Below are 57,671 nucleotides of genomic sequence, written 5' to 3'. Positions count from 1 at the left end.
ATCAGCAGCCCGCCCAGCATCAGCCACTGCAGCTGCGCCCGCTCGACACCGGTGGCGGCGCGCGTCCGCAGGACGAGGAACACGGCAGCCGCGCAGGAGCCGCCGAGCATGGTCGTCACGGCACACATGAACATCACCGTGTGCAGCCACTCCCAGCCGGCGATCCCGAGAGGATTCGGGACCTGCTGGACGGGATCGGTGCCGCTGGGCCGCAGCATGGCGGCCAGCGTGCCGATCGACGCGATCGCGACGACGGCCGAGGCGCACACCCGGCGGGGCGTCGTCCCGGCACGGCCGTGCGGGAAGAGCAGCGGCACCAAGGGCGTCGCGAACCAGTAGCCGACGAAGCCCCAGCAGCCGATCCAGGCGCCCACCTCCCACCCGGGGAGGGGGCGTTCGGCGACGAGACGGCTGTAGCCGGCGTAGTAGGCCAGCAGGTGGTACGGCCCGATCATCGCGGGCAGCAGCATCAGCCAGCACACGGGATTGCGCGGGCGGCCCCGGGCGATGACGGCTCCCACCAGCGGCCAGACCGTGCCGAGGACGAGGTCGGACCAGTACAGGGGCGTCACGGCGACGCGCTCGGCCATCCAGTGGTGCACCGGCACCGTCGCCACGCAGCCCGCCGTGCCCAGGCCCGCGAGGGCGTACGCGGTGTGACGTAATGCCCGATCCCCCCGACTCACCCCCACATCGTCCCGTATCGCGGGCTCTTTCCGGATGTGATCCCGGGAAATCCGTCCCGGCGACACAGGACCCGGGTCCCTGGGCCGCGGGACACGTCCGGCACGACATTCGGATCCGAAACGACCGGCACACACAGGGAGTTGACGCGTATGGCCACCATGGATCCGGCAGCCCGTCACGAGGGCGTCGTGGAAGCGGAGCGCGAAGGAAAGGCGAGGGCGACCTGGCCCTGGTACGGCGTCGCGGCGGGCCTGTTCGGGACAGTGGCCACGGTCCTGGCGGACGTCCGCGCCGGCACGGAAGAGCAGAGGAACGTCGACGGGTCGATCCTCGCCGACGTCAGCCGACCCGTGGCCCATCTGGGTCTGGTCGCGGGCTTCCTGACGGTCGTGCTGCTTCTCGTGCTCGCCGCGGCGTGGCGGCGGCAGGTCGAGCCGCGCGTCCCCGGCAGCACCGCCGCCTACGTGGTCAGCGGCGCCCTGACGGCGTCGGCCGCCGGCCTCACCTACGGCTACGGCTGGAAAGGCGCCCTGGCGATCTACCTGCCGGGGGGAATGGACGAGCAGTCCTTCCGTGAGGACGGTCTGTTCGTCTACTTCATGCTCAACGACTTCGGCGGGTACATCGGCTGGCTCGGCGTCGTGGTGGCGGCCGGGGCCGTGGCCTGGATGGCGCTGCGCGAACGCACGATCTCGCGGTGGATCGGCTGGTTCAGCCTCCTGCCCGTACTGGCGGTCGTACTGTTCGCGGGCCTGACCGGCCTCCCCGGCTTCCAGGGCGTCGTCGGACCGGTATGGCTGCTGGTCACGTCCCTCGGCCTGACGTGGGGACGCAGCACGATCGTCCGCTGACCGGTGTGCTCACCGGTGGTGCAGGGTCTCCAGCGCCGCCGCCAGGACGTGGGGGGCGTGGTGGGCCCTGCGGACCGCCGGTGGCCGTTCGGCGAGTCCGAGGAGTTCGGTCACCGCGGTCCGGGCCGTGCGTACCGCATACTCGACGGTGGACGTCACCTCGTCGGGCACCTCGGCGAACCGGCCGATGAAGGCGAGGTTCACCGACCCCTCGGGTACGACCTCGGGCCGGTCGTCGCGGCGGCGGGCCAGGAACGGGCTGGTGGCGTACGGCATCAGGCGGGGCACGACGGTGGATGTCTCCCGTGTGCGGGCCGCCGTCGACGCGTCGAGGGGCAGGTGGTGCAGGACCTCGTCGAGGATCTCCCGGCCGGAGCACATCGTCATCGGCTTCGGCGTGTGGTCGCCCGCGCGGCCGGGACGCAGGGCGTAGCCCCACCAGAGCGTGCCGCCTTCACGCCGGGGACCGGTGACGAGAGTGAGGAGCCAGGGGGAGCCGGTGAGGGTCAGCGTGGCGCCCTCGCCGTTCCCGTGGCCGCCGCACCGTTCCAGGGCCTTGAGGAACGCGGGGTCCTCGGTGGTGACCGTGAACGACTCGGCGCGGGACTCCTTGACGTGCATGTCGAAGACGGCCGGGTCGCCGAAGTCGTCCCGGCCGCGTGCCAGGCGGTGCCAGAGCAGCCACGCGTCGGAGCGGTGCGGACGAGACGGTGGCGGGGCGGTGTGCGAACCGATGCCGCAGGCGTCGGCCGTGGACCCGTTGGTGACCAGGACCAGGTCGTCGCCGGCCACCTCGATCCGCTCGTCCCGGCCGTGCCGTGACAGGTCGATCCGCTCGACCCGGGTCCCGCGGCCCGGAGCCAGACCGAGGTCGGTGACGTGACACCCGGTGTGGAAGGTCACGCCGCGTGCACGCAGCCAGGCGGCCAGGGGGAGCACGAGGGACTCGTGCAGCCGGGGACCGGCGTGCGGGGCGGCGGGCCGGGACGACAGCCCGGGGAGGAGGTGGAGGAAGCGCCTGAGAGAGCGGTGGAACTCGACGGCGCTGTGCCAGGGCTGGAACGCGAACGCCGTGCACCACAGGAACCAGAAGCGCGTGGTGAAGAAGTGCTCCCCGAAACAGTCGCTGACGCGCTTGCCGTCCAGATGCCGCTCCGGGGTGGCCAGACAGCGGACCAGCTCCAGCCGGTCCCGCTCGGAGAACCCCATCGAACGGGTACCGATGACCGTACCGTCGGCGTCGACCAGGCGCGCCACCCCGCCCGTGGCGGGTTCCGGCCGCCCGGCGAGCCACTCCCGCGCCACCGGCACCGCCGGATCGTCGAGCGTGGGGATGCCCGCGAACAGGTCGTGCGCGCACGGGCTTTCGTCCTCGGACAGCCACCCGCCGCACAGGGCCCAGCCGGCGTCCGCCGAGCCGTCCGCCCCGGTCTCGCCGCCGCTCGGCCGCCGCTCCTCGAAGAGGTGGATGTCCCCTCCGTCGAAACCGCCGTCACGGATCAGGAACGCGGCCGCGGCGAGCGCCGCGACACCACCGCCCACGAGATACGCCTTCGCCATCGCGCAACTCCTCGTCGTCGCCCGGGGATCGGGGGCGTCCGGCGGGTTCAGGCCGCCGCGCCGGGCAGCCACAGGTCGGGGCCGAAGACCTCGTAGCGGATGCGCCGGGCCGGAACCCCGGCGCGCAGCAACCGGGTCCGCACCTCCCGCATGAAGGGCAGCGGACCGCAGAGGAACACCGTCGCGTCCTCGGGCGGTTCGATGCCGTCGAGCCGCATCAGGCCCTCGCGGGCGTCGGGTTCCTCCGGACCCGGGCGCTCGTACCAGAAGACCGAGTGGCCGCCCGGCAGTTGCGCGACCAGCTCGCGGGTCTCCGCGCGCAGGGCGTGTTCGGCGGGGGAGCGGTCGGCGTGCAGGACCAGCACCGGGCGGGTCGAGCCGAGGGCGGCGAGATGGGCCAGGATGCCGGTCATGGGGGTGCCGCCGATGCCCGCCGAGACCAGTAAGACCGGAGCGGTCGCGTCGGCCGGGTCGTCGAGGAAGACGTCCCCGAAGGGCGCGGACAGGGTCAGCTCGTCGCCCTCGTGGACCTGGTCGTGCAGGAGCGCGGAGACCTCGCCGTCCGGGGCGCCCGCCGAGCCGCCGACCCGCTTGACGGTGATGCGCCGGGACTGCCCGCCGGGGTCGCAGGACAGGCTGTACTGGCGTACCTGGTGGACCCCGTCGGCCATCCGGACCCGCACGCTCACGTACTGGCCGGCGCGTGCCCGCGGCGCCGGCCGCCCGTCGGCCGGGCGCAGCACGAAAGACACCACGTCCGGGGTCTCGGTGCGCCGCCCGACGACCGTCCACCGCCGCCAGATCCGGCCGGGTTCGACGCCCGCCTCCTGGTACAGGCGGGCCTCACGGCCGATCAGCGCGCCGGCCATCAGCCAGTACACCTCGTCCCAGGCGGCCGCCACCTCCGGGGTGACCGCGTCGCCCAGCACCTCGGCTATCGCGCCGAACAGGTACTTGTGCACGAGCGTGTACTGGTCGTCGGTGACCCCGACCGCGGCGTGCTTGTGCGCGATCCGGTCCAGCAGCGTGTCCGGGCGGGTCTCCGGATCGGCGAGCAGGGCGGTGGCGAATCCGGCGATCGAACCGGCCAGGGCCCGGCGCTGCGCCCCGCTGGCCTGGTTGCCGCGGTTGAACATCCCGTCGAGCAGCTCCGGACGGTCACGGAACATCGCACCGTAGAAGCGTGCGGTGATCTCGTCGAGCGCGCCGGCCACGGCGGGCAGGGTGGCCCGGACCACGGCGGCGGATTCTGCGGACAGCATGGAGCCTCCCGGCAGGGGTGGTGGGGAAGGGCGCCGCATCGCGTCGGGCGGCACCCTCTGTGTAGCAGCCGCACCACCCCGTTTCGCCGCCGTTCTGCCGCCGGGGGCGAAGAAGGGCCGAACGGCCCCCCGATCCGGGCACATCGGCCCTCCGGAGCCGTTCCGCCGCAGGGCCGCACGGTCCCGGAGCGGGGACGTGCGGCCTCTCGCCGTGCCGTTCGCGCGCCGTCACGCTGAAGGCGGAAACCCGATCCAGGAGGTGGACAGCATGTCCCGCACCGTCACCGTGGGCCTCGACGGCTCGCCCGAAAGCCGCGCCGCAGCCGAGTGGGCGGCCCGCGAGGCGGCCCTGCGCGGCCTGCCGCTGCGGCTGGTGCACGTCTGGGACCCCGTCCCGGAACCCATGGCGCAGGCCCCGCTGCTGGGCGCCGAGACGCAGCAGCACTGGAGCGAGCGCATCCCGCGCGAGGCGGCCGAGGGACTGCGTCTGCGCCACCCCGGCGTGGCGGTGGAGATGGAGCAGATCCACGGCCGGCCGGTGGAGACGCTGACCGAGGCGGCCGGCAGCGCCGAACTGCTGGTCCTCGGCTCGCGCGGGCTGAGCGGGCTCGGCGGATTCCTGGTCGGCTCCGTCGGCATGGCCGTGATCGCGCACACCGACACCCCCGTCGTCCTCGTCCGGGCCGGGGAGCAGGCCGCCGACGAGCACGAGGACGACCCGGCGGGCATCCCGTCCGCCGCCACCGCGTACCGGCCGGTGGTGCTCGGACTCGACACCGGCCGCCCCCACGAGGCGCTGATCGCGTTCGCCTTCGAGGAGGCCGCCCGCCGCGGCACCGCGCTCAGGGCCGTCCACGGCTGGAGCCTGCCGCCGTACTACGCCTACGGCCTGCCCGCGGACCTGGAGTTCCACGCCGAACTGGGCCGCGCGGAGGCCGCCGCCCTGGCCGAGGTGCTGCGCCCGTGGCGGGAGAAGTACCCGGACGTGGAGGTCGTCGAGGAGTCCCGCGCCGGCAGCCCCGCCCGGCAGGTCGTCGACGCCTCCCGCGCGGCGTCCCTGGTGGTCGTCGGCCGCCGCATCCGCCGCAGCCCCTTCGGCGCCCACATCGGTTCCGTCACGCACGCGGTACTGCACCACGCCGTGGCACCCGTCGCGGTCGTCCCACACGACTGAACGCCTCGGGGTGCGTCGGTTCAGAGGCTCGCCGCGTGGTCGGGGACGTAGGTCTGCAGATCGCGCGGCGGGCGCTCGTAGCCGGTCGACTCGGGCCGCTCCGGCAGCTCCAGCACCGGCGGCGGCACGTCGTGGTACGGCACCGAGCCCAGCAGGTGGGCGATCATGTTCAGTCTCGCCCGGCGCTTGTCGTCGCTCTCCACGACGTACCACGGCGCCTCGGAGATGTCGGTGTGCACCATCATCTCGTCCTTCGCCCGGGAGTACGCCTCCCAGTGCGTGAGCGACTCCAGGTCCATCGGGGACAGCTTCCAGCGCCTGAGGGGATCCTCCAGACGCCGCCGGAAACGCTCCTGCTGCTCGCCGTCGCTCACCGAGAACCAGTACTTGCGCAGCAGGATCCCGTCCTCCACCAGCATCCGCTCGAAGATCGGGCACTGGCGCAGGAAGAGCTGGTACTCCTCCTTCGTGCAGAAGCCCATCACGTGCTCGACACCGGCCCGGTTGTACCAGGACCGGTCGAACAGCACGATCTCCCCGCCGGCCGGCAGCTGCTCCACGTACCGCTGGAAGTACCACTGGGTCCGCTCGCGCTCGGTCGGCTTGGGCAGCGCCGCGATGCGCGCGACCCGCGGGTTGAGGTGCTCGGTGACCCGCTTGATGGTGCCGCCCTTGCCGGCCGCGTCCCGGCCCTCGAAGACCACGACCAGCCGGGCGCCCTCCGCGCGCACCCACTCCTGGAGCTTGACCAACTCCGTCTGCAGCCGCAGCAGCTCCTGCTCGTACACCGCGCGCGGCACCTTCGCCGCCTTCTTGCCAGCCATGCGCCCCTCCGAGCCCGGTCCACGCCGATGACCTCAACGTAACCGCTCGTGCCGCGCCCGGGGCAGCCCAGGCTCCGGCGTCCGGGCGCAGACCTTCGGCGGCACCCCGGGCCGATCGGCCCTCGAGTCGACCCCGACAGCCCCTGGGACCGCCTCGCCGTCCGCCGGATGCTCGACGTGAGAAGAGTTTGGGAGGAGAGCCCCGCGATGACGCGCGACGTGACCGACCGGCCCCCCGTCCACGCCCTGCTCGCGGACGGCACCACCGTGTGCATCCGTCCCGTGCTGCCGGGCGACCACGACCGGGTGGAGGGCCTGTACGCGAGGATGTCCCCGGAGAACCTGCGCAGGAGGTTCTTCTCCGTGAGCCCCCGGTCCGCGCGGTCGGCCGCCGACCGGGCCTGCGCCCCGGCCCGCCCCGGTTACCGGGCGCTGCTCGCCGAGACCCAGGGCCACGTCATCGGAGTCGCCGAGTACGACACCGGGAACGAGAAGAAGGCCGCCGCCGGGGACGGGCAGGAGAACACCGCCGAGGTCTCCGTCGCCGTAGCCGACGGACTGCACCACCGCGGGGTCGGCACCCTGCTCGTCGAACACCTCGTCTCCGCGGCCCGCGGGGACGGCATCACGGCCTTCACGGCCGACGCGCTCAGTGAGAACCACGAGGTGCTCCGGCTCTTCGCCGACCTCGGCCTGCCCACCCGCCGCCGCTTCGAGGGCCCGGAGGTGCGCTGCACCATCGCCCTCGACCAGAGCGACAGCTACCTCACGGCCGTCGAGGAACGCGGCCGGCGCGCCGACGTCGCCAGCCTGACGCCGCTGCTGCGTCCCGAGGCCGTCGCCGTCGTAGGAGCCGGCCGTTCCCCCGGCTCGGTGGGGCGGGCGATCCTGCACCGGATCCGGGCGGGCGGCTACACCGGACGCCTGTTCGCCGTGCACCCGGCCGCGCACGCGATCCTCGGCGTGCCGTCCCACACCTCGGTCGATGCCCTCCCCACGACCCCCGACCTCGCCGTGCTGGCCGTGCCCGCCGCAGCGGTCCCGGACGCCGCCGAGGAGTGCGGCAAGGCGGGGGTACGCGCCCTGCTCGTCGTCACCTCGGGCCTCGACGCCGACCAGGCGCACGCCCTGCTGGCCGCCTGCCGCGCGCACGGCATGCGGCTCGTCGGACCCGACTGCCTCGGCCTCGCCCACACCGCCCCCGAGCTCCGGCTCGACGCCACCTTCGCCGCAGGGCGTCCCCGCCCCGGCACCGCGGGCGTCGCCGTGCAGTCCGGCGGCGTCGGCATCGCCCTGCTCGACGGGCTGTCCCGGCTCGGCATCGGCGTGTCCTCCTTCGCCTCCCTCGGCGACAAGCACGACGTCAGCGGCAACGACATGCTCCAGTGGTGGGAGAGCGACGGCCGCACCGACCTCGCCCTGCTGCACCTGGAGTCCTTCGGCAACCCGCGTGCCTTCTCCCGCACGGCCCGCCGGGTGACCCGCCGCATGCCGGTGCTCACCGTCGACGCCGGGCGCACCGACGCGGGCCGGCGCGCCGCCGCCTCGCACACCGCGGCCGCCGCCACCCCGACGATGACCCGCGGCGCGCTGTTCACGCAGGCCGGCATCACCGCGACCCACTCGGTCGGAGAGCTGCTGGAGACCGCCGCGCTGCTGCACGCGCAGCCGCTGCCCGCGGGCCGCCGCGTCGCCATCGTCACCAACGCGGGCGGCGCGGGCGTCCTGGCCGCCGACGCCTGCGCCGAAGCGGGACTGACCCTGCCGCCCTTCCCACCGGAGCTGGTCGCCGACCTGCTCGCCGTGCTGCCCGGGGGCGCGGCCGCCGGCAACCCGGTCGACACCACCGCCACCGTCTCGGAAGGACAGCTCGCGGACTGCCTGGACAGGATCGCGCGGTACGGCGGCGTCGACGCCGTCCTCGTGGTCCTGGTCCCCACAGCGGTCGCCGCGGCGACCGGCGACGACCTCGTACGGGCTCTCACCCACCCCTCCCGCGGCCGGACGGCCGGCAGGCCCATGGCCGTGGTGCGCCTCGAACAGGGCCTGCCCGTGCGGCTGTTGCCCGCCGCCGAAGGCGCCGCCGTCCCCTCGTACGCCGAACCCCAGGCGGCGGCACGGGCGCTGGCCCACGCCGTACGCCGCGCCGCCTGGCTCGCGCGGCCCGCCGGAACCGTGCCCGCGCTCGACGACATCGAGACGCAGCGCGCCCACCGGGTCGTCGCCGGCCACCTCGCCGCTCACCCCGACGGCGGCTGGCTCGACCCGCGCACCTGCGCCGACCTGCTGGCCTGCTACAGCATCCCGCAACTGCCCTGGGCCTGGGCCGAGACCGAGGACGACGCCGTCCTGGCCGCCGACCGGCTGCGCGGCATGGACGGCCGGGTGGTCATGAAGGCCCACTGGCCCGGCCAGGTGCACAAGAGCCGGCAGGGCGCGGTCCACCTCGACCTGCGCGGCGACACCGAGATCCGACGCGCCTTCCGCGACCTGCACGACCGCTTCGCCGGGCTGATGACCGGTGTCGTGCTGCAGCCGCTCGCCGCCCGCGGCACCGAACTCCTCGCGGGCGTCGCCCAGGACCGGATCTTCGGCCCGCTCGTGCTGTTCGGGCTCGGCGGAACCGCCACGGAGGTGCTGGCCGACCACGCGGCCCGGCTGGCCCCGCTCACCGACCACGACGTGCACGACCTGATCACGGCACCGCGCTGCGCCCCGCTCCTGTTCGGTGCCGACGGCAGCGGCCCCGTCGACCTGGAAGGACTGGAGCAGCTGCTGCTCCGGCTGTCGCGGATGGCGTCCGACCTGCCGCAGCTCGCCGAGGCCGACTTCGACCCCGTACTCGCGACACCGGGCGGCGTCAGCGTGCTGGACGCGCGGATCCGCCTGATGCCGTCCCGGCCCCACGACCCCTATCTGCGCCGGCTCCGCTGACCAGGAGCGGGAGCGAACGAGAGGAGGCGGACCTCATGCCCGGACGTGTGCTGGTCGCCTACGGAACGACGAACGGATCGACCGCGCAGATCGCCGAGGCCATCGCCGAGGTCCTGCGCGAGGACGGGGCGGCGGCCGAGGCCCTCCCGGCCCCGTCGGTGGAGAGCGTGGCGCCGTACGACGCCGTGGTGGTCGGGGGCGGACTGTACGCCGGGCGCTGGCACAAGGACGCCCGCCGCTTCGTCCGCCGCCACCGCCGCGCCCTGGCCGAACGCCCGCTGTGGCTGTTCAGCAGCGGCCCGCTGGACCCCTCCGCCTCGGAGCGGGACATCCCGCCCGTGCCCGGAGTGAGGAAGACCATGGTGCGCCTCGACGCCAGGGAGCACGTCACCTTCGGCGGCCGCCTGGAGGAGGGCGCGAAGGGGTGGGTCGCGAGGATGATCGTCCGCTCCGGCAAGGGCGGGGACTTCCGCGACTTCACGGCGATCGAGGCATGGGCGGCGCGGATCGCCGCGGAGCTGGCGACGGCCGCACCCGGAAGGAGCTGAACCCTGGAGGCGGTTGATCCCGCGGACCTGCCGGGCGAGGGGGTGCCGTCAAGTCCCGGCGCGGAGAGGGCCGTTCGGCCCGGTGCCCGGGCCGTGCAGCCCCTCCGGCGGCCGTGCGCCCCGCGAGACAGTGAAGGCGCACCGGAGGAAGCGCCCATCCGGCAGCACGTCGAAGCCCTCGAAAGGGATGAACCGCCATGACAGTTCACGACCACCCGCACCGGCACCCCGCACTCCGGCTCCCCTCCCCGCGCCGCACCGGGACGGCACCCGCGACCGCCGAGCCGACGACCCCGGCGACGACCGCGACCGGGGCGTACGTGTCCGCCGGGCTCCGGCTCCTCATGGGGTTCGTGTTCCTGTGGGCGTTCCTGGACAAGACGTTCGGCCTCGGCTACGCCACCCCGTCCGGCAAGGGCTGGACCGACGGCGGCTCGCCGACCCGGGGCTTCCTCGGCGCAGTCGCCGTCGGGCCCCTGGAGGCCGCCTTCCACGACTGGGCCGGGGCTCCCTGGGCCGACTGGCTGTTCATGCTCGGACTGCTCGGCATCGGCGTGGCCCTGACCCTGGGCATCGGCCTGCGGCCGGCCGCCTTCGCCGGCACCGTGATGATGGCGCTGATGTGGATCGCCGAGTGGCCACCCGCCCGGCACCTGTCCGACGGGACGCCGAGCATGTCGACCAACCCGTTCGCCGACTACCACCTCGTCTACGCCGTCGTCCTGATCGCGCTCGCGGCGGTGGGCGCAGGCGCCACCTGGGGGCTGGGCAGGGCCTGGGCACGGCTGCCCTTCGTCGGCCGCAACCGCTGGCTGCTCTGAGGTCCCGGCGGCCCGGACGTCCGCAGTCCGCCCCGGGGCCGGTGGGACGCGCCGCGAACGGGTACCCGGGCCATGCGGGGCGTGGAGGAATCGGGGCCGGTCGGCCCTGGCCCTCCGGCCCCGGATCGCGCAAGATCTGCGGTAGGAGGGACCGGAAGCCGCCCGGGGGGCGGGAGCCGGTGCAGGATGCGGACAACGCGGAACGAGGAGCATGTGATGGCGGACGGCGAGAAGCCCGGCCCCGACCACCCGATCCGGGTCTTCCTGCTGGACGACCACGAGGTGGTACGGCGCGGGGTGCACGACCTGCTCAACGACGAACCGGACATCACCGTCGTCGGCGAGGCCGCCAATGCCGAGCAGGCCCTCGTGCGGGTGCCGGCCCTGCGCCCGCACGTCGCGGTGCTCGACGTGCGGCTGCCCGACGGCGACGGTGTGTCCGTGTGCCGGGAACTGCGGTCCCGGATGCCGGACCTGGCCTGTCTGATGCTGACCTCCTTCGACGACGAGGAGGCCCTGCTGGACTCGATCATGGCCGGTGCGTCGGGGTACGTGCTCAAGCAGATCCAGGGCTCGGACCTGGTCTCCGCGGTCCGTACGGTGGCCGCCGGGCAGTCCCTGCTCGACCCGAGTGCCACGGCCAGGCTCATGGCCCGGCTGCGCCAGACGCAGGAGCCGGAGCCGGAGCCCGACGCGCTGCCCGGCCTGACCGACCGGGAGCGGGAGATCCTGGCCCTCATCGGGGAGGGCCTCACCAACCGGCAGATCGGCCAGCGGCTCTACCTCGCCGAGAAGACGGTGAAGAACCACATCTCCCGGCTGCTGGCCAAGCTCGGGGTCGAGCGCCGCATCCAGGCCGCGGTCATCGCCACCCAGGCCCGGGACCGGCTGGAGCAGGAAGGCCGCTGACCGGCCCCGGGCATCCAGGCCCGGTGAGGGCCCTGCCGACGTACCGGCGCGCACGGGCCGTGCGCGTGCGCCGGCAGGCCGCGCGAGCGCCGGGCTCGCGCCGTCTACCGGTAGCGGATGTGCAGGTGGTTGTCGTGGTTGGGGTAACTCGACGTCAGGCCTTCCGAGATGAGCTGCGGGTCGTTGAAGTAGATCAGCTCGACGTGGCCGGGGGCCTTCGCGCGGATCTCCTGGACGAGGCGGCGGGTGGCCGCGCGGTCGTACGTCGCCGACTGCCAGGTGATGCGGCCCGCGGTGCACTGCGCCGAGTCGGTGCGGACGGGCCACACGTCGATGTCCAGGCCGACCTCGTGGCTGGCGTGGCCGGGGATGTCCCCGCCGTGCTCGAAGCCCGCGTCCCCGACCGGCAGGGGACCGTTCCCGGTGCCCGCGAAGGCGGCCGCGGCCGCTTCGAGCTGGCCGACGGCGCCCGCTGTCGCCCAGTGCGCATTCGCGTTGCCGTCGGGGCTCTGCGCGCACATCGTGCCCGGGCCGAAGTCGATCTTCTCGTAGTGCCACAGCAGGTTCTTCCAGGTGGCCGGTCCGACGACGCCGTCCGCGCCGAGCCCGGCGTGTGACTGGAAGGCGCGGACCGCCGTCTGCGTGGCGGGACCGAACGCCCCGTCCGCCGAGAGCCCGGCCGACCGCTTGGCGTCGAGCAGCGTCTGGACGGCCCGCACCGCGGGCCCGCTGTCGCCCTGCCGTACGGTGACGGCGAGCGCGTCCCAGGTGGCGGGGCCGACGATGCCGTCGGCGGTGAGCCCCTCGGCCTGCTGGAACGCGACGACGGCGCTGTGGGTGCCGGAGCCGAAGACGCCGTCCACGGTCACCGGGCGGCCGTGCGCGGCCAGCAGGTGCTGCAGGGCGAGGACGTCGGAGCCCCGGTTGCCGTTGCTCGTGAGGGGGAACGCGGCCTGTGGGAAGGCCTGCGCGGGCAGGCCCGCCCCGAGGAGGAGGGCGGCCACCGCCGCGAACAGCGCGATGACACGGCCGAGTTGTCTCATGATGCCTCTCTCACCTTCCTGACTGGAGGGCGCCCCAGGTGGCGGAGCCGACGACGCCGTCGTTCACCAGCCCGCGGGTGGACTGGTAGTCGCGCACGGCCTGTGTGGTGCCCGGGCCGAAGACGCCGTCGATGCTCACCGTCCGGGCGAGCGCGGCGGTCAGCGCGCGTTGCAGACGGGTGACGGTCTCGCCCGTCGCGCCTTCCCGGAGGGTCGGCGCGGTCCCGTGCGACAGCAGCGCGGTCCAGGTCCTGGCGCCGATGACACCGTCCGACGCGAGCCCCACGCCGGACTGGAAGTTCCCGGCGGCGGTGGCGGTGCCCGGGCCGAAGATCCCGTCCGGGGCACCCGGGTCGTGACCGGCGGCCCGCAGCAGGCACTGGGCCGCCGTGACCAGGGGGCCGGTCGACCCGCTCCGGATGGTGCCGTAGGCGGTGAAGTCGAGGTTCACCGCGCCGCAGCCGGGCTGCGGGGCGGGGCCGGTGCCCACGTCGAGGTAGTCGCGGTCGATGGTGATCGTGTGACCGCCGTAGGACTCGGTGACCTCGCCCGCGTACTGGTGGATGCGCTGGTGGCCGGACCAGTGGGTGGACGGCACGTACGGACCGGTGGCGGTGTCGGCGGCGCCGTTCCACCAGGCGTAGAAGATGTGGTCGACCCGGGTGTAGGCGCTGTTGTCGTACTCCTCGGCCGCGTCCCTGATGCCGGAGGCGGCACTGGAGTAGAACCCGGACAGGTAACCGCCGCTGTGCAGCCGCTCGGTCCAGCCGGACAGGTACGACAGGACGGCGGCCTTGCAGGAGGCGGTCGAGGTGTACGCCTCGATGTCGCTGTAGAGCGCGCTGCCCGCCGGGATGCCGAGGTTCGCCGCCGCGGTGAGGGCGTCGGATGCCGCCGCGACGCCCTGCGACCTGGCCGTGGCCGGGTCGGCGGACATCCGCAACGAGTAGCCGGTGCACGGCGCTTGGCGGCCGACGTCGATGGGGATCAGGTGCCAGCCCTTGCCGGTCTGCTCGGCCACCCAGGTCGCGGTCAGGTTCGGCTGGGCACAGCCCCGGAACGAACCGCTGATGTAGACCCCGACCGCGCGGTACGGCGAGCCGGACCGCCAGGCGTCCATGGCGGCTTGCGAGGGCGCGGTGCAGGCGTCGAAGCCCTTGCCGAGGTAGGTGCCCGGTTGCGGCCCGGCCGCGACCGGGGCGACCGGCGCCGTGTGCTGTCCGGTGTGGGGGAGTTCGGTCCGCGGGAGTTCGGTGCGGGGGAGTTCGGTGTGGGGGAGCGCGGTGCGCGGGAGCTCGGTGTGCCGGGCGTCCGGCGTCAGTTCGGCCGAGGCGAGAACGTCACGGACGAGGCTCTCGGTCCCCGGCGTGTGGGCGGCGGTGACGAGGACCCCGGCGTCCTCGACCGCCACCCGGAGGGAGCCGTCGCGGGACGCCCCGGGCGCAGCGGTGGCCTTCCCGCGCGGCGCCCGCGCGATCGCTCCCGTCGCCCGGCCGGCGGAGCGAGCCGTGATCGGCTCGACGACGAGGCCCGCCGTACGGCCGACGACCCGGGCCGGGCAGTCGTTCCCGTCGCCCGGCTCGCCCAGGTACACGGCGGGCGTGTCGAAGCGCGGACAGGCACGCGGATGCTCGGCCAGATCGACCACCCGCCAGTCGGCGGGCACCTGGAGGCGGTAGCCGTGGTAGGCGACGGTCCGGCGGTCCCCGGGCGCGGAATCCGCCGCCGCGGGCCCGGGTACGGCCAGGGCGCCCATGCCTGCGAGCAGTGCCAGCAGGGCCGTTCCGGCGCGGGCGCGCCGGAGGGGACGGGACGACATCGGAGCACTCCTCGTCGGTGTGGGGAGAGCGAGGCAGGGCGGCGGTGCGGGGGAGCCGTCGGTCAGATGCCGCAGGTGGGTGCGGACCAGGAGCGGCTGGTGCGCCCGTCGACGTGGGTGTGGTCGTCGTGGCCGGGGTAGCCCGGGCCGAAGATCCCGCCGAAGCCGTGCGTGCGGGCCTGCTGCGCGAGCCGGCAGAGCGTCGGATTGCCGACCAGGTCGGCGGCGTCCCCGTACAGGTGGCGGCTGTTGGAGGCGCCGCCCACCGCGCTGTTGCAGGAGTACGAGCGGAATCCGCTGGTCACCACGAGCGGGGTGTCACCCAACGCGCGCCGCATGGCCTCCAGCTTCCACATGGTGCGCAGGGCGTTGGACTTGGCCGTCGCCGCGCTGACCGCACCGCCGGACCAGGTGGAGTTGCACTTGTTCAGCTCGGCGTAGGTGAAGTGGATCGGCGTGCAGTCCGGGTCCTGCAGCGCGTAGATCTTGCTGAACGTCGAGGGACCGGCGACACCGTCCGCGGCGAGCCCGTACGCCTGCTGGAACTTGGCGACGGCGGCCTTGGTCCGCGCGCCGAACTGCCCGTCGAAGGAGAGGATCTCGCCGGAGGTGACGTGTCCGGCCACCCGGATCTGCAACTCCGTCACGTCGGAGCCGGACGTGCCCTCGGACAGGGTGCGGTTCCACGTGTAGCACTCGTCGGCCTGGGCCGGGCCGGCCGTGGCCAGCACACCACCCGTAGCGGCAGCCATGGCCATGACAACCGACAGGAGTACTCGGACCGTACGTCGCAGCATTGCGCCTCCGCCTCAATTCCGGTTCCCCGCAAGGGGATCGAGCCGAGTGTGGCGCCGTGACGGCGACGCTGTCCACACCGTCACCATGTGCCACAGGCCCAGACCTGTGGCACATCACGGCGAAGCCGCATGGGCGCTCGGGTCAGGGCGCCCGGCCGGTGGCCTGCCCTCAAGGGGCCCGGACGGCCTGACCCGTGTGAGCGAGTCCCTTCAAGTCATCCGGCGGACCGGTGGCTTGGTGCAAAGGGCGAGGACGGGGCGCATCGCTCCCTCCCCAAACATCTCCTTTCCGACGGTTGGATGGGTTCGGGAAGCGTCCGCGCTGTTTGTCCGCCCTGCCGGGCCGACCAGCCTTACTCGTGACGGACATCAACCGATGACCGGCCGGTGAAAGGACGACGATGAGCACTGCCCAGGCGGCAGCCGCAGACGGTGAGCACTCCGACCCTCCGATCCACACGGTCGCGGGGACCGGGGTCGCCGGGTTCAAGGGAGACGACGAGCCGGCTGTGGCCGCACAGTTGAACCGCCCGTACGGGGTCGCGGTGGACAGCGCGGGAACCCTGTACTTCTCCGACTACAACAACCACCGGGTCCGCAGGATCACGACGGACGGGAAGATCAGCACGGTCGCCGGTACGGGTGCCGCGGGCTTCTCGGGGGACAACGGCCCGGCCGTCTCCGCCCAGTTGAACTGCCCGCGTGACGTGGCGGTGGACAGCGCGGGCGCCGTCTACGTGGTGGACGCCAACAACCACCGGATCCGGAGGATCGCGCCGGACGGGAAGATCAGCACGGTCGCCGGTACGGGTGCCGCGGGCTTCGGCGGTGACGGCGGCCCCGCCGGCACTGCACGGCTGAACCTCCCGCTGGCGGTCACGGTCGACAGCACGGGCGCGCTCTACATCGCCGAGTACCACAACAACCGCGTCCGGAAGATCACCGCCGACGGCACCATCAGCACGGTCGCGGGAACCGGGGCCGTCGGCTCCGGCGGGGACGGTGGCCCGGCGGTCTCGGCACAGCTCAACCGCCCGCACGGCCTCGCGCTGGACGCCGCGGGCGACCTGTACATCAGCGACGGTGAGAACCACCGGGTCAGGAAGGTCTCGGCGGACGGGACGATCAGCACGGTGGCCGGTACGGGTGCCGCCGGTTTCGCGGGTGACGGCGGCCCGGCCGTCTCGGCCCGGCTCAACTACCCGTTGGGGCTGGTGGTGGACAGCACCGGCGCCCTCTACGTCTCCGACCTCCGCAACCACCGGGTCAGGAAGGTCTCGGCGGACGGGACGATCAGCACCGTGGCCGGTACGGGTTCAGCCGGTTTCGCGGGTGACGGCGGCCCGGCCGCCGCGGCCCAGCTGAACCACCCCTACGCACTCGCCCTGGACTGCGTCGACACCCTGTACATCGCCGACCACGTCAACAACCGGGTGCGCAAGGTCGCGTCGCCGAGGACGGCCGGGATGCCCGACTCGGGCACCGTGGTCACCTGGTCCAACGTCCGCAGCCGGCTGCGCATGGGCGTCTCGCGCGAGTCCACCAGGGACGGGGCCGAGATCCACCAGACCCTCCCGGCTCCCCGGGACCACCAGCGGTGGCGGCTGATCGCCGCGGGCCGGGACGACGGCGACATCCTGTACCGCATCGAGAACGTCCGCAGCGGCAAGGTCCTGGAGGTCGTCGGGGCGCAGGAGAGGGCCGGCGCGGTGGTCGCACAGCGCGCCTACGAAGGAGTCGACGCACACCACCAGCAGTGGAGGCTCATCCCGGTGGGCCCGGTGACCGACACCCCACGGGTGTACGAGATCGCGAACCGCAACAGCGGTCTGCTGCTGCGCGTGGAGTCCAACGCCCGTACGGTGATCAAGCAGGACGCCGCGGAGGGCGACCACCGGGACCGGCAGTGGCAGCTGCTCCCCGTCTGACCCACGAAGGGGCAGGGGCGACTTCGCCCCTGCCCCTTCAGGGTCCGGTGCTACTGGGAAGCGGGCGGGTCCTCCGAGGCCGGCTTGGCGGCCTTGGGTGCTTCCGGGGCCTTGGGGGGCCGGGTGTAGTCGCTCTTCCTCGGCCTGTCCGCCAGGTCCTCGTCCTTCTGGAGGCCGCTGTGCTCCGTCACCGTCGTGCTCGACTCCCGCATGCCGGCCGCCGCCGCCGAGGAGACCGAGCCGGGATTCCCGGCGTATTCGGCCTGCGTGCCGGCGGAGGCCTGGGTGGCCCGGATGAAGGAGCCGAGGAAGCCCAGCACGGCCCGCGCTTCGGGCGACTGCTCCTGCACGACCTTCGCGCGGTCGGAGGCCCCGTGGATCGCGTTGTCGAACAGGCTCGTGCTCGTGTCGTCGTACGTGTCGTCCTCGGCGTCCTCGAAGTCGACGCCCGCGCCCGGCTGCGGTTTGGCGCCGTCGGTGGTCACCGAGAAGATCCCGGCCCCCTCGCCGGCGAAGCCGAAGACGTTGTCGAACACCATGATCCTCACCCCTTGTCGTCGACACCCTTGCGTTCAGGGCTGCTTGTACAGCGCTCGCCCGCTGTCGGTCAGGCTCTCGCCGTCGAACATCGTGTGGTGGACCTCCAGGGCGGAGACGACCTCGGCCAGCCCTGTCATGCGGAAGCCCCCGCCGGCCAGGTCGAGGTCGCCGATGTCGCGCGCGACCAGCTGGTCCAGGCCGGGAAGGTCGCCGGGTTGGGGAGGCGACAGGACGGCCACCGGCGCGTCGTACTTCACCGCGATCAGCCCGGAGAAGGTCACCGGGATCTCGTAGGAGTACTGCTTGCGGGTGCGCCGCTGCGTGACGATCGTCTCGACGCGGGAACCCGGCGGGACCTGCCCGGAGATCTGCGACTTCGAGGCCCAGCTGGTGGTGAGGGAACCACCGACGGAGGCCGAGATGCCCAGCAGCAGCTGCGCGTGGAGCGTCGCGGTCCCGGTGGCGCTGCCCTGGGTCGTGAACGCCACGGAATGCGCCATCGTGTTCGCGGAGGAATTCGTCGTGGAGTTGGCCGAGGACGACTCGGTGGTGTGGGCCTTGTCGACTCCGACGCTGTCCTTGCTGTTCTTGTTGGTGACGGTGCTCGCGTCCTTGTGCGCCACGTCGTTCTTGAGCTGCGTCTGCAGCTGGCTCTGCAGATCCATCTTCAGCTGGTTCTGGAGCTGGAGCTGCAGTTGTGCGCTGACGCTGCCGCCGAAAGTGAGCTTGGCCTCCCCCTGGAGCGACCACGTCACGCCGTTCGACACGGTGAAATCGACCGAGTCGGTGAAGTTCATCGGAGACGTCTGGCTGCGGTTGACGTAGGCGCGTGAGGAGAACGTGTCGGGCGGGGGCTGGCTGATGTTGCGCCGTTCCTCGATCAGGGGCTCGCCGAGGTTCATGTAGGCGAGCCAGCCCAGCCGGGACGCGCTGCCGGGGAAGGCGCCGAAGCTCGACTTGTTCACGGAGAAGCCGACGGGCTTGTGCCGCACACCGTAGTCGTCGACGTAGACCAGGTTGGGGTGGTCCAGGATGGTCCGCCAGTTCTGCTCGATGCCGAGCTCCCGCAGGTTCTTCTTCGTCAGCGGCTGGCGTTTGGTGAATCCCAGGTTGTACGCGTTGGAAGACATTTCCCGTCCTCGACTGGTGGCCGAATTCAGCTCGGTGAAATGCAAAAAGAATCAGCGCGGTTGCTTGCAGAGTGAAATTAGCACGGGTTCCGTCAAGCCGGAAGACGCCGTCACGCTATGCGCTCAATCGAGTGACAAAGGCTTGACGGGCCTCCCAACTCGCCGCGAACGAAGGTAACTTGGGCCATCGCCTATTCGTTCAGGAAATCGTTCCGACCGAATGCGGCACGGAAAGTCCTGCGCTTTGTTCTCCCCATTCGAGACAGGTGAGGTTTCGCGATGTACACCCAAGAACGCACGGCCACGGCGAACCTGGTGGTCGGCGGCCCGGTGGCGGTGAACAGCTACGACAACGCCATCGTGGCGGCCCTGGTCGAGAACCGGCCGGTCATGCTCGTCCACGCCTTCAACGGCGGCTACCTGCGGCCCGTCGAGCTCAAGGCGGAGAGCCACGACAAGGGGGTCAAGCTGGCCACCGCGCTCGACCCGGCGACCAAGGACGCGCAGGGCCACCTCTGGCACCTCACCCCGGCCGGCTTCTTCGGGCAGCGCCCGCTGTACTTCATCGAGAGCGCCGCGGGCCAGGTGGCGCCCCCACCCGCACCTGCCGCCACGGCCACGGCTGCCGTGGCCGACGGCGGACGCGGTGACGACGGCGCACCCAAGCCGCAGCGCCGGCGCATCGCCGTCCATCAGGACGCCCCCAAGAGCACCGCCGACACGGTCCAGGTCGGCCTCCCCGACAAGGTCGGTGACAAGTGGCGCGGCAGGAACGGAGCGATCGAGGACACCCAGCTCTGGGTCGTCACGGTGACGCCGTGGGGCGGGATCACCTTCGTGCCGATCACCCACCCGGACGCCATCCTCGGCTTCAAGGACCACGCCGTGACGGCGGACAGCGAGGTGCGTCTGATCTACAACTGGGGCGGGGACTTCACCGGGACGGTCATCAACACGTTCTACCCACGGCTGCCCAACGAGTGGAACGTCCCGTACCACCACGTCTTCACGTGATCCGCGGCCGCCGCGGCACCCCCGTCCCGAGCCGACACCCCGACCGCCCGGAAGAGGCACCACGATGCCCGTTCCCACGGAAGAACTGAAGCTGGAGATCGTCAACGCCGCGACGGGCAGGCGCCTGTGCGCCGAGGCCGCGGCGAACGCGGACAGCGCGCTCGTCGTCCGCGACCTGCCCCCGTCAGGCCCGCACCCGGAGCAGTGGCACCTCGCCCCCCTGCCGGACGGACAGGCCTACGTCATCCGCAGCGCCGCCGGCGGCAGGGTGCTGGACAACCCCGCCGCGGCCGACCGAGGCATCCGCCGGAGGGACGCCGCCGCCGGCCGCAAGAGCCAGCAGTGGCACATCGTCCCGGCCGACGGCGAAGCGGGCCTCTACTTCATCGAGACCGCGACCGACGGAACCGTGCTCGACCTCGCCGACCCCGCCGAACGCGAGACACGGGTCGTCCTGCGCGCCTACGACGACAGCGCGGAGAGCCAGCGCTGGCGGTTCGTCCCGGCCGAACCGGAGCGCACCGGCGACCCGGTACTGCGCTGGGCACCGCTGAGCCACTGGAACAGCCGCCGCTCCTGGCGGCTGGCCCGTTCGACCGCGCTGCGGCCGGCGCCCGGCACCACCCCCTCCTTCAGCGACATGCTGCTGGTGCTCGCCCGGTTCGGCGGCGACCGGGACGCCGGCGGCTGGAAGAGCGACGGGGCCGGCCGCCCTCCCGGCGGGCCACCGGACCGGTGGGCCGGTGCCGGTGCGCGGTTCCTCGCCGACACCACCGGCACGGGGCGGACGGACATCGTGGGCATCAAACCCGCGACCGGCGCCGTGACCTCCACCGGCGGAGGCGACGGCACGTTCGAGGACGAAGAACGCGCCCTGCACCAGGGGGCGTCCTCCCCGAACCCGGCAGACCTGTGGACCCTCGCGGACACCACGGGCGACGGCCGTCCCGATGTCGTCGTACTCGCCGCCGACGGAGTCCGGATTTCCACCCAGGACGAGGCCGGGGCGTTCACACCCGTGGGAGGCAAGCTGGTCCTCAAGGCCTTCGGGCACGGCCCGCAGGCCGGCGGGTGGCACGCCGACAGGCACCTCCGCTTCCTCGCCGACACCACGGGGAACGGCAGGCTCGACCTCGTGGGCTGCCATGACGACGGCGTCCGCATCTCGCTCCGGAACGAGGACGGCACGTTCACCCCGCTCGCCGACGAACCCGCCCTGCGGGCGTTCGGCCACGACGAGAAGGCGGGCGGCTGGCTCGTCGGCAGGCATCCCCGCTTCCTCGCCGACACCACGGGGGACGGCAGGCTCGACCTCGTGGGCTGCCACGACGACGGCGTCTGGGTCTCGCTCCAGGACGCGGACGGCACGTTCGCCGACCCGCTGTACGTCCTCGACGACTTCGGGGTCGACCAGGGGTGGAGCTCGGACCGGGAGCACCCCCGGTACCTGGCCGGGACGACGCCGGACGGGACGGCGGACATCGTCGGATTCGGCCCGCAGGGCGTCGTCGTCGCGCGCGGGCGCGGCGACGGCACGTTCGAGCCCGCGCGGCTCGTCCTGAACGACTTCGGACTCGCCCAGGGATGGACGGGCGAGAGGCATCTCCGTCTCCTCGCCGACGTCACCGGCGACGGCACCCCGGATGTGGTCGGCTTCGGTGACACCGGGGTCTGGGTGTCGCACAACCGCGGTGACGGACGCTTCGACCAGGCCCGGCTGGTGTGCCGCGGGTTCGGGTACGACGAGGACGCGGGCGGCTGGAGGGTCGACCGCCACCCGCGCTTCCTCGCCGATGTCACCGGTGACGGGCGCCTCGACATCGTCGGCTTCGGCGGCCCGGGCGTGTACGTGGCCCGTAACCTCTTCCGCCGCTTCATGACCGGGTAGGCGTCCGCGCACCTCCCCGTCCGCACCCTGACACGACCGGCGGCGCGCCCGGACCTCTCCCGGTCCGGGCGCGCCGCCGACTCCGGTGTCCGCTCAGCGCCGGCGTCCGCCGAGCAGCGTGCACACCGCGTTCTCCTCGAACGCGCGGAGCCTGTCCAGCAGCGCGGGGTCGAGTGTCCTGTTGACCTGCGTGGTGAGCGAGACGGTGAGGGACTTGCGGCCGTCGGGCGTCGCGGCGATCAGCTGGGTGTAGCCGGGGAAGTTCCCGGTGTGGCCGAGCACGGTCCCGCAGCGCGTGTCGTAGCGGAAGATGCCGAGCCCCGCCCTGTTGCGGCCGGGACCGGCCGGCTCGGATGCCCCCTCGATCCAGCGGCGCTGCTCGCGCAGGACGGCTTTCGACGTCAGCCGGCCCGCGGCGTAGCCACGGATGAAACGCGTCATGTCACGGGGGGTGGAGACGATCCCGCCCGAGGCCCACACCCCCGACGCGCTGAGCGCCTCGCTGACGTCCTCCGGCGGCGCGGGCGGCTCGACGGCGTACCCGTGCATGTACGGCTCGGGCATCTCGTACCCCAGGGGCAGGCTGGTGTCGCGCAGGCCGAGCGGCCGGTAGACGATCCGCTCCAGGAGGTGCTCGTACGGCCACTGGGTCGCGGCCTCCGCCATCAGCGCGACGGCGATGTTGTCGGAGTTGGAGTACCTGTACTGCGACCCGGGGCGGAAGCGCAGCGGTTCGTCCGCGACGAAGTCCAGCAGCCGGCGAGGGTCGAAGGTGCGGCGCGGATCCTCCTGCAGCAGTGCCACGAACTCGGGGTCCTCGCTGTAGTCGGGCAGGCCGCTGGTGTGGTTCAGCAACTGCCCCAGGGTGACCGACCGCCAGGCCCGGGGCAGCCGGGGCAGGGTGCGCCCGATGGTGCTGTCCAGGCGGAGCACGCCCTCCTCCACCAGGCGCAGGGCCACGGCGCCGCTGAAGGCCTTTGCCGTACTGGCGATCCGCATGTGGTCGGTGGGCTCGATCGGCCGGCCGGTCTCCAGGTCGGCGACGCCGGCGCGCACCACACGAGGCGCGCCGCCCCGTTGCAGGACGACGATCGCACCCGGCGGCCCGCCGGGCGTGGCGACCAGCGCTTCGAGCTGCCGCCGCAGGGCGCGCTCGCCCTCGCCGCCGGACCCGCCCGCGGCGGCGCCTGCCGCCGGGGCATGGAGCAGCCCGCCGAGGCAGGAGGCCCCGAGGAGGGCGACCAGGGACAGACGCAGGCGCAGACGGGAACGGGGCGGGGCACCGTCACGCAGACGGGTCCGCGGGCGGGGAGGAGGCATGAGCGGCATGAGGATCCCGGGAGGTTCGACGGGCGGGCAGGGCCTCCTCAGCATCGGCGGGACCTTGCGCCCGCGCTCGGCGAACATGCCCCATCCGGGCGCACGGCAGGGGGCGGCAGCCGTTTTCGGTGCTCAGAAGGCGTAGCGGACCCGCAGCCACGGCGCGTGCCGGTCGATCAGCGCGCACAGGGTGTGGACCGCCTCGGCCTTGATCCCGTTGCGGTAGCGGACGTTCAGGGCGCCGTTCTCGGAGCGCTTGGCCTGCTGGAGCTCCGGCCGCCACAGGACCTCCTCGGCCCGGGGGTGCCAGCCGAGGTTGACCTCGTGCAGCTCCTGGTTGTGCGTGAGCATGATCACCTCCGCGGCGGCCTGCTCCTTCACTCGCCGGGGCAGGACGTCGTCCAGGTGCGTGAGCAGCTCCGTCCAGGCCTCCTGCCAGCCGGGGCGGACGACCACGGGGGAGAGGTTGAAGTGCACCTCGTACCCCGCGTCCAGGAAGTCCGCCGCGGCGCCGATCCGCTCGGCCACGGGCGAGGTGCGCACGTCGAGCAGCCGGGCGTCGTCCGCAGGCATCACCGAGAACCGGATACGGGTGCGGCCCCGCGGGTCCAGGGCCAGCAGGTCGGGATTGACGAACTTGGTCGCGAACGACGCCTTGGCCGTCGGCCACTGCCGGAAGGCGTTCACCAGATCCGCGGTGTTGTCGCAGATCAGGGCGTCGACCGAGCAGTCGCCGTTCTCACCGATGTCGTACACCCACGCCTCGGGGTCGCACTGGTTCGGCTCGGGCTTGCGCCCCTGACGCGCCACGTGCCGGCCCACGTGGGCGATGATCCGGTCGATGTTGGTGAAGACGGTGACGGGGTTGGCGTACCCCTTGCGCCGCGGCACGTAGCAGTAGGCGCAGGACATGGCGCAGCCGTTGGAGGCGCCCGGAGCGATCCAGTCGGCCGACCGGCCGTTGGGGCGCGTGGTGAGGGTCTTCTTCTCGCCCAGGACCAGGGTCTCGCCCTTGACGCGCACCCAGCGGTCCACGTTGCCCTCGTTGCCGTGCAGCCCGGGAATGCGCCAGTGGGAGTCCACCATGATCATCCGCGCGTCCGGGAACCGGGCCCGGATCTGCCTGCCGCGCGGGGACGCGGCAGCCGCGGGCTCGGCGTGGATCTCCCGCACGGGCAGCAGCCGGCGGGCCGCCGCGGAGGTGCGGAAGGAGGGACGCAGGCCGGTCTCCGCAGGCTCGGGACCGAGGGCGTCGAGCCCGAACAGCGCGTCGGAGTCGTCGTCCGGGACGCCGGACGGGTGGTGCATGGGTGCTCCTGGACGGAGGGGTGCGGCGGGGCCGAGGGAGCCCCGGCACCCAACTGTACGGGGCACGCATCACCGCCGCGTCCCGGCAGGCCGGGCCGGGCGTGAGGGGAACCGCCGGGGGCATACGCGGGGAAGCACCCCTCGGCAGACACCACCTCACCCATGGAGGCACCCAGTGCTGGGCATCATCGCGGCGGTCCTGTTCTTCCTCGCCTTCCTCATCAACGCGGCGGAGATCTCCACGAACGACGTCTTCACCTCGACCAACGTCATGCTGATCGGTCTCGCGCTGCTTGCCCTGCACGCGGCGGGGGTCGGCAGCGGCTGGGCCGCCCGGGGCCGCCGGCGCTGACCGGCCCGAGGGCAGGGGCCGGTCAGTCCCCGCGCCGTCAGTCGTCCGTGCCCTCGGACGGCGCCTCGGTGCCGGGCGTGGCCGCCGCCTGGTCGGCGGGCGCGGAGTAGAAGACGGACCGGCCCTGCTTGGAGCGCTCGGCCTGGCTCTTGGCCACGAGTCCTTCCAGCGTGACGCGGACGACCTTCGCGGAGACGCCGCGCTCGGGGTGGGCCTGGCCGAGCGCGGTGGAGATCTCCGCGGCGGAGCGCGGTTCCTTCTGCTCGGCGAGATGACGCCGGATGAGCTCGACGAGCGTGGGCTCGGCCGTCTTGGCGGTCGCTGCCTTGGCGGTGCCTGTCGTGGCGGTGCCTGTCTTGGCCGTCTTGGCGGTGGTCGTCTTCTTGGCGACGGGCTTCCTCGCCGTCTTCTTCGCCGGACCGGCCGTGGACTTGCGGGCCTTGCGCTGTCCGCCGGCCGCCGCGCCGGCCTTCTTGCGTCGCGGTGCGGGCACCGTCGCACTCGTGGACTCGGCCCCGGACGCCACCGCCGCCTGCGTGATGCCGAGCGCCTGCTGCATGCTCACCAGGACGCCGTGGTCGTGCTGCAGGGACGCGAGCTGCTCCTGCAGCGAGGCGATCTCCGCGCTGATGCGTTCCTGCTCCTTGACGTTGGCTTCCAGGTCGCCGGAGACCTGGGCGATGTACTGCGATGCCAGTTCCGTGGTGGCCGTTGTCGTCTCGGGCATGGTGCTGTCCTTTCCTCGGCGTGGGAGGCGTACGGCGGGTGACACCTGTCGCCAGGGCCGTGAGACGCCTTGGTGTAGGCATGGTACGGATGGGCGAGGCGGATTGTTCCCGCCATGTTGTCTCCTCCGCCGGGCGCGCGACGCGGCGTGTCATGGGACAACAGGCAGCACAGGGCAGGTGAATCGGCCTGGCGGCTTGTGAATCCGGTGGATTGACGGCCCGTCAGACGACGCTAGACAGCCTGGGCGGTGGGCAGGACGGTGATCTCCGTGAGGTTGACGTGCCGGGGTACGGCCGCCATGAAGGCGACGGTCTCGGCGATGTCGGCGCCCTGGAGGACGTCGATGTCGCGGATGAGGCCGGCCATCAGCTTCGAGGCGTCCGGATCGGTGACGTGGTCGGGCAGTTCGGTGTCGACCATGCCCGGTTCGATGGTGGCGACGCGGACCATCCTGGGGCCCAGCTCGACGCGGAGCAGCCTGGTGAGGTGGCTGATGTAGGCCTTGGTGCCCGAGTAGACGGAGAACTTCTCCAGGATGCGGGTGGCTGCGATGGAGGAGGTGTTCACGAGGTCGGCGGGCCCGCCCTCGGCGGCGGATGCGGTGAGGTGGGGGAGGAAGGCGGCGATGACGTTCATCAGGCCGGTGATGTTGAGGTCGATCTGGCGCTGCCAGTCGTCGACCTTGAGTTCCTCGATGCCGGAGATGAGCTGGACGCCGGCGTTGTTGAAGACGAGGTCGGCCCGGCCGAGACGGTCGGCGACCTGCCGGGCGGCTGCCGTGACGGCCTCGCGGTCGGTGACGTCGACGGCCACGGCGAGCGCGGTGCCGCCGGCGGCCTCGATGTCCCGCACGAGGGCGTCGAGACGGTCCTTGCGGCGGGCCAGGACCGCCACGGAGGCGCCCAGTTCGGCGAGACGGCGGGCGGTCACCGCGCCCATGCCGCTGGAGGCGCCGGAGACGACGGCCACGCGGCCGGCCAGGGGAGTACCGGTGAGGAGTGCGGACATGAGGAAATCTCGGATTCGTGTGAGTCGCTGTGCAGGGGAGACGGGCCCGGGCCGGGGCGGGACCGAGACGGGGTCCGCCCGGCCGGCCCGGTGCCTGGGGCGGGTGTGCCGGTCGCGCGTGTCAGGCGGCGTCGTCGTGGGCCGTGGCCGCGGACTTCTCGCGCCAGGGCTCCAGGTCGTCGCGGATCTGCCGGATCTTGACCTCGAGGCGTTCGAGGGTGTCACGGCCCAGGTAGAGGTGGGTGGGCAGCTTGTGTCCCGAGGCGACCTCGACGATGAGGGCCGCGCCCTTGACCGGGTCGCCGAGCTGGGCGTGGTTGGCCTGGCCGATCCAGTCGAGGGTCACGTGCGCCGGGGTGCCGTCGTAGTCCGCGATGCGGTCCGCGGCCACCGACAGGGAGCTGGAGTCGAGGAAGTCGGTGCGGAACACGCCGGGTTCGACCACCATGGACTGGATGCCGAACGGTGCCATCTCGGCCGACAGGGCCTCGCTGATGCCCGCGACGGCGAACTTGGACGCCGAGTACAGGCTGACACCCGGTTCGCCCTCGAAGCCCGAGCGGGAGCCGATGTGCACCAGCTTGCCGGAGCCCTGCCTGCGCATGACGGGCAGAACGGTACGCGTGACGTTGACGAGGCCGAAGACGTTCAGGTCGAACAGGGAACGCGCCTCGGCGTCGGTGATCTCCTCCAGGGCGCCGAGCAGGCCCCGGCCGGCGTTGTTCACCAGGACGTCGATCCCGCCGAAACGGTCCACCGCCGCCTGGACCGCGCGCGGAATGCCGTCGTTGTCGGTGACGTCCAGCGCGACCGGGAACACGGTGTCGGACGGCTTCAGATCGTCGGGCACACGCTGCGGATCACGTACGGCGACCACCACCTTGTGTCCGGCGGACCGTGCGGCACGAGCGATCTCCGCCCCGATGCCACGAGAGGCGCCGGTCACGAACCAGATAGCCATGGGACATGCCTTTCCTTGTGCTTCCCCGGGTGGGGATTTCCGCTTGCGGCGTCGAGTCTGGGCGGGCGCCGTCACGGCATGAAGGCCACGCTTGTCCTGGGTGTGCGACTCCCAGGAACGCCCCGGCCTGGCCGGTCCGCCGCCCGTCGGCGAGCGTTGAGGCATGGACACCGACACACCTCACCCCTTCGTCGGCATGTGGGTCACCGCCGACGGCCACATCCGCCAGGAACTGCTCCCCGACGGCCGCTACGACGAGGCCCGGGGCGGGCGCAGGAGCGCCTACACCGGCCGCTACACCGTCACCGGCAACCACATCGACTACGTCGACGACACCGGTTTCACCGCCACCGGCGACGTTCGTGACGGCGTGCTCTACCACGAGCACCTCGTCCTCTACCGCGAAGGCGACACCCCGGAGGCGGCCCGACATGCATGAGTCAGGTCCGGCGTGCGGGAGACGGCACCCGCGCTCGGCGGACCGCGCGTGAGGGGCAATGGCCGTCCAGGCTCACCCGCGCCGCCCGGGGCGGCCGAACGCCATGGGCGACCGTCGCCGATGTGCCCCGGGCATCGCCGAGCACAGTCGCAGCCGCCCGCCCTCGCTCACGGGGCAGGGGCCGCCCAGGAACGGAGACATCCATGGCGGGTGCCAAGTCCGACGTCACCATCGTCCGGGACGACGACAACAAACGCCTAGAGGCCCATGTGGACGGGAAGCTCGCGGGGATCGCCGAGTACATCCCGGCCAAGCAGGTGATCGCCTTCGTCCACACCGAGGTGGAGCCCGCCTACGAGGGCCGCGGTGTGGGGTCGGCGCTGGCCAGGGCGGCGCTGGACATGGCCGGGGAAGCGGACACCAAGTTCCTCGCCGTGTGCCCCTTCATAGCCGGCTGGGCCGCCCGGCACCCCGAGTACGAGCCGTGGAACTACCGGCCGACCAGCCGGGTCGTGGACTGAGCCGGCCCGGGGCTCGTCACCGGCACGCTCCGCCGTGCCGGTGAGGGGCGGCTACCGGAGGCATGGCCATGATCCGGAGCTCCTCGAAGGCGGCTGCCGTCGGACTCGCCGGTTCGGCCTGGTAGACGACCAGTTGCTGATGCGGAGCGCCGTTGACGGTGAACGCCGCGAACCTGATGTGCAGGTCGCCCACCTCGGGGTGCCTGAGGTGCTTGCTCTCCTGCGACTTGCCCTTGACCTCGTGCAACCGCCAGAGTGCCGCGAACTCCTCACTGGCGTCGCACAGTTCCCCGACCACGGCGGTGATCCGCTCCGCCTTGGGATCGTGGCCCCAGGCGGCCCTCAGCTCGGCGACGCAGGAGCGGGCCGCCCGTTCCCACTCCTGGTAGAAGGCGCGGCCCGCGGGATCGAGGAAGACCATCCGGGCGAGGTTGTCGAACCGCTCGAACCCACGGTGCAGCGCTGTGGCCAGGGAGTTCCCCGCCAGGACGTCGAGGGCGGGCCCGAGGACGAACGCCGGGGTGTGCTCCCAGCCGTCCATCAGCTCCAGCAGCTGCCCGCTGACCTGATCCCGGCCGCCCCGGTCGCGCGGACGCCGGGACGAGGCGAGGCAGAGCCGGTTCAGATGGTCGGTGGCCGCCGCGTCCAGTCGCAACGCCTGCGCCACCGCTTCGACGACCTGCGGGGACGGGCTGCTCTCCCGTCCCTGTTCGAGCCTGACGTAGTAGTCGGAGCTGACCCCGGCCAGGAGTGCGACTTCCTCCCTGCGCAGCCCGGGCACCCTCCTGCGGCCGTGCTCGGGCAGACCGACGTCGTGCGGCTTCAGGGCCTCTCGACGGGCTCGGAGGAAATCACCCAGGGGTGTCCCATTGCTCATGCCACCAGGCTAGACGTGTTCCGGCCGCCGAGGAGGTGGGGGAGAGCGACGATCCTGGGTGCGATGCACCCCCTCTCGGCCGGTCCTCACCAGGCCTGTCCGCCCTAGCCTCGACCTATGGACGACTCGCACCCCGACACGGACACGGGTACGGACACGAGCACGGACGCCGGCACGGGCACAGGCACCGGCATCGGCACCGGCATGGAGACAGGCAGCACAGGCACCGGCACGGGCACAGGACTGGGCCGGTTTCTCCGCTCCCGCCGGGCGCGTCTCAGTCCTGCGGACGTGGGCATCAGCAGCCACGGCCGTCGCAGGGTGCCCGGTCTCCGGCGGGACGAGGTGGCCGCCCTGGCGGGCGTCAGCACGAGCTACTACGCGCGGCTGGAGCAGGAACGCGAGGCCAGTCCTTCACGCCGGGTCCTGGACGCGGTGGCGCGTGCCCTGCGGCTCGGCGAGCAGGACACCCGCCGTCTGCACGGCCTGGCGGCGCCGGCCGGCCGCCGGACCAAGGCCCCGGCACGGGTGGAACGCGTCGCCCCCCACCTGCGGGAGCTGATCGACAGCTGGACGGGGACACCTGCCTTCGTCATCGGACACGCCCAGGACATCCTGGCCACCAACGCCCTGGCCGACGCGCTGTACGCGGACTTCGACCGGTGCGACAACGTACTGCGCATGCTGTTCCTGGATCCGGCGGCCAGGACGTTCCACCGCGACACCGAGCGCGCCAAGTACCGTGCGGTTTCCGACTTGCGGCAGACGGCCGCGGCCACACCGGACGACCCCCGCGTCCTCCACCTTGTGGGCGAACTGTCCGTCCGCAGCGGTGAGTTCCGCTCACTGTGGGCGCGTGACCACCTCCCGGTCCCGCCGTACGAGGTGCAGCGGATGTACCACTTGGCGGTGGGGGCGCTGGAGTTGCGGCACGAGGCCTTCGCCGTCCGCAGCGCGCCGGGGCAGCAACTCGTGGTCCTCCAGGCCGAGCCCGGCTCGCCTTCCGCCGACGCCCTCGCCCTGCTGGGATCCCTCGGCGCCCGGGGCCGCGCCACGGACACCTGAGCGGCGGGGCGAACCGGTTCAAGGGTGACGCCGTCTTCCCTGAGGAATTGTCCCTGCCGCACGACGAGACTCCTCCGGAGACCAGACCATGAACGCACGACGCCGCTCCGCGCCCGTTCCGCTTCGACCCCTGCTGCCGGTACTGCGAACCGGGGCGGGCACGGGATGTAGGAAAGAGCCGGTGAGCAGGGCGAAGAGCCGCCGTGAGGGGCCTGCGCCGATTCCCGTAGGGTGAGGCCGGCCGGCGAGTCGGCACGCGGCGGCCCCCGCACCAGCACCCGGCACCGAGCCTGCGACGCGTCTCGGCGACGCGTGCCGCAGAACGCCCCAGGCACTGCCTCACGGCCTCCCTTCCGTCGGCGTACGGACGGCCCGCCCGTGCCAGGGCCCGACCTTCGAGAACGGACCATGAGCGACGACACCCTGTGGAACGTCCTGCGGGACGCTGCCCGTGAGCGGCCCGAGCAGGTGACCGCGCACGTGCGCGGCGACGGCAGCGAAGCCGAGGTGACCTACCGGGACTTGCTGACCGCCGCCCGGCGCGTCGCCGGAGGGCTGCGTGCCGCCGGCGTCCGGCCCGGCACGTGCGTTCCGCTGGTCGCCGACCGCAGCGAGGACTTCCAGGTCATGTTCTGGGGTCTGGTGGGAGCGGACCTGGTTCCCGTGCCGCTCGCCGCGGACGTCCGCCGGGTCCTGCCCGTCTGGGAACACCTCGACCGGCCGCCGCTGTTCGTGGACACGGCCGGTGAGGACCTGCTGCGGCACCTGCCCGCCGGGGCGCCCGTGCTGCGGCTGGAAGAGGTGCGCGACGGCGACGACCTGGGCGAGCCCACCGCATGTGCCCCGGACGGTCTGGCCTTCGTGCAGTTCTCCTCGGGCAGCACCGGCGTGCCCAAGGGCGTAGAACTCACTCATGCCGCGGTCCTCGCCAACCTGCGTCAGATCCTGGCCGTCTCCGACCTGGGTCCCGACGACGTCCTGGTCAGCTGGATGCCGTACTTCCACGACATGGGCCTGATCGGCACGCATCTCGCGCCGCTGGCCGCCCGCGCCAAGCAGGTCAAGATCGGGCCGCTGGCGTTCGCGCGGCGGCCCGCGATCTGGTTCGAGACGGCAACCGCCCACCGGGCCACGCACCTGTCGGCCGCCAACTTCGCGCTCGCGCTGGCGACCCGGCGCCTGTCCGACGAGGACATGGCCCGCTTCGACCTGACCTCCGTCCGCCGGGTCGTCGTGGGCGCCGAACCCATCTCCGCGTCCGTCTGGCGCGACTTCGCCCGCCGCACCGGGCCCGCGGGACTGGCACCGCACGCCCTCCAGCCGGTGTACGGCCTCGCCGAGGCCACGCTCGCCGTGACGTTCCCGCCGCCGGGCGAGACCGCCGAGCCGATGGCACTGGACCGGGCCGCGCTCAGCCGCGGACGCGCGGTGGAGGCCCCGGACGCCGACGGCGCCGCCGTCGAACTCATGGATCTGGGACACCCCGTGCCCGGATGTGCCGTCCGGATCGTCGACGACACCGGACGGGTGCTCGGCGACCGCCGCGTGGGGCACATCCAGGTGCGCGGTCCCCAGACCGCGCGCGGCTACCGAGCCCTCCCCGACGCCACCGCCGCCGCCTTCACCGCCGACGGCTGGCTGCGCACCGGGGACATGGGCTTCCTGCGGGACGGACGGCTGTGCGTCACCGGCCGGTACAAGGACGTGCTGTTCCTCAACGGGCTGAAGCACCACGCCGCCGACCTGGAGGACGTCGCCGCCGCCACGCCAGGGCTGCCGCCCGGCACGGCCGCGGTCGTCGGGTCCACCGACCCGGACACCGGCGGCGAGCGCGTGGTGGTCTTCGTCTCCTGGTCCCGCCCGCCGCGCACGGCCGACGAGGTGCTGGAGCGGGTCGCCGCCCGGGTGGGGGAGGCGCTCTTCCACGACGACGTGCGGGTGGTCGCCCTGCCGCCCGGCCAGTTCCCGCGCACCACCAGCGGCAAGGTGCGCCGCCATGTGCTGCGCGACCGGTTCGAGGCAGGCCGGTACTCCCATGTCGTCGTACGCCGTCGTGGCACCGCTCCGGCCGCTCCCACCGGACGGCGTGCTCCGGGCGGTGCCGGCGTGCCGCGGTCGCGTGCGGCCATCGAGCAGGTGGTGCGGGAGGTGTGGGCCGAGGTGCTGGGCACGGACGGCGGGCGCATCGACCCCCACGCCTCGTTCCGGACGCTGGGCGGCACCTCGTTGAAGGCGATGGAGGTGCTGGCCGCGCTGGAGGACGCCTTCGGCACGCCCCTGGAGACGGCGGCGCTGCGCGCCGGGGCCGACACGGTGGCCGGACTCGTCGACCACCTCCTGGGACTTCGGGCTGACAGCGGTGCGGGTGACGGGGCCTATGCCGGGGTCCCTGGTGGACCCGGGGGCGAGCCGAGCCGGGTTCCTTCCGGTGGCCCGGACCGGCAGGGCCGTGAGGCCGACCGGCAGGGCCGTGAGGCGGGCCCGCAGGGCCGTGCGGGTCTCGCCGTCGTCGGTCTGGCGTGCCGGTTCCCCGGTGCGCAGACGCCCGAGGCGTACTGGCGGCTGCTCGCCGAGGGGCGGGACCTCGTCACCCCCGTGCCACCGCACCGCTGGGACGGCGACCGGGTCCCCGCGGCGCGCTGGGGCGCCTTCCTCAAGGACCCGGCCGGCTTCGACACCGACCGCTTCGGCATGTCCGCGGACGAGGCCCGCACCCTCGACCCGCAGGCCCGTCTGCTCCTGGAGCTGGCACACGAGGCCCTGGAACGGGCCGGGTACGCCGGACCACGCCGCCGCGCCCACCGCATCGGCGTCTTCACGACGACGGGAGACAGCGGCTACCGGGAACTGCTGGACCGCGCGGCCGACGACGATGGCACGGACCTGCCGCCCTCGGCACTCACCGGGAACCTCCCCAACCTCCTCGCCGCCCGCGTCGCCCAGTACTTCGACCTCGACGGACCCGCCCTGGCCGTCGACACCGCCTGCTCCTCCGCCCTGGTCGCCCTGCACCTGGCCCGCCGCAGTCTCACGGCGGGCGAGTGCGACATCGCCCTGGTCGGCGGCGTCAACCTGCATCTCACCCCCACCGCGCACCGGATGCTGCACGCCGCCCAGGCCCTGTCGCCGACCGGGCGCAGCCGGGCGTTCGCCGCCGGAGCCGACGGGTTCGTGCCGGGCGAAGGCGGCGCGGTGCTCGTACTGCGGCGGGAGGAGGACGCCCGGCGGGCCGGCGACGAACTGCTCGCCCTGGTGCGCGGCACCGCCGTCAACAACGACGGCACCTCGCTCAGCCTCATGGCACCCAACCCCGCCCGCCAGCGCGAGGTCATCACCGCCGCCCACGCGTCGGCCGGCGTCGACCCGGCCGAGGTGACGTACGTCGAGGCGCACGGCACCGGCACCGCCCTCGGCGACCCCGTCGAACTCAAGTCCCTCGCCCACGCGTTCCCGCCGCTCCCCGGCGGAGGCTCGCGGCTGCTGGGCTCCGCCAAGACCAACATCGGCCACCTGCTGAACGCCGCCGCGCTGCCCGGCCTGGTCAAGGTCGTACTGGCGCTGCGCCACGGCCGGATACCGCCCTCGCTGCACGCCGACCCGCCCTCCGCGCTGCTGGCCGAGTCCGGGTTCCGGGTGCCCGACCGGCTCGTGACCTGGCCCGCACCGCCCTCGCAGGGCCCGCTGGTCGCGGGCATCAACGCCTTCGGCTTCGGCGGCACCAACGCGCACGCCGTCCTCCAGCAGGCCACCGGGGGTCCCCGGCGCGGGCACCGGCCGGACGACGGCCCTCACGTGCTGGCGCTCTCCGCCACCACCCGGCCGGCGCTGCTCGCCCTCGTGCGCGAGCTGTCGGCCCACCTGGACGCCCACCCCCGGATCGCCACGGCCGACCTGTGCCTGACGGCTGCGACGTCCCGGGACGACGACCGGCACCGGCTGGCACTCGTCTGCGAGGACGCCGGCGACGTGCGCGCGCGACTGGCCGCCGTCGCGGTCGCCGTCGCCGGCGCGGAGACTTCGGCGGCCCTGGCCCCGGCCGGCGAACCTGCGGGTGAGGCGCCCGTGCCGGTGAGCGGAGCGCCCACGGACCCGGACGTCTTCACCGGGACCGTCCGCAGCCGCCCCCGCCTCGCCTTCCTCTTCCCCGGACAGGGCGCCCAGCGTCCCGGCATGGCGGCGCGGCTGTACGCCACCGCACCGGTGTTCCGGGGCACCCTCGACGAGGCGTCCACCGCGCTCGGCCCGTTGCGGGGCCGCACCCTCGTCGACTGGTGCACCGACCCCGGCGTGGATCCGGCCGAACTGGCCCGCACCGAGATCACCCAGCCGGTCCTGGTCGCCTTCGGCGTGGCGCTGGCCCGCCAGTTGGGCGCCTGGGGCGTCGTACCGGACGCGGTCACCGGCCACAGCGTCGGGGAACTGGCCGCCGCCTGCGCCGCGGGCCTGCTCCCGCTGTCCGACACGGTGCGCTTCGCCGCCGCGCGGGGGCATGCGATCGCCGAACTGACCGAGCGCGGCGCGATGGCCGCGGTGCTCGGCGCGGACGACGCCGTGGCAGCACTGGTCGCCGCCGCGGACGGTGCCCTGACCGTCGCCGCCCGCAACGCGCCCGGCCGCCTGGTGCTGTCCGGCACCGTGCGGGCGGTGGAGGACGCCCTGGCGGAACTCGCCGCGCGGGGCGTCACCGCGCGCAGACTCCGGGTCTCGCACGGTTTCCACTCACCGCTGATGGAACCGGCCGCTCGGGCGGTGCACGAGGCCGCGCAGGAGCTGTCGCCCGGTACCGGCCGCATACCCCTGCTGAGCACCCTGACGGCCGGCTGGGTGTCCGCCCCGGACGCGGACCACTGGCGCGAACAAGCTTTGCGCCCCGTCCGGTTCGGAGCGGCGGTCCGGCGGCTGGCCGAGGACGGGTACGACACCTTCGTCGAGATCGGGCCCGGTACCGACCTGCCGGCCGCCCTGCGCCGGGCCACCGCGGACCGGCCCGGGCCGCCCGTGGCCGTACTCTCCGCCCTGCCGGGCGGGCACCGCGAGGCGGAGGGCCGCAGCGGACGCGGTGAGGCGGAGGGCGGCAGCGGACGCGGCGAACTGCTGCGCACCATCGCCCGGTTGTGGACGCGCGGCGTCTCCGTCGACCACGCCGCGCTGGCCCCGACAGGGCGCCGCGTGCCGCTGCCGACATACCCCTTCCAGCGACGCACCTACTGGCCCGGCCCCACCGCCGCCCGCCTGCTGCACCGCGTCACCTGGACGCCGACGCCCCTCGCCCCGCCGCCCGCCGGAGGCGCCCCGGTCACGCTCGTCACCGGGCCCGACCCCGAGGCGGTGCGGGAGCTGTCCACCTGGCTGGCCGAGCGCGGCGTGCCGACGGCGCACGCGGGCACGACCTCCGCCCACACGGTCGTGCACCTGGCGACACGGGCCCAGGAGGCCTTCGACGGACCGGCCCTGGCAGCCGATTTCCGCGACACCGTGCGGCAGTTCGACCAGGCGTCCGCGCGGCGCCTGCTGGTGCTCACCGAGGACGCCCACGCCACCGGCACCGAAGGCGAGGCCCGGCCACGTCCCGAGCAGGCCCTGCTCACCGGTCTGGCGCCGGCGTTCCCGCAGGAGACGGAGGGCGCTCGACTGGTCTGCGTGGACCTGTCCTCCCAGGACACCGGGCAGCAACGGCTGGACGCGGTCCTCGCCGAGGTGAGGGTCACGGAGAGCGCGCTCACCGAGGAGTGGGCCACGGAGAGCGGCAGTACCTCCGTGGCCGCCTGGCGGCGCGGCACCCGGCTGCTGCGGGGCACCGAACCCCTGCCCCCCACCGCCGTACCGGACGCAAGCGGCCCGCTGCCCGCCGACGGCGTGTACCTCATCACCGGTGGCGCGGGCGGCCTGGGCGCGGCACTCGCCCGGGACCTCGCCGGACGCGGCCGCCCCACGCTCGTCCTCACCGGCCGTTCCCCGCAACCTCCCACCGGGTTGCTCGACGAACTCGCCGAGCTCGGCGCCGACGCGCGTTACCGGCAGGCCGACGTGACGGACGAGCGGCAGCTCGACGCGCTGTTCGCGCGGATCCCCGCACCGGATGTCGTCTTCCACGCGGCAGGGGTCGTGCTGCCGGGCTCATTGCGCGGAACCAGCCCGCAGGACACGGACCGTGCGCTGGCCGCCAAGGCACACGGCACCCGGCTGCTGGCCCGGGCCCTGGACCGCCACGGCCACCGCCCCGGGCTGTGCGTGGCCTTCTCCTCGGTGGCGTCCGTGCTGCCCGGCGCCGCCGGTGCGCTCGGCGACTACGCGGCGGCCAACGCCTTCCTCGACGCCTTCGCCGCGGCCGAACGCGCCGCCGGGCGCTGCTGGTTGGCCGTCAATCTGGGCCCCGTCGCCCGTACCGGGCTCGCCGTCGCGCTCGGGGAGGGCACGTCCTCACGAGCCGGCGGTGCACCACTGGCTCCGACCGAGGCGGTGCGCGCGCTGCGCGCGGCCTGTGGCGTCGGCACGGCCCAGCTGGTCATCGCCGACCTCACGGGCGCGGACAGATCCGAACAGGTCAGCACCCCCGTGTCCGGGGCGCACACACCAACCGGCCCCGCCGAGTCCCACCCCGCCCCCACCACGTCCACCGTCCCGGGCGACGCGTCCGACACCCGTGACCTGGTACGCGCCCTCCTGGCGGAAGCCCTGCAGCTGCCCCCGGAAGCCGTGGACCAGGACCAGGCCTTCCTCGCGCTGGGCCTCGACTCGCTCGCGGCGGTCGACCTGGTCCGGCGGCTGGAACGCGCGCTGGGCCGGGACCTTCCGGCCACGCTGTTCTTCGAGTACCGCACGGTGCGCGAACTCGCCGCCCACCTCGACGCCCGGCCCGCCGCAGACGGCAGCGGGCCGGCGGCGCCGCCGCACGGTGACGCGACCGTCCCGGCGGCCACCGCCGCGGAAGGCGTGCCGTTCCCGCTGACCCCCGTCCAACTGGCCCTGCACACCAGCAGCGTGCTGTATCCGCGGACCCCGGCCCGCGGCTGGGTCCGGCACACGGTCCGGGGTCCCCTCGACCCCGCTCTGCTGCGCCGCGCCCTCACCACGCTGGCCGGACGGCACGGGATGCTCCGGGTGCGCATCGGGCACGACGGCGGAGTACCGCACCAGATCGTGACACCGGACCCCGAGGTGTGGTTCGAGACCCGGTCGTGCCCGGAGGGCGGAGCGGCGCTCCAGGCGCTGGAGACGGAGTTCGCCAACCGGCCCCTGGACCTCACCGCCGAACCCCCCGTCCGGGCCCTGCTGGTGACCGAAGAAGCCGAAGTGGCCCACCTGATCCTCGCCGTGCACCACGTGGCCGCCGACGGCCACAGCCTCAACACACTCGGCACGGAACTGTGGACCCTCTACACCGACCTCGCCCTGGGCCGCACCCCCTCCCCGCTGCCCCCCGCCCCGGACTTCGCCTCGTACGCCACCGACGCGCGCCGACCCGCCGCCCGCGCCGACGACCTCGCCCACTGGACGGCCCGTCTGGCGGACCACATCCCCCTGCCTCTGCCCTACGACGGCCGCCCCGACCCCGAGACGGGCCCCGGCCCCCTCGTCGCCGTGCATCACGCCCTGGACGAGGAACTCGTCGCCACGCTGCGCCGGCACGCCGCCGCCTGGAACGTCTCCCTGTTCCATCTCCTGCTCGCCGCCTACGTCCGCTGCCTGGCGCGGTGGAGCGGGCACCGGGGCGTCGCGGTCAACGTGGCCCGCGCCGGCCGGGACGCCCGGCTGACGGGGCTCGACCGGCTGGTCGGCCCCCTCGCCGACACGTTGCCGATGCTGCTCGACACGGACCCGGACGAGCCGCTGCCCCGCCTCGCCGAACGCGTCCGCCTGGCCTGGCTGGAGAGCGAGCGGCACGCCACCGTGAGCAGTCTCGACCTCGCCCGGATGTCGCCGGGCGACACCTCGGGGCCGCGCGCGGTGAGCCCGGCGAGTTTCAGCTTCGCGCGCTTCCCGGCCACCGTGGACGTGGACTGCCCGGTCGACGTACGGCCGACCGCCGCGGGGACCGGCTCGGCCGCCACCCGGCTGAGCCTGCTGGTCTGGGAGGACGGGCCCCTGCTGCGCCTGTCCTGGAACGCCCCCGAGCGCCTCTTCACCACCGCCACGACGACCCGGCACGCGACCGACTTCGAAGGGGAGCTGCGCGCCCTCGAAGGCGCGGCCGGATCCCCGGACGCGCGCGACGGCTCCCGTGCCGGCGTACCCGGCGCCCGTGCGCTCATATCCGGCGCCCGTGCGCACATCTCCGGCGCCGTCCCCCGGGCGACCGTCGTCGGCCGTCTGCTGGAACGGTTCCGTACCGCTCCCGACGCGGTCGCCGTCGACGACGGCCGGCTGACCCTGACCTACCGCGACCTGGACGCGGCGACCCGCGACCTCGCTCTCCGGCTGCGCGAACAGGGCGTCCGCCGGGGGGACTTGGTGGGCATGGTCACCTCCCCGGGGCCCGGCACGGTGATCGCCGTCGCCGGGATCCTGCGCGCGGGTGCCGGATGGGTGCCGCTGGACGCGGAGTACCCGGCAGCCCGGCTGACGGAGCAGACGGCCCGGTGCGGCGTCCGCGTGGTCGTGCACGACGCCCCCACGCGACCGGCCGCGGAGGCGCTCACGGCCGTGACAGCCGTCCCCGTGACCGTCGACACGGAGGGTGTCTGCGCCACTGGACCGTTCTCCGCACCGCCGCTTTCCACCTCGGTGGACGACTCTCTCGACGGAATCGCCGCGGACCTCGACGCGACGGCCTACGTCATCTTCACCTCCGGCTCCACCGGACGCCCCAAGGCCGTACCCATCAGCTTCCGCGCGATGGAGAACTACCTCGACTGGGCCGTGACCACCTTCGCCTACGGCCCGGGCGACCGGCTCGCGAACACCTCCTCGCCGTGCTTCGACGCCTCCGTACGCCAACTGCTCGCCCCGCTGCTGACCGGCGCCACCGTGGTGACCGCGGACCGCGACCTGGTGCGCGACCCGGAGCTGCTGCTGGACCACGTGGCACGGGCACGGATCACCGTGTGGAGTTCGGTGCCCTCGCTCTGGGAGCGGCTGCTGGCCGCGGCGGAGAATCGCCTCCGGCGCGCTGAGCGACTGCCGGACCTCTCCGCGCTGCGCCTGGTGCACGTCGGCGGGGAGGTGCTGTGGGCGGACTGGGTGCGCCGCTGGTTCGACCTGTTCGGCCCGGAGCAGCGGATCGTGAACCTCTACGGGCCGACCGAGACGACCATCAACGCCACGTACCACGTCGTCGCCGAACGCCCCGCCGACGAGGCGACGGCGCTGCCCATCGGCCGTGCCGTCGCCGGGACGGAGCTGCTCGTCGTCGGCCCCGGCGGTGAACAGGTGGGTCCGGGCGGCACCGGCGAACTGCTGATCGGCGGCGTCGGGCTGTCCGCCGGCTACCTGGGCGAACCCGAGCTGACACGGGCCGCGTTCGTGTGGCGGGACGGCCGCCGCTGGTACCTCAGCGGGGACCGGGTGGAGGTGCTGCCCGACGGTGCGCTGCGGTTCGTCGGCCGGATCGACGACCAGGTCAAGATACGGGGCCACCGCGTCGAACCGGGCGAGGTGGAGGCCGTGCTGCGGGCCCGTGCGGACGTGGCGCAGGCGGCCGTACTGGCCGACGGGGGACGGCTGTCGGCCTTCGTCGCGCTCACGGCACCGGAGGGGCGGGACGGTGTGGACACGGTGGCGCTGCGGCGGTATCTGGGGGAGTCCCTGCCGCCCTACATGGTGCCCGCCCGGATCATCGTCCTGGACTCCCTGCCGCTGACCGGCACCGGCAAGACCGACCGGCGGGCGCTGCTCGCGCGGATCCAGCCACCGGCCCCGGAAACGCCGCGCGCGTCGGGCGCGTCGCCGAAGGGGACCGGTGCCACGGAGGAGAGGCTCGGCCGGATCTGGTGCGAGGTGCTCGGCGTCGACCACGTGGGGCGCCACGACGACTTCTTCGAACTCGGTGGCGACTCCCTGCTGGCCCTTCAGGTCTTCGATCTGCTCGCGCGGCGGCACAGCGGCCCGCTGCCCCGGCCCACCGCCGTCTACCGGCACCGCACCCTGGCCGCACTCGCCGACGCCGTCGACGCCGAGGCCGACGCCGAGGCCGAGGACGATGCCCAAGCCGTCGACGCCGAGGCCATCCCTGTCGAGGCTATCGGCGCTGAGGCGGCAGGGGAGGGCGAGCCACTCGCCCCAGCTCAGGCCGATGACGGGGCGCTGACCCCCGGCGACCGCGCCCCCTCGCCCCCGGCGTTCCCGGACGCCTACCCCCTCACCCCCGGCCAGCGTGGCTTCCTGCTCGCCGAGGCCCTCTCGCCCGGCAGCGGGGCGTCCTGGCTGGCCCGGCTGCGGCTGACCGGCCCACTCGACCGGGACCGTTTCCAGCGGGCCGTCGACACTTTGGTGGCCCGGCACCCCATGCTGCGCACGGTCTTCCCCGCCGGGGCGAGGCCGGTGCAGCAGGAACTGCCCCCGTCGCTGCGCCTTCCGGTCGCCTTCGAGACCGTGTCCGGGCCCCAGGAGCTGGCGCGGCGGATCGAGGACGAGCGGCGCCGCCGCTTCGAGCCGTGGGCCTGGCCCCTGCTGCGGCTGAGCGTGCTCACCCTGACCCCGCGGGAGCACGTGCTCGTCGCGCACGCCCACCACCTGATCGGCGACGGATACAGCGCCGCCCTCCTCCTGGAGGAACTGACCACCGTCCACGCCGCCCTGAACCGCGGCACGTCACCCGAACTGCCCGAGCTGCGCGGCACGTTCCGCGAACACGCCGAACGCCTCGCCGAACGGACGGCCGAACCCCGCGCCGGGCGGCCCGCGCACCGGCGGCCGGAGGAAGACGGCGCGCTGCGGCGCCGGGCCGGCCTGTCCGCGCCCTACCCCCAACCCGTTCTGCGGACCCCGGCCGCCGGCGCCGGCCGACGGCAGGCCGGCGCCTCCGGCACGCACACTTTCCTGTCCCACGGCTTCGTCCTGGACGCCACCGTCGTGGGCGCACTGCGCAAGATCGCCGCCGAGGCGGGCGCCACCCTGTACGCGCCGCTGCTCACCGCCTACCACCAGGCGCTCGCCACCCTCACCGGACAGGAGGACCTGGTCATCGGGCTGGCCGTGTCCGGCCGCGACCACCCGCTGCCGGACATCCACCGCGTCTTCGGGCCGTTCGCCACCGCCGTCGCCGTACGCCCCTTCGGGCCCGGCGACCAGGCCCCGCCCGGGGACGACTTCCCGCAGCGCGTGCGCAGGATCGTCGACGAGACGATCGCCGCCCGCGTCCACGAGGACATCGTCCCGAGGGACGCCGGCGGACTGCCGTTGACCTCCCAGTTCTTCTTCACCTTCCTCGACTTCGGCTCCCTGGGCCCGCGGAGCGATGACCTCCTGGCCGTGCGGTGGGACGAGGAGGAGGACAGCGACTTCACACCGCCCGCCGCCGGTACGGACGTCTTCCTCGCGGCGCGGCCGGACGGGGACCGCCTGCGGGTCACCGTGCGCGGTGCGGCGGCGGCCTTCGACGAGCCCGCGCTGGCCGCGTTCGCCGAAGGGCTGCGCCACCGGCTCGTCTCGCGCGCCGTGCAGCCGGTACGGCGCTCCACCCGTCCCGGCGTACAACAGGAACAGCAGGACCTGGACGCCGCGCTCGTCGGCTATCTGCCGGCGCCCGCCCAGCTGGCGCGGCTCGCGGGCCTGCCGGAGACCGGTTCGGTCCGCGAGGACATCCGCCGTCTGCTGTTCCCGGACGGCGCTCCCCGGCTGCTGGAGACGACCGCCACGCCACAGGGCCGGTCCGGGTTCGTCGCCCTCCCGCTGTTCGCCGACGAACTGGCCGGCGACGGCGCCCTCGCCGCACACACCGCCCGCGCTGTGGACGCGGCCTCGGCGCTGGGCGCCCGCAGCGTCTCCCTGGCCGGCATGATCCCCTCGCTCACCGGCTACGGCTTCGACGTGCTGCGCGCCTCCCGCGCCCCCGCGGCGATCACCACCGGCCACGCGGCCACGGTCGTCTCCGTGGTGCGTACGGTGCACGCCGCGCTGGCGGGCACCGGCCGGGACCTGGCCGACACCCACCTGGCCGTGGTCGGACTCGGGTCCATCGGCGCCTCCTCGCTGGAGTTGCTGCTGACCCTGGCCGAGCGGCCGCCCGCCCGTCTGGTGCTGTGCGACGTGCCGGGCAGCGGCCCGCGCCTGCGGGACCTGGCGCGGACGCTACGGGAGCGCGGTCTGGCCGACGACGTCGTGGTGCGGGTCTCGGACCCGGGCCTGCCCGAGGCGGTGTACGAGGCCGGTCTGATCGTCGCGGCGGTCAGCGGACACCGCGCCCTGGTCGACATCGACCGGCTGCGTCCCGGCACCGTCGTCGTGGACGACAGCTTCCCGCACTGCTTCGACACGGGCCGGGCCCTGGCCCGTATGCGGGAGCGCGCGGACGTCCTGGTCCTGGGCGGGGGATTGCTCACGGTCGGCACCACCCGGCGCACCCTGGCGCACGGGCTGCCCGAGCTCGTCGCGACCACGGAGGCAGTGGCGCGGCACGGGCTGCCCGGCACCCTGGCTTCCTGCCGGACGGAGTCGCTGCTGCACGCCTCCGGCGCGGACGTGCCGCTGGTGCGGGGCCTGGTGGACGGTCCTACGGCCCTCGCCTACTGGAGGGCCATGGAACAGACCGGAATCACCGCCGCGCCACCGCACCTGCTCGGCCACATCCTGGAACCGCTTCCCGAGAGGGTGCGCGCGCAGGGGAGCGGGAGCTGACGCAGGACGACTTCCGCGAGGAGGACCTGAGGCAGGTCGCCGCTACGCGCCGCTCACCCGACGGCCCCGCGCACCTCGGCGACGCGCTGCCCGGCGTCGGTGCCGGGGAAGCGGTCGAGCATCGCGCGGAGCCCGGCGGCGTCGGTGTTGGCGCCGAACAGCTCGGTGCCGGGCTGCATGCGCACGCCTTCCGCCAGTGGTCCGGCGATCACCGGGTCGAAGCCGAGGGCGTCGACCAGGGCCGCGACCGCGGCGACGTCGTCCTCGCCGTCCCCGGCGAGCGCGATCGCCTTGCGACCCGGGGCGCCCGCCGGGCGGGCGCCCTCCTCCAGATCGTGGTAGCCCATGTGGTTGAACGCCTTCACGACGCGGGACTCCGGCAGGAAGGCCTGCACGATCTCGCTGGAGGAGGTGCGCGGGTCGGTCAGGTCGTCCCGGACGCCGTCCACCTCCCACCAGTAGTTCATGGCGTCGACCACGAGCTTGCCGCGCAGCGCGTCCACGGGCAGGGACCGGTGCTTGCCGAGCGGCAGGGCCAGCACGACCACGTCCGCGCGTTCCGCCGCCTCGGCCGCGGTCACCGCGACCGCGCCGGGCGTGACGATCTCGACGACGAGAGCGATCTTCTCCGGGTCGCCGGAGCCGGCGACCAGCACGTCATGGCCCGCGGCGAGGGCGAGCCTGGCGAGCACGGTGCCGACCTTGCCGGCGCCCAGGATGCCGATGGTGGTCATGGCTCAGCCCGCCAGGATGTCGCGGACCATGGGCGCCACCTTCGCGCCGAACAGTTCGACGGCCCGCGTACGGGCGGCGACCGGCTGGGCCCCGAAGGTGTAGATCATGTCGAAGCGCCCGACGCCGAGCGTCCCGACCGCGCCCGCGATCTTCCGCGCGACGGTCTCCGGAGAGCCGATGTACAGCGAGCCGTGCTCGATCTCGGCGTCGAACTCCTCCCGGCGCAGCGGCGGCCACCCGCGCTCCGCGCCGATCCGGTCCCGCATCACCTTGTACGACGGGTAGAACAGTTCCCTGGCCTCCTCGTCGGTGTCGGCCACGAACCCGGGGGAGTGCATGCCGACGGGGTGCGCGACGGTGCCGAACTTCTCGGCGGCCCGCTGGTACAGCTCGATGTACGGGCCGAAGCGCGCGGGGGAGCCACCGATGATCGCGAGCATGAGCGGCAGCCCGTGCCGGGCGGTGCGCACGACCGACTGCGGGGAGCCGCCGACACCGACCCAGGTGTCCAGCCGGCCGGACTCGGTCTTGGGGAAGACGTCGGCGTTCTCCAGGGCGGCACGGGTGGTGCCGCTCCACGTGACGGGCTTCTCGTCGAGCAGCTTGACGAACAGGTCGAGCTTCTCCTCGAAGAGGACGTCGTAGTCGCTCAGGTCGTAGCCGAACAGCGGGAAGGACTCGGTGAACGAGCCGCGGCCGAGGATCACCTGGGCGCGGCCGTTCGAGATCGCGTCGACGGTGGCGAACCGCTGGAAGACGCGCACGGGGTCGTCGGAGCTGAGCACGGTCACCCCGGAGGCGAGCTTGATCCGCGAGGTGCGGGCGGCGATGCCGGCCAGGACCGTCTCCGGTGCGGAGATGGAGTACTCCGGACGGTGGTGCTCGCCGACGGCGATGACGTCGACGCCCAGCTCGTCGGCGATCACGGCCTCCTCCACGACCTGCCGGACGGCGGCCGCGTGCGAGAGGGGTACGCCGGCGTCCTGCGGAACGTCGCCGAAGGTGTCGAGGCCGAGTACGAGGTCTGTCATGGTGCACCCTCTCCGCATTGGTTGACGCTTCAACTATCTCTTGCTTCGGTTGACGTGTCAACTACGGCCATGGCCGATGCATTCCGGGCGTGCCGCTGCCGCCGCCGTCGGGGGCAGGGGTGCTGCGGCCGCGGCCGTCGGGGAGAAGGGACGCGCCGGTCGGGCCCTACCGGGTGCCGGGCTCGGCCGGGGTCCGCAGCACGAGCAGGGCGACGTCGTCGTCGTTCTCGGTGGGGCGGACGCGGCGCAGGAGCTCGTCCGTGAAGGAGGCCATGGGGCGGTGGACGAGCGCGGCCGCGTGCTGGCGCAGCCGCTCCAGCCCTTCGTCCAAGGAGTGCCCGATCGCCTCGATCAGCCCGTCGGTGTACAGCAGGAGCGTCGATCCGGGCGGCAGCACGGTCGTCGCGTCGGGGCGGGCCTTGCCGGCGCCCGTGCCCAGCAGGATGCCGTGGCCGTCCTGGAGGTAACGCGTGAGACCGTCGCGGCTGATCAGCAGGGGCGGCGGGTGCCCGGCGTTGGTCCAGCACAGCTCCCAGTGACCGTCGTCCGCCGCTTCCAGGCGAGCGAAGATCATCGTGGCCATGGGCACACTCGTGATGTGCGTGACCGCCTCGTCCAGCCGGTCGACGATCCGGCTCGGGGGTTCCTGGTGGGACCAGGCGTAGGCACGGAGCATGTTGCGCACCTGCGCCATGCCGGCCGCCGCCTCCAGATCGTGGCCGACGACGTCGCCGACGGCCAGCGCGGTGGCGCCGTCGGGCAGACGGAAGGCGTCGTACCAGTCGCCGCCGACCTGCGAGGCGTCGGGCGCGGGCAGATAGCGGGCGATCATCTTCAGCCCGGGCAGACGCGGCAGCTGCGGCAGCAGGTGGTTCTGCATGGTCTCGGCGACCTTGCGCTGGCGCTGGTAGAGCCGGGCGTTGTCCAGGGCGAGCGCGGCCCGGCGCGCGATGTCCTCGATCAGCGGAAGATCAGCGTCCGTGTAGTCGCCCGCCTTGTCGGCGCGGCCCAGCGTGAGGGCGCCGAGCACCTCACGGGTGCTGCGGATGGGAACGATCGCCGCGGAGTGGATGCCGGTCGCCTTGAACAGCCGCCGCTGCTCGACCGCGATCCCCGAGTCCGGCTCCCGCTGATAGGTCTTGGGTCCCGCCAGGGTGGAGGCCACCCCGCGCAGCGCTCGGGACAGCGGCATGGGCGACTCCTCGGGCACCGGGGGCATCGGCCCCTGGAGCTCCGGATGGGTCACGAGCGTCTCGCCGTCGGCGTGCACCACCGCGCTGCGCCACACCTCGTCGCGCTCGGTGATCAGGTCGACGACCGCCCAGTCCGCCAGCCGGGGCAGCACCAGTGCCACGAGCCGGCGCAGCGTCTCGTCGACGTCCAGGGTGGAGGTGAGCCGCGTCGTCGTCTCCGCCAGCAGGGCCAGGCGCTCCAGCTCGGTCAGCGGCACGGCCCCGGGCTCCGGGAGCGGACTCGTGGCCCGGGCCCGCTCGTCGCGGTGGAAGACGACGAGCGTCGCGGGCTCGGGGCCACCGGTGTCGAAGGGGGTGATCAGCCACGACACGGGCAGCAGGGAGCCGTCACCCTTGGCGAACCACTCCCCGCCGGCCTGCTCCGTGCGCCGGGCGTGGAACGCCTGCCGCATGCTGCACCGGCTGGTCGGCAGCGTGTGGCCGCGGGCGTCGCGGTGCAGCAGGTCGTGCGCGTCCTGGCCCACCAGATGCTCCGCGGTCCGGCCCAGCAACTGCTCGGCCCGGGCGTTGGCCGCCATGATGCATCCCTTGTCGTCCACGACATAGGCCCCCGCCCCGATCGCGGCCAGCGCCCCCGCCGGCGTGGCGTCGACCACCCCGGGGGTCCAAGGACCGACGCTCTCGGCCCGCTCCGGCTCTGCCACGCCCTTGCCTCCTTGCTGATCGCCGGACACGCCTGTCCCGCATTCCTTTCCCGAGTGCCCCCTGTGCGGGAACCTCAGCCCCGGTGCCTACGCCCGCCCGGGAGAGCATGGACCACGCCTGTGATGGAATTCGTAAGGTAATCGGACTGACGCGAGACGAAGGACGTAGGTGCGGGGCGGCTTATGAAGCAGGCTGCTGACGACGAGGGCCGGGCGCTGTCGGAGATGTCGATGGTGCGGACGGCCGCGTTCGAGGGTACGGAAGCGATCGCACGGGCCCGTGATCACGCGGGGCTGTTCCTGCGCGATCTGCGGACGGAGCACGGGGTGCCGGTGCCCGAGCGCACGGTGAACATCGTGCAGCTGGTGGTGAGCGAGCTGGTGACCAACACGCGCAAGTACGCGCCGGGGCCGTCGTTGCTGACGCTGGAGGCCCGTGAGGGTGCCGTCGCGGTGACCGTCTGGGACACCGAACCCCGACTGCCGGTGGTCCGGGGCGCCGATCCGGTCCGGGTCGGGCAGCACGGACTGGAGATCGTCAGGGCGGTCTGCCGGAGCCTGGAGGTACACCGGGAGCCGGTGGGCAAGCGCATCACCGCCATGATCGACCTCACCCCGGACCCGACCGGAAACGCGGCCGACGCCCGGTCCTGACCGCTGCGCAGCGTTCCGTCCCACCTGGCCGGCTCTTTCCGCGGCGCAGGGTTCCGGCCACCCCACCGGCTCTCCCCGCGGCGCAGGGTTCCGCCCACCCCGCCGGCCCTCCCTACGACCCTTCTGCAGACACCTTGTAGCCGGGCGTGACCCGCCCATAGGATTCAAGGCAGACGATTGAATCGTTTCAATCCGTCTGCCCTCATCCAGCCGCAGCGACAAGGGAGTCGACATGCCCGGAAGTTGGAACCGCAGGGCCTTCCTCAGTGCCACCGCGGGAACCGTGGGAGCAGGCCTGTCCGCCCTGCCCACCGGGGCATCCGCGGCGGCGCCCCCGGCCGGCCAGGCCCGTGGCGCCGCAGGGGCTGCCGGCCTGCGCGTCACCCGCACGACCGTGGAGCGCAAGCCGAACCTCCTCGGAACCGATGCCGCCCGCCCCCGGCTCGCCTGGGAGTCGACGTCCCCAGGTCACGGCGCTCGGCAGACCGCCTACCGCGTGCAGGTGAAGGCCGGCGGGCAGGGATGGGGGAGCGGATCCCTCGTCTGGGACTCGGGCAAGGTGCAGGGCGCGGACGGCGCCGGCGGTGTGCCCTACGGCGGCCCGGCCCTGGAGCCGCGCACCCGGTACTCCTGGCGGGTCAGAGTCTGGGACGAGCAGGGCCGGGCATCGGAGTGGAGCGAACCCCGCTGGTTCGAGACAACGTTGTCACCGGAGGAGTGGGGCGCCCGGTGGATCGGCGCGGACACCCCGACGCCTCTCGACTTCACGGGCTCGTCATGGATCTGGGCCCCCGGAGCGAGCACCCAGGACGCCCCCGAGGGGACCCGGTGGTTCCGGGGCCGGCTCGACGTACCCGACGACACCGACGTCGTCGAGGCGACGCTCGTCGCGACCGCCGACGACGACTTCACGCTCTACCTCAACGGCCGCCCGGCTCTCGAAGCCCCTCGGCAGCAGGACGGCTGGCGGACCGGCCGGACGGCCGACGTCACCGCTCTGGTGAAGGACGGCGTCGGCACCGGCACCGGCGTCGTGCTCGCCGTCGCGGCGACCAACCGCGCCGGCGCCTCGGTCAACCCCGCGGGCCTCCTGGTCCGCCTGCACGTGCGGACCTCGTCGGGACGCACCCACGACCTCCGCACCGACGCGGGATGGCGCACCGCGGACACGGAACAGCAGCACTGGCAGGAGGCCGGTTTCGACGACTCCTCCTGGTCTCCCGCCGTCGTGCTCGCCCCCTACGGCCAGGGCCCCTGGGGCACCGGCGTGAGCGTCAGCCTGCCGGAACTGCCCGCGCCCCTGCTGCGCAGGGAGTTCGACGTGCCGCGCCGGATCAGCCGGGCCCGCCTCTACCTCAGCGGCCTCGCCTACTACGAGGCGGAGATCAACGGCCGGCGCGTGGGACGGCAGGTGCTCGATCCCGGGTTCACCGACTACGACGAGACCGTGCTGTACACCGTCCACGACGTCACCGACCTGCTGCGCCGCGGCGGCAACGCGATCGGTGTGACGCTGGGCCGCGGCTTCTTCGGCATGACGACCCCGAACGTCTGGAACTGGCACCGCACGCCCTGGCACTCCGAACCGCGCCTCATCGCCCGGCTCGAGGTCGACCACCCCGACGGAAGCCGCACCTCCCTCGTCACCGACGACCGGTGGCGCATCACCGAGGGACCCACCCTGTCCAACTCCCTCTACGCCGGGGAGACCTACGACGCCCGGCGTGAACCGGGCGCCTGGACCCGGCCCGGCTTCGACGACTCCTCCTGGCGGCCGGCCGGGATCCAGAGCGGGCCGAAGGGCCGCCTGCGCGCACAGCCCCACGACGGCATCGAGGTCATCGACTCCTTCCCGCCCGAGAAGATCAGCCGGCTGTCCGACGGCGCGTACCTGGTGGACATGGGCCGGACCATGGCCGGCTGGGTCCGGATCACCGTGGCGGACCTCCCCGCGGGCACCCGCCTTCAGCTCACCTACGGAGAGAAGCTGAAGGCCGACGGAAGCGTCTCGGCCGAGACCTCGCACGTGCCCGGGCGCTTCCAGCGCGACGAGTACGTCTGCGCCGGCCGCCCGGAGGAGAGCTGGGAGCCCTCCTTCTCGTACAAGGGCTTCCGCTACGTCCAGATCAGCGGACTGCCCACCGCCCCCGAGCCCCGGCAGATCACGGGGCGGCTGGTCCACACCCCGCTGGAGGAGGTCAGCGCCTTCGCCTGTTCGGAACCCTTCTACGAGTGGCTCGACCAGGCGATGCGGCGCACCGTTCTGAACAACATGCACGGCATCCCCACCGACACCCCCATGTACGAGAAGAACGGCTGGACCGGCGACGCACAGCTCGGCACCCCCGTGATGACCTACGCCTTCGACATGCACCGCATGCTCGCCAAGTGGCTGGACGATCTCGCCGACAGCCAGACGGACGACGGCCAGCTGCCCGTCATCGTGCCGAGCGGCGGCTGGGGCTACGGCGATCTGGGGCCCTCTCCGGAGTGGACGACGGTGTACCCGTTCGTGATCCGGGAGTTCTACCGGGTGTACGGCGACGAGCGGGCGGCACGCGCGCACTGGACCACGCTCACCCGCTACCTCGACTGGGAGCTGGCCCGGCTGCGCGACGGCCTCGCCGTCACCGCCCTGGGCGACTACCTGCCGCCCGGCTACGGCGGCAACCCGCCCGAGGACACCCGGCTGACCGCCACCGCCTACCTCCACCGGGCGCTGCTGGCCACGGCCGAGATGGGCGAAGTCCTGCACGCGGACGAGGTGGTGACGCGCTACCGGCGGGCCGCCGATCAGCTCAAGGACGCCCTCAACGCGGAGTTCCTGGGACCCGAGGGCCACTACCGCACGGCCAAGGACCCCGGCTACCGGCAGACCAGCAACGCCGTCCCCCTCGCTTTCGGCCTCGTACCGGATCACGCACGTGCCTCGGTCTTCGCGAGCCTGGTGCGGGACATCGAGGCCCGTGGCAACCACCTCGACACCGGGGCGCTGGGCACCAGCGTGCTGCTGCGCGTGCTGTGCCAGGAGGGCAGGCCGGATCTGGCCCACGCGATCGCGACCCAGCGCACCTACCCGGGCTGGGGCTACTGGCACGAGAACGGCGCGGACACCATGTGGGAGATGTGGCCGCTCGACTCCCGCTCCCGCGACCACTACTTCCAGGGCACCGTGGCCCAATGGCTGTACGAGAACGTGGCGGGCCTGCGCCCGGGGGACGCCGGCTACGCCACGTTCACCGTGCGGCCCGACGCCCGGACCGGTGTCGACTGGGCGCGCACCTCGATCCGTACGGTGCGGGGCACCGCCGGTGTCGCCTGGTCGCAGCAGGGGACGGTCTTCCGGATGGACGTGCGGGTGCCGGTGGGCGCCGTCGCGGAAGTCCACGTGCCCGCGGCGGACCGCGACGCGGTGAGGGCACCGGACGGCGCCCGTCACCTGCGCACGGAGTCCGGCTTCGCCGTCTACCGCGTGGGACACGGATCCTGGCGCTTCACGAGCGGCTGACCGGCGACGACCGGACGACGGAACGACGGAACGGCGGCGAGCTCCTCAAGGAGTTACGTCACGCTTCTGCCCGGGCCCCTTCCCATCGGGTTCCCTCCCGAGCGGTGAGCGCGCCACGGCCCGGGGGGTCGTGGACGAGGCCCAGGTCGCCAGCAGGCGCAGTGCGGTCTCGTCCGCCGTCCCGTCGGCCGCGGTGTAGACGAACAGGGTCTGGTCCTCCTCGCCCGCCACCGACATGGCCTGGTAGGTGATCGTGAGGTCTCCGACGACGGGGTGGTGGTATCCCTTGGTCCCCTCGGTGCGCTCGATCACCCGCTGGTCCGCCCACATGCGGCGGAACACCGGGCTCTGCCGGGACAGCTCACCGACCAGCTCACTCAGCTCCGGGTCGGTGCCGTGCCGGCCGGCGTCCATCCGGAGCATCGCCGCGGTGTCCGCCGCCACGCCCTCCCAGTCGGCGTACAGCTCGCGCGCGTAGGGGTCGAGGAAGACGAAACGGGCCTGGTTGCGTTCGTGCTGCGGCAGCGCAGCGAAGTCGGTGATCAGCGCGGTCGCCAGCCGGTTACCGGCGAGCACGTCGGTGCGCCGGCCCAGCACGAAGGCAGGGCAGTACGCGGTGTCGAGCCGGGCCAGCAGCTGCTCCACCGCGGGGGTCACCCACTGCCGGGGTGCGGAGGCCGGGCGGTGCACCCGCTCCGGCTGGGCCGTGAGGTCGAACAGGTGGACTCGTTCGGCGTCGTCCAGGTGGAGCGCCGAGGCCAGGGAGTCCAGGACGGCACGCGACGCGGTGCGGCTGCGTCCCTGCTCCAGGCGCGTGTAGTAGTCGACGCTCACCCCTGCCAGCTGCGCGAGTTCCTCACGCCGCAGACCCGCCACGCGTCGCCGCGCCGTGGCGGGGAAGCCGACGTCGGCGGGATCGAGGCGGGCCCGGGCGGCCCTGAGGAACTCTCCGAGTGTCACGAGGTGGTCCATGACCCCATCGTCGCCGGGGACCTCCGCCGGGACAGAGCGCCCAGGGTGGCCCTGTCACTCCCAGGATCCGGCGGACCCGGGACGCCGGGAGAACGCCCGTCGCTCACCTCAAGCCTCGGGCCCGACCCGGCACGGTCGGGCCCGAGGCGCCGGGTGCCGTCAGCGGGGCCCGGCGAGCTGGGCGGCCAGGAGGTGGGAGTCCAGCAGGGTGGTGTCGGCCGTACGGGCGGCCTTGGTGTAGCCGGTGAGCATGCGTTTGGTCAGCAGCAGGGCCTGGGGGGAGCGGCGGGCCAGGGGTTTGGTCCAGGCGGCGACGGCCTCGTCCAGGGCGTCGAGGGGGGCGACCTTGTGCAGGAGGCCGAGGCGGTGGGCGGTGGGGGCGTCGAAGGTCTCGCAGGTGAGCATCAGTTCACGGATCCGGGCGGCACCCGCTTCCGAGATCAGCCGGCCCATCGCGCCGCCCCAGGCGGGCGCGAGCCCCAGGCCGACCTCGGGCATGCGGAACCGGCAGGTGTCCGCACCGGCGCGCAGGTCGCAGTAGGCGGCCAGGGCCAGACCCGCACCCACGACCTTGCCGTGCACCCGGGCGATGGTGACGGCATGGGTGTTCTCCAGTGCCTGGCACAGGCGGTGGGCCTTGTCCGCGATGCGCAGCAGCGTGCCGCCGGTGGGGTCGGCGTCCAGGGCGTCCTGGTACTCCCGTCGGTCGGCCCCCAGGCAGAAGTCGTCACCCAGGGAGGAGAGCACCAGGACGCGGACGTCGGGCTGGTCGTGGAGGTCGTCCAGGACGTTGATGAGCGCGTCCAGGACCGCTGTGCTCAGAACGTCGTCCTGGGCGGCGGGATTGAGTCCGATGCGGAGGACGGGGCCGCTTCTGTCGAGGGCCAGGGGGGCGGGTGGCGGCACCGTCGCGATGGGGAGCGCGGTGTCGGTGGGGGTGGTGGCGGTGGCGGCGGCGGACACGGCGGCGGGGGTGCGGGGCGGGTTCATGCGAGTGCTACATCCAGGTTCAACAGGCGCCGGAACGCCACCCGGGGCGCCGCCGCGGGAGGGCGGACCAGGGTGAGTCTCGGCAGGCGGGTGATCAGGTGGCGAAGGAGGGTCTGTGCTTCCAGCCGGGCCAGGGGTGCTCCGAGGCAGTAGTGGATGCCGAAACTGAAAGCCAGGTGGGAGGGGTTGCGGAGCATGTCGAAGGTGTCGGGATCCGGGAACCGGGCAGGATCGCGATGGGCGGCGCCCACCATGAGGTGGACCATCTCACCGGCGGCGACCTCGGTGCCCGCCAGGAGCGTGTCCTGCCCGGCGACCCGGCTGATGACGTGCGTGGGAGGGTCGTAGCGCAGGGACTCCTCCACGAACGCGGGCACGAGGTCCGGCTGCAGGACGAGCCGGTCCCAGCGGCCGGGGTCCTCGACGAGCCGCAGGGTCATGGACGTCAGCAGGGTCGCGGTGGTCTCCAGGGCGGCCAGCAGGACGAACAGGGCGAGGAAGTAGACGGCTTCGTCGGCCTTGTCCCGGTCCGGTTCGAGCTCGTCCCAGGTGGTGATCCACCGGGAGACGGGGTCGTCGCCGGGGCGTCTGCGCCGGGCGCGTACCAAGTCGAGGAAGTAGGCCCGTAGTTCCGCCATGGCGGCGTCGGATCGGGCGAGCTGGCTGGCATTGGGGAGCAGCTCCTGGGTGAAGACCTGCTCGTGGGTGAGCTCGCGCAGCCGGGGCCAGTCGGCGCTGGGCAGTCCGAGCCAGTCGCCGACGGTCGCGACGGGCAGCTCCTCGCTCACCAGCTCCGAGAAGTCGGCCTCGCCCGAGCGCAGCCGCTCGTGCAGGGTGTCGAGCAGCCGGTCGACGACGCCGGACACCCGCACACCGAGACGGTCGATGGTGCCGCGGTCGAAGCCGCCGGCCGACCGGCGCACGCGCGTGTGCTCCGGGGGGTTGAGGGCCGGCAGCGTACGGCTGATCTCCCGGGACGAGGGCGCGCTCCAGCGGGTGCGCGCGCCCTGCTGCTCTCGCCACCGGGCGTCCGGTTCGAGCCAGACGCCGTTGCGCAGCACCTGTTCACAGGTGCTGTAGCCGGTGACGAGAAAACCACCCCAGGGCGCGGGGCTGACAGCACCACGCGCCCTGAGCTCTGCGTAGAAGGGAAAGGGGTCGGCCTGTCCCTCAGCCGTCCTGAGACGGGAGAACAGGGAAATCGTGGCCCGACGGTCCGTAGACGGAGTCGTGACGCTTCCCACGGTAGCGGCTCCTTTCTGCCAGCCGCTATCCGTACCCGACCGATAATTGAGTCATACAGTAACTCTGTAGTTTCATATGGTTACTTGCGTCACTCGCCGTTCATCCAGGCCCGGAAGCGGCTGAAGAGGCCACCCTTCGGCCGCTGCGCGGCATGAGCCGGCCGGTGCGCCGCCGATGGCTGAGGAACGCCGGTGGACGAAGGAGCCGCCTGAAGGGACGACGACGGCGCCTGGCGCGAAGTGACCGGCTGCGCCACCGTGCGCGGGGTGAAGCGGATGGGCACGGTGACCAGCGAGCGGCTCCACGGCGCCGGCACCCAGGACAGTTCACCGAAGGGGACCCGCATCTCCACGTCGGGGAGCCGGTTGAGCAGGGACTCCACGGCCGTGGAAGCGATCATGAACGCCGGGTCCTTGGCCGGGCACGCGTGCGGGCCGGCCCCGAACGCGAGATGGGCCTTGGGGCTGAGCTGTTCACGGTGCGCGGTGAGCTTCGGGTCGTTGTTGGCCGCCGCGAAGGAGATCAGCACCGGGTCGCCCGCCCGCAGGGTGCGGTCTCCCAGCTCGACGTCCTGCGTGGGGTAGTGCCCCGCGTAGTTGGCGATCGGGGCGTAGTTCCACAGCGTCTTCACGACCGCGTCCTCGACCGGCAGGCCGGTCGGCCAGTCGTCGCTGAGGTACAGCGCGGCGCTGGTGCCGATCGCGGCCGTCAGGGGCGCCGTCCCGCCGGAGAGCAGGGTCACCAGCTGGTGCAGCACCTCCTCGTCGCTCAGCCGGGCCGCGTGCACCATCAGCCGGGTGGTCAGGTCCTCGCCGGGCTGGCGGCGCTTGAGGGCGATCAGTTCGCCGAGCGCCGCGCCCAGGACCTCGTCGGCACCCGGGGTGCCCTGGAAGATGCCGGTGATCCCGGCGATGACGCGGTCGCCGATCTCGGGCGGGCAGCCGAACAGGTCGCCGAAGACGAGCAGGGGCAGCGGCTGCGCGTACGCGGCCATCAGCTCGGCCTGACCGAGGGGTTCGGAGCTGAAACGGCTGATCAGGTAGTCGGCCGACTGCTGGGTCAGCCTGATGAGCCGGCTCTGGTCGACGGTGGCGAGGCTCTCCGTGACCGCCTGCCGCAGCCGGGCGTGCGCCGCGCCGTCGCTGAACAGGGCGTTGGGACGGTAACCCATCATGGGCAGGGCCGGGCTGTCCTCCGGGACCCGCCCCTCGTTCAGGGCGTTCCAGCGACGGGAGTCGCGCACGAACAGCTGCGGGTTCTGCAGGATGTACAGGCTCGCGTCATAGCTGGTCACCAGTTCGACCTGGACGCCCGGCGCGATGTCCACGGGGGCGCTGTGTCCCATCGAGCGCAGCTTGTCGTAGGTGCGCTCGGGGTCGGAGCCGAAGTCGGGGCCGTACAGCGGGATGTTGCCGTGTGCGGGGCATTCGGCAGGTACCCCGGATGTCTCGAGGGGCTGTTGCATGGTGGTGGCTCCTAGCCGAGTGAGGACAAGAGGTGCTTCACGAGCGTGATGAGGGCCTCCATTGAGGAGTCCTGGTCGCGGACGTCGCAGTCGATGACCGGTGTCTCGTCGGGGAGGTTGAGGGCCTCGCACACCTCGGACAGGGGGAAGTGGGTCCTGCCGTCGAAGGTGTTCACGCCGACGACATAGGGCAGGCCGAAGGCCTCGACCAGGTCCAGGATGGGGAAGGTCTCCTCCAGGCGCTCCGGGTCGACCAGGACGAGCGCACCCAGCGCTCCCCTCGACAGGCCCTCCCACATCTGCTTGAAGCGTTCCTGCCCGGGGGTTCCGAAGATGTAGAGGACCAGGTCGTCGCTCAGGGTCAGACGCCCGAAGTCCATCGCCACGGTGGTCGTGGTCTTGTCGGGCGTCTCGGAGAGGTCGTCGAAGCCCACGCTGGCCTCGGTGATCTCCTCCTCGGTCTGCAGCGGCTCGATCTCGGAGACACTTCCGATGTAGGTGGTCTTGCCCACCGCGAAGTGGCCCACGACCAGGACCTTGACGGAGCGGGAGACCTTGGGATCCAGATACACGGACTTACGCTCCGGTTCGTATGCGCTCCAGGCCATGGAGCACGGCGGTGAGCAGGGCGGGGTCATGGCGTTCGGCATGTGGCACCGGATTGCGCACATGGATCAGGTCGTCGTCGGCCATCTGCGCGAGCAGGATGCGCACGATGCCCAGGGGGAGCTGGGTGTGGGCCGCGACCTCGGCGACCGAGAGGTACCCGTTCGCGAGCAGGTCGATGACCGCGCGGGCCTCCGGAGCCAGGGTGCGTACCGTGGCCAGGGCCGAGTCCTGGGCGGTGATCATGGTGGTGTGCTCGTACTCGCTGTCGCGCGGGAGTACGCGCCCCTTCGCCATGACGAAGAACGGGACTAACGGGGCCGTCAGTTCGAGCTCGTCGGACGGGTCGTCATGCATCGCTGGCCCTTTCTCCCGGCACACCCGGCGACGCGGGCATCGCATCACTCAGACGTGCGGCGAACTCCTCGATGTCACAGTCGTGTTCGGCGGCCGCCGCGATGAAGGCGCCTTCACCGGCGGCGATCAGGAAGACCCAGCCGTGCTGGAACTCGATGACCGTCTGGCTCCACTCGTCGTCCAGTTCACCGCCCGCGAAGGGCGCGGTCGCCCGGCTGTAGGCGTGGATGCCGGTCATGGCCGCCGAGATCGTGTCCGCGAGGTCCCTGTCGACGCCCGCGCTGGCGCCGCGCGGCAGACCGTCCGCGCCGAGCAGCAGGGCGTGCAGGGCACCCGGCACCGAGGCCACCGCCCGGTCCAGCTGGTCGAGCACGGCGACGGACCTGCCCGCCTCGGCGCGGTGCGCCTGGGCGTCCTCCCCGGCCCGGTCCGCGTCGGTGGGGATCACCCGCGGCGGGGCCGTGAGGTTGTTGCCCAGCCGGGCGACCAGCCGGTTCATCCGGAACGACAGCTGCTCCATGTCCACGTCGGGCTCCGCGGCGGCGGCCAGATAGGCTCCCTGCCCGGCCCCGATCAGGAACACCCAGCCGTGCTGGAACTCGATGACGGTCTGGATCCACTCCCGGTCCGGCGAGGGGCCGGCGAAGTGGGCGGTGGCCCGGCTGAGGGACTGCATCCCCGCCATGGCCGCGGATACGGTTCCCACGTCGTTGCGGGTCAGGCCGTCGGTGGAACCGCGCGGGATGCCGTCCGCCGACAGCACCACGGCGTGCCGTGCCTTGGGCACGTTGGTCACGATGTCCTGGACCATCCACGACAGGTCGGTCGTACTCATGCGTTGTCGGACCCTTCGGACATGGGGGTGTCGAGGGAGGCCACATCGCGCCCGGTCTGGGTGCCGCGCTGCAGAGCGCCCAGGCTGCCGGCGCCGCGGCGCCGCACCGCGCGCCTGGCCGGCTGGTCCGTCGCGGAGGTGTCACCGACGGACGTGATGCGGGTCCCGCGCTTGGGCAGGCCGTTGGCCGTGCGCTCCGGATTGCGGCCCTGCACCGGCCGGATGCTGCTCACGGGCGCCGACTCCGGGGCCGCGGGGGTCTCCTCCATGGTCCACAGCTCCTCGGGCAGCAG

41 protein-coding genes and 1 pseudogene (1 of these 42 running past the window's edge) are annotated in these 57,671 nt (G+C 73.2%); 16 read left to right on the top strand and 26 right to left on the bottom strand.

The features are described from left to right. Positions 1–617: the 5' end (the start) of a sensor histidine kinase gene (locus tag CHR28_RS14525; RefSeq protein ID WP_094054036.1), read on the bottom strand. It extends 1,309 nt beyond the left edge of the window; the window shows 617 of its 1,926 coding nt (coding positions 1–617); it begins with the start codon at positions 615–617; its stop codon lies off the left edge, out of view. A gap of 219 nt (positions 618–836) precedes the next feature. On the opposite strand from CHR28_RS14525, the gene CHR28_RS14520 reads away from it, so the two are divergent. After that, positions 837–1,538 (top strand): hypothetical protein, encoded by a 702-nt coding sequence (locus tag CHR28_RS14520; protein ID WP_094054035.1) that lies wholly within the window; start codon positions 837–839, stop codon positions 1,536–1,538. Positions 1,539–1,547: 9 nt separating this feature from the next. Here the strand turns inward: CHR28_RS14520 and CHR28_RS14515 are convergent, their stop codons facing one another. Together CHR28_RS14515 and CHR28_RS14510 are read right to left on the bottom strand one after the other, a co-directional pair. Next, positions 1,548–3,098 (bottom strand): oleate hydratase, encoded by a 1,551-nt coding sequence (locus CHR28_RS14515; RefSeq protein WP_094054034.1) that lies wholly within the window; start codon positions 3,096–3,098, stop codon positions 1,548–1,550. Between the two features lie 47 nt (positions 3,099–3,145). Further along, positions 3,146–4,360 carry a globin domain-containing protein gene (locus CHR28_RS14510; protein WP_094054033.1) on the bottom strand — a complete coding sequence of 405 codons (1,215 nt, stop codon included), beginning with the start codon at positions 4,358–4,360 and terminating at the stop codon, positions 3,146–3,148. Between the two features lie 268 nt (positions 4,361–4,628). Between CHR28_RS14510 and CHR28_RS14505 the strand changes: the two genes are divergently transcribed. Further along, entirely contained in the window at positions 4,629–5,534 is a 906-nt protein-coding gene (locus tag CHR28_RS14505) for a universal stress protein (RefSeq protein ID WP_094054032.1), read from the top strand. 20 nt (positions 5,535–5,554) lie between these two features. Here the strand turns inward: CHR28_RS14505 and ppk2 are convergent, their stop codons facing one another. Beyond that, positions 5,555–6,358: a polyphosphate kinase 2 gene (gene ppk2 / locus CHR28_RS14500; RefSeq protein ID WP_094054031.1), complete on the bottom strand. Its 804-nt coding sequence runs from the start codon at positions 6,356–6,358 to the stop codon at positions 5,555–5,557. A gap of 207 nt (positions 6,359–6,565) precedes the next feature. Between ppk2 and CHR28_RS14495 the strand changes: the two genes are divergently transcribed. The 4 genes from CHR28_RS14495 to CHR28_RS14480 all read left to right on the top strand — a co-directional run bounded on the left by CHR28_RS14495 (position 6,566) and on the right by CHR28_RS14480 (position 11,570). Next, on the top strand, positions 6,566–9,292 hold the full coding sequence (locus tag CHR28_RS14495) for a bifunctional acetate--CoA ligase family protein/GNAT family N-acetyltransferase (RefSeq protein ID WP_094054030.1): 2,727 nt from the start codon (positions 6,566–6,568) through the stop codon (positions 9,290–9,292). 35 nt (positions 9,293–9,327) lie between these two features. Next, entirely contained in the window at positions 9,328–9,840 is a 513-nt protein-coding gene (locus CHR28_RS14490; protein WP_094054029.1) for a flavodoxin domain-containing protein, read from the top strand. A gap of 197 nt (positions 9,841–10,037) precedes the next feature. After that, on the top strand, positions 10,038–10,661 hold the full coding sequence (locus CHR28_RS14485) for a DoxX family membrane protein (protein WP_094054028.1): 624 nt from the start codon (positions 10,038–10,040) through the stop codon (positions 10,659–10,661). A gap of 216 nt (positions 10,662–10,877) precedes the next feature. Next, positions 10,878–11,570 carry a response regulator gene (locus CHR28_RS14480; protein ID WP_094054027.1) on the top strand — a complete coding sequence of 231 codons (693 nt, stop codon included), beginning with the start codon at positions 10,878–10,880 and terminating at the stop codon, positions 11,568–11,570. A 104-nt stretch (positions 11,571–11,674) separates the two neighbouring features. Here CHR28_RS14480 and CHR28_RS14475 read toward each other — a convergent pair whose 3' ends face one another. The 3 genes from CHR28_RS14475 to CHR28_RS14465 form a co-directional block, all read right to left on the bottom strand. Further along, positions 11,675–12,613 (bottom strand): penicillin-insensitive murein endopeptidase, encoded by a 939-nt coding sequence (locus CHR28_RS14475; RefSeq protein WP_094054026.1) that lies wholly within the window; start codon positions 12,611–12,613, stop codon positions 11,675–11,677. A gap of 10 nt (positions 12,614–12,623) precedes the next feature. Continuing rightward, positions 12,624–14,432 carry a glycoside hydrolase domain-containing protein gene (locus tag CHR28_RS14470; protein ID WP_094054025.1) on the bottom strand — a complete coding sequence of 603 codons (1,809 nt, stop codon included), beginning with the start codon at positions 14,430–14,432 and terminating at the stop codon, positions 12,624–12,626. Between the two features lie 62 nt (positions 14,433–14,494). Continuing rightward, complete coding sequence (locus CHR28_RS14465) at positions 14,495–15,229, bottom strand: D-Ala-D-Ala carboxypeptidase family metallohydrolase (RefSeq protein WP_094054024.1); 735 nt, start codon at positions 15,227–15,229, stop codon at positions 14,495–14,497. Between the two features lie 401 nt (positions 15,230–15,630). Here CHR28_RS14465 and CHR28_RS14460 point away from each other — a divergent pair, with 401 nt between their 5' ends. After that, the gene (locus tag CHR28_RS14460) at positions 15,631–17,157 is read left to right on the top strand and encodes an NHL domain-containing protein (protein ID WP_094054023.1); all 1,527 of its coding nucleotides are present in this window, start codon (positions 15,631–15,633) and stop codon (positions 17,155–17,157) included. Between the two features lie 50 nt (positions 17,158–17,207). Here CHR28_RS14460 and CHR28_RS14455 read toward each other — a convergent pair whose 3' ends face one another. Together CHR28_RS14455 and CHR28_RS14450 are read right to left on the bottom strand one after the other, a co-directional pair. After that, positions 17,208–17,696: a hypothetical protein gene (locus tag CHR28_RS14455; RefSeq protein WP_094054022.1), complete on the bottom strand. Its 489-nt coding sequence runs from the start codon at positions 17,694–17,696 to the stop codon at positions 17,208–17,210. Between the two features lie 33 nt (positions 17,697–17,729). Further along, positions 17,730–18,827 carry a hypothetical protein gene (locus CHR28_RS14450; protein WP_094054021.1) on the bottom strand — a complete coding sequence of 366 codons (1,098 nt, stop codon included), beginning with the start codon at positions 18,825–18,827 and terminating at the stop codon, positions 17,730–17,732. A 279-nt stretch (positions 18,828–19,106) separates the two neighbouring features. Between CHR28_RS14450 and CHR28_RS14445 the strand changes: the two genes are divergently transcribed. Beyond that, positions 19,107–19,841 carry a hypothetical protein gene (locus CHR28_RS14445; protein ID WP_094054020.1) on the top strand — a complete coding sequence of 245 codons (735 nt, stop codon included), beginning with the start codon at positions 19,107–19,109 and terminating at the stop codon, positions 19,839–19,841. A gap of 64 nt (positions 19,842–19,905) precedes the next feature. Continuing rightward, on the top strand, positions 19,906–21,729 hold the full coding sequence (locus tag CHR28_RS14440; RefSeq protein WP_094054019.1) for an FG-GAP-like repeat-containing protein: 1,824 nt from the start codon (positions 19,906–19,908) through the stop codon (positions 21,727–21,729). A 93-nt stretch (positions 21,730–21,822) separates the two neighbouring features. Here the strand turns inward: CHR28_RS14440 and CHR28_RS14435 are convergent, their stop codons facing one another. Beyond that, on the bottom strand, positions 21,823–23,058 hold the full coding sequence (locus CHR28_RS14435; RefSeq protein WP_094054018.1) for a serine hydrolase domain-containing protein: 1,236 nt from the start codon (positions 23,056–23,058) through the stop codon (positions 21,823–21,825). Between the two features lie 123 nt (positions 23,059–23,181). Further along, the gene (locus CHR28_RS14430) at positions 23,182–24,357 is read right to left on the bottom strand and encodes a spore photoproduct lyase family protein (RefSeq protein WP_094054017.1); all 1,176 of its coding nucleotides are present in this window, start codon (positions 24,355–24,357) and stop codon (positions 23,182–23,184) included. Positions 24,358–24,532: 175 nt separating this feature from the next. On the opposite strand from CHR28_RS14430, the gene CHR28_RS14425 reads away from it, so the two are divergent. Further along, the gene (locus CHR28_RS14425) at positions 24,533–24,709 is read left to right on the top strand and encodes a hypothetical protein (protein ID WP_094054016.1); all 177 of its coding nucleotides are present in this window, start codon (positions 24,533–24,535) and stop codon (positions 24,707–24,709) included. Positions 24,710–24,746: 37 nt separating this feature from the next. On the opposite strand, the gene CHR28_RS14420 is transcribed toward CHR28_RS14425, so the two are convergent. The 3 genes from CHR28_RS14420 to CHR28_RS14410 form a co-directional block, all read right to left on the bottom strand. Beyond that, positions 24,747–25,436: a hypothetical protein gene (locus tag CHR28_RS14420; protein ID WP_094054015.1), complete on the bottom strand. Its 690-nt coding sequence runs from the start codon at positions 25,434–25,436 to the stop codon at positions 24,747–24,749. A 233-nt stretch (positions 25,437–25,669) separates the two neighbouring features. Next, positions 25,670–26,446, bottom strand: coding sequence for an SDR family oxidoreductase (locus CHR28_RS14415; protein WP_094054014.1), 777 nt, complete (start codon positions 26,444–26,446; stop codon positions 25,670–25,672). 121 nt (positions 26,447–26,567) lie between these two features. After that, entirely contained in the window at positions 26,568–27,407 is an 840-nt protein-coding gene (locus tag CHR28_RS14410; RefSeq protein WP_094054013.1) for an SDR family NAD(P)-dependent oxidoreductase, read from the bottom strand. A 163-nt stretch (positions 27,408–27,570) separates the two neighbouring features. Here CHR28_RS14410 and CHR28_RS14405 point away from each other — a divergent pair, with 163 nt between their 5' ends. Next, complete coding sequence (locus CHR28_RS14405; protein WP_094054012.1) at positions 27,571–27,846, top strand: Atu4866 domain-containing protein; 276 nt, start codon at positions 27,571–27,573, stop codon at positions 27,844–27,846. Between the two features lie 203 nt (positions 27,847–28,049). Then, positions 28,050–28,367 carry a GNAT family N-acetyltransferase gene (locus CHR28_RS14400; RefSeq protein WP_094054011.1) on the top strand — a complete coding sequence of 106 codons (318 nt, stop codon included), beginning with the start codon at positions 28,050–28,052 and terminating at the stop codon, positions 28,365–28,367. A gap of 16 nt (positions 28,368–28,383) precedes the next feature. Here the strand turns inward: CHR28_RS14400 and CHR28_RS14395 are convergent, their stop codons facing one another. Beyond that, complete coding sequence (locus CHR28_RS14395; RefSeq protein ID WP_094054010.1) at positions 28,384–29,244, bottom strand: helix-turn-helix transcriptional regulator; 861 nt, start codon at positions 29,242–29,244, stop codon at positions 28,384–28,386. A gap of 204 nt (positions 29,245–29,448) precedes the next feature. On the opposite strand from CHR28_RS14395, the gene CHR28_RS14385 reads away from it, so the two are divergent. Both CHR28_RS14385 and CHR28_RS14380 read left to right on the top strand, forming a co-directional pair. Then, positions 29,449–30,309 carry a helix-turn-helix domain-containing protein gene (locus CHR28_RS14385; protein WP_094054009.1) on the top strand — a complete coding sequence of 287 codons (861 nt, stop codon included), beginning with the start codon at positions 29,449–29,451 and terminating at the stop codon, positions 30,307–30,309. 408 nt (positions 30,310–30,717) lie between these two features. Further along, positions 30,718–43,083 carry a hybrid non-ribosomal peptide synthetase/type I polyketide synthase gene (locus CHR28_RS14380; protein WP_094054008.1) on the top strand — a complete coding sequence of 4,122 codons (12,366 nt, stop codon included), beginning with the start codon at positions 30,718–30,720 and terminating at the stop codon, positions 43,081–43,083. A 53-nt stretch (positions 43,084–43,136) separates the two neighbouring features. Here CHR28_RS14380 and CHR28_RS14375 read toward each other — a convergent pair whose 3' ends face one another. The 3 genes from CHR28_RS14375 to CHR28_RS14365 all read right to left on the bottom strand — a co-directional run bounded on the left by CHR28_RS14375 (position 43,137) and on the right by CHR28_RS14365 (position 46,746). Beyond that, positions 43,137–43,817 (bottom strand): NADPH-dependent F420 reductase, encoded by a 681-nt coding sequence (locus CHR28_RS14375; RefSeq protein ID WP_094054007.1) that lies wholly within the window; start codon positions 43,815–43,817, stop codon positions 43,137–43,139. A gap of 3 nt (positions 43,818–43,820) precedes the next feature. Beyond that, complete coding sequence (locus CHR28_RS14370) at positions 43,821–44,849, bottom strand: LLM class flavin-dependent oxidoreductase (RefSeq protein WP_094054006.1); 1,029 nt, start codon at positions 44,847–44,849, stop codon at positions 43,821–43,823. A 166-nt stretch (positions 44,850–45,015) separates the two neighbouring features. Continuing rightward, entirely contained in the window at positions 45,016–46,746 is a 1,731-nt protein-coding gene (locus CHR28_RS14365) for a SpoIIE family protein phosphatase (protein ID WP_094054005.1), read from the bottom strand. 183 nt (positions 46,747–46,929) lie between these two features. Between CHR28_RS14365 and CHR28_RS14360 the strand changes: the two genes are divergently transcribed. Both CHR28_RS14360 and CHR28_RS14355 read left to right on the top strand, forming a co-directional pair. Then, complete coding sequence (locus CHR28_RS14360; protein ID WP_094054004.1) at positions 46,930–47,400, top strand: ATP-binding protein; 471 nt, start codon at positions 46,930–46,932, stop codon at positions 47,398–47,400. A gap of 232 nt (positions 47,401–47,632) precedes the next feature. Further along, a complete protein-coding gene (locus CHR28_RS14355; RefSeq protein ID WP_094054003.1) occupies positions 47,633–50,908 on the top strand; it encodes a family 78 glycoside hydrolase catalytic domain in 3,276 nt (1,091 codons plus the stop codon). Between the two features lie 45 nt (positions 50,909–50,953). Here the strand turns inward: CHR28_RS14355 and CHR28_RS14350 are convergent, their stop codons facing one another. The 8 genes and pseudogenes from CHR28_RS14350 to CHR28_RS37780 form a co-directional block, all read right to left on the bottom strand. Then, complete coding sequence (locus CHR28_RS14350; RefSeq protein ID WP_094054002.1) at positions 50,954–51,880, bottom strand: helix-turn-helix transcriptional regulator; 927 nt, start codon at positions 51,878–51,880, stop codon at positions 50,954–50,956. A gap of 159 nt (positions 51,881–52,039) precedes the next feature. After that, positions 52,040–52,870: an enoyl-CoA hydratase/isomerase family protein gene (locus CHR28_RS14345; RefSeq protein WP_094054001.1), complete on the bottom strand. Its 831-nt coding sequence runs from the start codon at positions 52,868–52,870 to the stop codon at positions 52,040–52,042. Further along, a complete protein-coding gene (locus CHR28_RS14340) occupies positions 52,867–54,114 on the bottom strand; it encodes a cytochrome P450 (protein WP_094054000.1) in 1,248 nt (415 codons plus the stop codon). The genes CHR28_RS14345 and CHR28_RS14340 overlap by 4 nt, the downstream gene beginning before the upstream one ends. 89 nt (positions 54,115–54,203) lie before the next feature. After that, positions 54,204–55,580, bottom strand: a complete 1,377-nt coding sequence (locus CHR28_RS14335; RefSeq protein WP_094053999.1) for a cytochrome P450 — start codon at positions 55,578–55,580, stop codon at positions 54,204–54,206. Between the two features lie 11 nt (positions 55,581–55,591). Next, on the bottom strand, positions 55,592–56,152 hold the full coding sequence (locus CHR28_RS14330) for a GTP-binding protein (protein ID WP_094053998.1): 561 nt from the start codon (positions 56,150–56,152) through the stop codon (positions 55,592–55,594). Positions 56,153–56,156: 4 nt separating this feature from the next. Beyond that, entirely contained in the window at positions 56,157–56,543 is a 387-nt protein-coding gene (locus tag CHR28_RS14325) for a DUF742 domain-containing protein (RefSeq protein WP_094053997.1), read from the bottom strand. After that, complete coding sequence (locus CHR28_RS14320) at positions 56,536–57,354, bottom strand: roadblock/LC7 domain-containing protein (RefSeq protein ID WP_094053996.1); 819 nt, start codon at positions 57,352–57,354, stop codon at positions 56,536–56,538. The genes CHR28_RS14325 and CHR28_RS14320 overlap by 8 nt, the downstream gene beginning before the upstream one ends. 20 nt (positions 57,355–57,374) lie before the next feature. Beyond that, positions 57,375–57,671: pseudogene (locus CHR28_RS37780) on the bottom strand (ATP-binding protein); the annotation flags it as partial.

The sequence above is a fragment of the Streptomyces sp. XY006 genome (assembly GCF_002237655.1).
GTDB classification, from domain to species: domain Bacteria; phylum Actinomycetota; class Actinomycetes; order Streptomycetales; family Streptomycetaceae; genus Streptomyces; species Streptomyces levis.
This window is presented reverse-complemented; position numbering and strand designations above follow the sequence as displayed.

Excerpts from the sequence above, each read along its gene's own strand:
- CHR28_RS14350 (WP_094054002.1), bottom strand. The coding sequence starts at position 51,880 with ATGGACCACCTCGTGACACTCGGAGAGTTCCTCAGGGCCGCCCGGGCC.
- CHR28_RS14410 (WP_094054013.1), bottom strand. The coding sequence starts at position 27,407 with ATGGCTATCTGGTTCGTGACCGGCGCCTCTCGTGGCATCGGGGCGGAG.
- CHR28_RS14480 (WP_094054027.1), top strand. The coding sequence starts at position 10,878 with ATGGCGGACGGCGAGAAGCCCGGCCCCGACCACCCGATCCGGGTCTTC.
- CHR28_RS14385 (WP_094054009.1), top strand. The coding sequence starts at position 29,449 with ATGGAGACAGGCAGCACAGGCACCGGCACGGGCACAGGACTGGGCCGG.
- CHR28_RS14455 (WP_094054022.1), bottom strand. The coding sequence starts at position 17,696 with ATGGTGTTCGACAACGTCTTCGGCTTCGCCGGCGAGGGGGCCGGGATC.
- CHR28_RS14345 (WP_094054001.1), bottom strand. The coding sequence starts at position 52,870 with ATGAACCCGCCCCGCACCCCCGCCGCCGTGTCCGCCGCCGCCACCGCC.
- CHR28_RS14430 (WP_094054017.1), bottom strand. The coding sequence starts at position 24,357 with ATGCACCACCCGTCCGGCGTCCCGGACGACGACTCCGACGCGCTGTTC.
- CHR28_RS14355 (WP_094054003.1), top strand. The coding sequence starts at position 47,633 with ATGCCCGGAAGTTGGAACCGCAGGGCCTTCCTCAGTGCCACCGCGGGA.
- CHR28_RS14420 (WP_094054015.1), bottom strand. The coding sequence starts at position 25,436 with ATGCCCGAGACGACAACGGCCACCACGGAACTGGCATCGCAGTACATC.
- CHR28_RS14475 (WP_094054026.1), bottom strand. The coding sequence starts at position 12,613 with ATGAGACAACTCGGCCGTGTCATCGCGCTGTTCGCGGCGGTGGCCGCC.
- CHR28_RS14495 (WP_094054030.1), top strand. The coding sequence starts at position 6,566 with ATGACGCGCGACGTGACCGACCGGCCCCCCGTCCACGCCCTGCTCGCG.
- CHR28_RS14380 (WP_094054008.1), top strand. The coding sequence starts at position 30,718 with ATGAGCGACGACACCCTGTGGAACGTCCTGCGGGACGCTGCCCGTGAG.
- ppk2 (WP_094054031.1), bottom strand. The coding sequence starts at position 6,358 with ATGGCTGGCAAGAAGGCGGCGAAGGTGCCGCGCGCGGTGTACGAGCAG.
- CHR28_RS14505 (WP_094054032.1), top strand. The coding sequence starts at position 4,629 with ATGTCCCGCACCGTCACCGTGGGCCTCGACGGCTCGCCCGAAAGCCGC.
- CHR28_RS14405 (WP_094054012.1), top strand. The coding sequence starts at position 27,571 with ATGGACACCGACACACCTCACCCCTTCGTCGGCATGTGGGTCACCGCC.
- CHR28_RS14415 (WP_094054014.1), bottom strand. The coding sequence starts at position 26,446 with ATGTCCGCACTCCTCACCGGTACTCCCCTGGCCGGCCGCGTGGCCGTC.
- CHR28_RS14360 (WP_094054004.1), top strand. The coding sequence starts at position 46,930 with ATGAAGCAGGCTGCTGACGACGAGGGCCGGGCGCTGTCGGAGATGTCG.
- CHR28_RS14470 (WP_094054025.1), bottom strand. The coding sequence starts at position 14,432 with ATGTCGTCCCGTCCCCTCCGGCGCGCCCGCGCCGGAACGGCCCTGCTG.
- CHR28_RS14320 (WP_094053996.1), bottom strand. The coding sequence starts at position 57,354 with ATGGTCCAGGACATCGTGACCAACGTGCCCAAGGCACGGCACGCCGTG.
- CHR28_RS14325 (WP_094053997.1), bottom strand. The coding sequence starts at position 56,543 with ATGCATGACGACCCGTCCGACGAGCTCGAACTGACGGCCCCGTTAGTC.
- CHR28_RS14440 (WP_094054019.1), top strand. The coding sequence starts at position 19,906 with ATGCCCGTTCCCACGGAAGAACTGAAGCTGGAGATCGTCAACGCCGCG.
- CHR28_RS14515 (WP_094054034.1), bottom strand. The coding sequence starts at position 3,098 with ATGGCGAAGGCGTATCTCGTGGGCGGTGGTGTCGCGGCGCTCGCCGCG.
- CHR28_RS14520 (WP_094054035.1), top strand. The coding sequence starts at position 837 with ATGGCCACCATGGATCCGGCAGCCCGTCACGAGGGCGTCGTGGAAGCG.
- CHR28_RS14335 (WP_094053999.1), bottom strand. The coding sequence starts at position 55,580 with ATGCAACAGCCCCTCGAGACATCCGGGGTACCTGCCGAATGCCCCGCA.
- CHR28_RS14400 (WP_094054011.1), top strand. The coding sequence starts at position 28,050 with ATGGCGGGTGCCAAGTCCGACGTCACCATCGTCCGGGACGACGACAAC.
- CHR28_RS14370 (WP_094054006.1), bottom strand. The coding sequence starts at position 44,849 with ATGACAGACCTCGTACTCGGCCTCGACACCTTCGGCGACGTTCCGCAG.
- CHR28_RS14375 (WP_094054007.1), bottom strand. The coding sequence starts at position 43,817 with ATGACCACCATCGGCATCCTGGGCGCCGGCAAGGTCGGCACCGTGCTC.
- CHR28_RS14465 (WP_094054024.1), bottom strand. The coding sequence starts at position 15,229 with ATGCTGCGACGTACGGTCCGAGTACTCCTGTCGGTTGTCATGGCCATG.
- CHR28_RS14510 (WP_094054033.1), bottom strand. The coding sequence starts at position 4,360 with ATGCTGTCCGCAGAATCCGCCGCCGTGGTCCGGGCCACCCTGCCCGCC.
- CHR28_RS14460 (WP_094054023.1), top strand. The coding sequence starts at position 15,631 with ATGAGCACTGCCCAGGCGGCAGCCGCAGACGGTGAGCACTCCGACCCT.
- CHR28_RS14445 (WP_094054020.1), top strand. The coding sequence starts at position 19,107 with ATGTACACCCAAGAACGCACGGCCACGGCGAACCTGGTGGTCGGCGGC.
- CHR28_RS14395 (WP_094054010.1), bottom strand. The coding sequence starts at position 29,244 with ATGAGCAATGGGACACCCCTGGGTGATTTCCTCCGAGCCCGTCGAGAG.
- CHR28_RS14450 (WP_094054021.1), bottom strand. The coding sequence starts at position 18,827 with ATGTCTTCCAACGCGTACAACCTGGGATTCACCAAACGCCAGCCGCTG.
- CHR28_RS14485 (WP_094054028.1), top strand. The coding sequence starts at position 10,038 with ATGACAGTTCACGACCACCCGCACCGGCACCCCGCACTCCGGCTCCCC.
- CHR28_RS14490 (WP_094054029.1), top strand. The coding sequence starts at position 9,328 with ATGCCCGGACGTGTGCTGGTCGCCTACGGAACGACGAACGGATCGACC.
- CHR28_RS14435 (WP_094054018.1), bottom strand. The coding sequence starts at position 23,058 with ATGCCGCTCATGCCTCCTCCCCGCCCGCGGACCCGTCTGCGTGACGGT.